The organism is Candidatus Methylomicrobium oryzae (assembly GCF_016745425.1).
Taxonomy (GTDB): Bacteria; Pseudomonadota; Gammaproteobacteria; order Methylococcales; family Methylomonadaceae; genus Methylomicrobium; species Methylomicrobium oryzae.
In genome coordinates this window covers 112,967-167,722 of sequence record NZ_JAERVK010000001.1, presented here as the reverse complement: position 1 = coordinate 167,722, position 54,756 = coordinate 112,967, and the positions used below count along the sequence as shown (strand labels likewise).

Below are 54,756 nucleotides of genomic sequence, written 5' to 3'. Positions count from 1 at the left end.
AAAGGGCGGAATCTTTTCCGCCCTTTATTTGAGAAAACAGCAAATACTGCCTTTTATCGCAGGCTGTCGGTCACATGAGGCTCGATCAGCTTGTACATGATCTGATGCATTTTCGGATTGCCGGCAATTAGGTTGCCGTTTTCGAGATAGCCGTCGTTGAACGAAAAATCGGTCACCACGCCGCCGGCTTCCTTGATCAGCAATACCCCGGCCGCCATATCCCATTCCATCAGCCCGATTTCCCAGAAGCCGTCCAGGCGTCCGGCGGCGACATAGGCGAGGTCGAGCGCCGCGGAGCCGGCCCGGCGAATGCCGGCGGAGTCGGTCGTCATCGCTTTGAACATCCCGACGTAGGCGTCCAGATGCCGGTCGGTCTTGAACGGAAAACCGGTGCCGATCAGCGCGCCTTTCATCGCGCTTTGTTTGGTCACGCGAATCCGCCGATTGTTCAGCATCGCGCCGCCGCCGCGTTTGGCGGTAAACAGTTCGTCGCGCAGCGGATCGTAGATCACCGCCACTTCGAGCCGGCCTTTGTGTTTCAGCGCAATCGAAACTGCGAACTGCGGAAAACCGTGCAGAAAATTGGTCGTGCCGTCCAGCGGGTCGATCACCCAGACGAAATCGTTGCCCTGGTGCGCGCCGCTTTCTTCGGCCAGGATCGCATGATCGGGATAGGCCGTGCGGATGATGTTGATGATTTCGCGTTCCGCCTTGCGGTCGACTTCGCTGGCATAGTCGTTTCTACCTTTTTGATCGACTTGAAGATGACCGATGGCGTCGGTCGAGCGCAAGATCAGGTCGCCCGCGCTTCGGGCGGCACGGACGGCAATGTTGAGCATCGGTTGCATAAGTGGAATTGAAAATGAGCGGATAAATCGTTATAGGATACCAAAACTTTTGATAAACTTGAGCGTTTTTTGAAGACGAGGCATCGCGTTGCTGTCCCATATCCATATCGTTCTGGTCGGAACCACGCACCCCGGCAATATCGGCGCAGTTGCACGGGCGATGAAAAACATGCAGATGGCCAGCCTCAGGCTGGTCGCGCCGAAAATTTTCCCGAGCGCGGACGCGACCTCGCGTGCGTCAGGGGCGGACGACATCCTGTCCCGGGCAAAGGTCTGCGAGACCCTGCGCGAAGCGATCGCGGACTGCCAGGTCGTGTTCGGCGCCAGCGCGCGTTCGCGCACGATCAGCTGGCCGGAATTGACGCCCCGGCAGTGCGCCGACGAAATCGTCAACCAGCATCCGGACGAACAGATCGCGATCGTATTCGGCCGCGAGCATTCGGGGCTGACCAACGAAGAACTCGACATGTGCCGCCATCTGCTGCACATTCCCTGCAATCCCAACTTCAGCTCGCTGAACCTGGCCGCTGCGGTGCAGGTCGTCTGCTATGAACTGTTCGTCGCGGCCGGGGGCAACGAACGCAAGGCGATCGGCGACCGGGGCGAATGTCCCTTGGCGACCGCGGAACAGATGGAATCCTTTTACGATCATCTTCACGAGACGCTGGTCGATATCGACTTCACTCAGCCCGGCAAATCCGAATCGATCATGCGGCGGCTGCGCCGAATTTATAATCGGATCGAACTCGACACCAAGGAAGTCGATATTTTGCGGGGCATTCTGAGAATGTCGCAAGGTCATAAAAAAAGCCGGAAACAATAAATCACCAAAGTACATGAACGCCATTATCGACAGAGTCAAAGAAGACATCGCCTGCGTTTTCGAACGCGATCCGGCCGCGCAGTCGGTCTGGGAAGTGATCACCGCTTACCCCGGCTTTCATGCGGTACTGATTCACCGGGTCAGCCATCGCTGCTGGACAGCCGGCTACCGCTGGCTGGCGCGTTTCATCTCGCATATCGGCCGCTGGTTGACCGGGATCGAAATTCACCCGGGCGCCCGGATCGGCCGGCGTTTTTTCATCGATCACGGGATGGGCGTGGTGATCGGCGAAACGGCCGTGATCGGCGACGACTGCACGCTCTATCACGGCGTCACGCTCGGCGGCACCTCCTGGAAGAAGGGCAAACGCCACCCTACCCTGCACGACGGGGTGGTCGTCGGCGCCGGCGCGAAAATCCTGGGCCCGATCGACATCGGCGAAGGCGCCCGGGTCGGGTCGAATTCGGTCGTCCTGAAGCCGGTGCCGGCCGGTGCGACAGTCGTCGGGATTCCGGGTCATCTGATCGACCCGAACGTCAAAAAAGAAAAGGCGGAGCGGGAGGCGATCGCCTACCGGATGGGCTTCGACCCCTATGGAGCGAAGGCCGACATGCCCGACCCGGTCGCAAACGCGATCAACCGGATGCTCGATCACATCCACGCGATGGACAAGCAGCTCGAAACCATGAAGAAGGCGCTCGACGAAGCCGGCATCCATTACCCCGAGCCGCCGCCGATTCCAAGGCTGGAGGGATGCGAAATCGAGGACAGCTACCAGAACGAACCCAAGCACGATTAACGCCAAAAAAACTAGGGTTATAAATGTTGACTAATTTAATCGGTTAAGATTAAAATCGGCCCACGTTAATCTTTCTGAAGGATGATGTTGTGCGCTTGACTACCAAAGGCCGCTATGCGGTAACCGCGATGCTCGATCTGGCTTTTCACAGCCAGAAAGCGCCTGTGACGCTGACCGACATCGCGACTCGACAAACCATTTCCCTCTCTTATCTCGAACAACTGTTTGCCCGCCTGCGCCGCGCCGGCATGGTCAAAGGCGTCCGCGGCCCCGGCGGCGGCTATACCCTGGCTAATAAAGCCAGTACGATCAATATCGCCGACATCATCGCGGCGGTCGACGAACAGATCGACACGACCAAATGCGGCGGCGAAGGGAATTGCCAGAACCACAAGGCCTGCCTGACACATGACTTATGGATGGGGCTCAGCGAACAGATTCGCGGCTATCTGAAAGGGATTACCCTGGCCGACCTGTTGGAAAAGCATCAAGTGCAGGAAATCGCAAGGCGGCAGGAACAGGACGCCCAACGCGTGATCGAACTTCATCTGCAAACGGGAATCAGCGCCTATCCTAAATGATCTATCTGGATCATAACGCGACCACCCCGGTCGATCCCCGGGTGCTGGAAGCGATGCTACCCTACCTGAAAAGCTTTTACGGAAATGCCTCGGGACTGTACAAGCTCGGCCGCCTCTCGCGAACCGCAGTCGATACGGCCCGCCATCAGATCGCCGAACTGGTCGGCGTGGCGGCAAGTCAGGTCATTTTCACCAGCGGCGGCACCGAAGCAAATAATCTGGCGCTGACCAGCCTCGAACCTGCAGCCGGCCTCGCCGTCTCGGCGATCGAACATCCGTCCATTCTCGAACCGGCCGAACGCTTGCATCGGCAAGGCCATCCCTTGTCCATTCTCGGCGTCGACTCTGACGGCCTAATCCGGCAAGATACCCTCGACGAAATCATCCGCGCTGAAAAACCGGCGCTGGTTTCGCTCATGCTCGCGAATAACGAAACCGGCGTGATTCAGGACATCGCGCGCCATGCCGAACCCTTGCGGTCCCAAAATATTTTACTGCACACCGATGCGGTACAGGCGGCCGGCAAGATTCCGGTCGATTTCAAGGCACTGGGCGTTCAAATGCTGTCCCTGTCCAGCCATAAGCTTTACGGCCCGAAAGGCGCCGGTGCATTGATTTTCGAGAAAGGCGCCAGACTCTCGCCGCTGCTGCTGGGCGGCGGGCAGGAACAAAATTACCGCTCCGGAACCGAAAACGTGGCCGCGATTGTCGGCTTCGGGAAAGCGGCGGAACTAGCGAAGGCCGAACTTGCCCAACGCAGCGAACGGCTAGCCGGCTTGAAAATCCAACTGGAAGCCGGGCTTCGGTCGATTTCGGGGCTATGTATTTTTTCCGAAAACGCGCCCCGCTTGCCGAACACGGTACAGTTCGGGCTGCCGGATGTCGACGGCGAAATGCTGCTAATGAAGCTCGACCGGCACGGCATCGCGGTTTCCAGCGGCTCCGCCTGCGCGAGCGGCGGCAAGGAACCCAGCTACGTACTGACCGCGATGGGCATCGATCCGGCACTGGCGCGCAGCGCGATCCGGATCAGCTTGGGAAGCTCCAACACGCCGGAGCAAATAACCCGATTTATCGAAATATTGAAAACCCTGGTCAGCCAGGAAGGATAAAAAACGCATGGCAATCATACTCACCGAAAAAGCGGCTTCACAGATCAAAAAACAGCTCGAAAAACGCGGCAAGGGCATCGGACTGAAGCTCGGCGTCAAAAAATCAGGCTGCTCGGGCTATGCCTATGCCCTCGAATACGCCGACCAGCTTCAGGAGGATGAAACGGTCTTCGAGGAACACGGGGTCAAACTGATTGTAAAGCAGGAGGATTTGCCCTATATCGACGGCATGGAACTCGATTACCGCCGCGAAGGCATCAATGAAGCGTTCCGGTTCAACAACCCCAACGTGAAAGCGACCTGCGGCTGCGGAGAGAGCTTCAGCGTATAAAGCTCCTACCAATTTTTTCCTTACCTTAAGCGCCTTGCCGATTACCCTCGCACCGAGTTCAGCAAGGCGGTCAATTCTTCATCGTGGATCGGTTTGGTCAGATAGCCGTCGAAGCCGGCCGCCAGCGCATCGTTGATCCGGCTTTCTTCCGCATAGGCGCTGACCGCCACCATCTTGAGCGGCTTGCCCTGGCCTTTGACGATCATCAATAACTCAAGCCCCGACATCACCGGCATGTTCAAGTCGACCAGCGCCAGCCGGTAGTCGTTCCGCTGGATCATCGCCACCGCCTCCCGCCCGTTCACGACCGCATCGACGCTGCAGCCTTCCAGCTCCAGCAAATTGGCCAGCAGCATCAGGTTAATCTGGCTGTCATCCGCGATCAGTACCCGGAGCGGCCCGTCAAGCGGCTGCCGGGCAGGCGGCTTGGCCTGTTCGGCCGATTGTTCATCCCGCGTGCTCCGCAGGGGCAGCGACACCGAAAAAATACTGCCGACGCCGGGCTTGCTGGTAACCCTGATCGTACCGCCCATGATGTGGATCAATTCGCGGGTAATCGCCAAGCCCAGCCCGAGACCGGGCCGCATGAACCCGTCCTCGTTCAGTTGCTTGAAAGGCGTAAAGATCGCTTCCAGATCCTGTTCGGCGATCCCGCAGCCGGTGTCTTCGATCGTAATTCGCCAGCAGCCGTCGAAATAATTCGAGGTCAAGGTCACCCGGCCCTTTTCCGTATATTTGATCGCATTATCGAGCAGATTCACAATCACCTGGCGAATGCGCTTTTGATCCCCCATCAGCAGGCGCGGAATCGGCAAGCCGTTAACGTCGAGCTCAAGCTGCTTGGCTTCGGCGCTCAACCGGCAAATTTCGACGATATTCTTCAAGAGTTTATGACTATCGAAGACCTTGATGTCGGTTCGGATTTTGTTCGATTCGATCGAGGCAAGATCCAGAATTCCGGTGATCAGTTCCAGCAAATGATTGCTGCATTGCTTGATCGTATTGATCTGCTCGTAATCTTCCTTCGGGAATCTGCGTTTCTTCAGCAGCAATTGCGAAAAGCCCAGTATCGCATTCAACGGGGTCCGGAGCTCGTGGCTGATGTTCGCCAAAAACCGGCTTTTCGACTCGTTCGCCGCTTCCGCCGCAATTTTAGCCCTCAGCAGCTCTTCGGTGCGCTCCTTGATCAGGGACTCGGTCCGAAAGAAACGCCCGGTCAGCATTAACAGACAGGCGCCCAACAGACTGGTGAACAGCAAGCCGCTGATCAGCACGATCCAGACCGGCCAATGGGGCTGATAGTCGGTTCTGGCATCATAGAAAGACAGCAGCCACTGATACCCCGCAACATCCTTCGAAAATTGCACGGACGCTTTCGCGTGAGGAAAAGCGGTCGGCAAGTTCGAATAAATCAGGTTGGGGGTTCCGGTTTCCCGATCCTCCACTCCGATCGAAAGAAAACAGCACGTTTTTTTCAGGGCGCGGGTCGAAAAATACACGGCATCGGCCATCGACAAGGTGGTCGAAACGAGCCCCAAAAAACTTCCGTCACCCTTATCCGGTTCCCGGGCAAAAACCGGAGTAAGTACGGTAATTTGCCCGTTTTCCGCAGTAAGATACAGGTCTTTTTCCTTTATCTGACGATTGTTCTTGAAAAAGTTTTTGAGAGCAGGCGGCAACGGATGCTGGGCAGTTCCCGTATTATCGGTGTATTGATTCAGCAACGACGTGAATTCCAGATTGATTCTGCCGCCGCCGACAAGTTTAACCCAATTCGTCGATTTGATTTCGGGAAACGGCCCCAGCGTTTGCCGAGTGAATAAAAGGAACTCCTCTTGTTCGACACGGCGGGAACCGTAAAAAAAATTGCGCACCGTATCGGCCGAATGGATAGCTCCCTGCAAACGGTTGACAATCGCCTGGGATAAAGTGACGGTTTGATCGTGAAATTCCTGGCGCTGCTGCTCCGCCTCCAACTGTCTGACATAGAGGTATAGGACGATCACCAGCGCAAAAGTCGCAATCAACGGCAAACCGACCGAATAGCGGCGTTCCCGCCAGACTGCCCGCGGCTCCCCATAGGCGATCAAGATGATCGGCGTAAATACCAGCACGCCCATCATGTCGCCGATCCACCAAGAGAACCAATGCGGAAACAACTGCGCGGCCCCGATCATCCCCGCCTGATACAATGCCGTCACTCCCACGGCGGGAGTAACCAGGCAAGCGACCGGACCGCCGAGCAGCATGAACAGCATCACACAGCGGTCCTCGATCAAAGGATTCGGAAAACCGACGAACTTCTCGATGAGGACACAGCCCAGCAGCGCGCTGAGTGAGGCACCGACAGCGTTTGCCGCACACACGGTGAGCAACGGTCCGTCGAAGCCGAAATCATAAACAAAGGCGCTGATCGCAAAATTGCCGAGAAACACGCTCGGCCATTTGCGCTTGCCGAGCAGCAGCAATGCCGCCAGCGCGATGCCGGCCGAAGGCCCCAGCATACCTGCATGGCCCGACGTCGCATTCAACAGTTGGCCCAGGACGCCGAAGCCGAAATAGATGAGCGCCAGAACGATCACGATAAAAAGATAGTTCAACACGCGCATCAGGAATAAATCGTTCATTATCGACAGGGCGGTCCCAAAAGATTATAAATCCGGGTATCATTCTATCATCGTTGCACGCGATCGATTTCAACCTGCGCCCCTTTAATTGCTGACTGGAGCTCGCTCGTTCCGGCAACCGGTTGGTCCTCAACGGCCGGAAAATCGGGTAACCTTTGTGCCTAAGCTGTCTTAAGCTTCATCATTTTAATTTTCCAATATTGCATGCGGCCCGATTTAGCGCTGATCCTATTGCTCATCACCTTCCTGGTCACAGGCATCCTGTTGTGCCTGCAGTTGACCGCAAGCCTGTACCGCCGCCCCACGCAATTTTCCCCGCTTGCCGAAACGGCCGAGCCCGAAGTTGGCTGGCACTGCTTGAGCCCGGGACAGGCACTGGAAAAACTGGGGGTAATGCCGGGCCCCGGCTTAAGCCGAGAGGAAGCGGCGCGCCGTATCGAAAAACTCGGGCCGAACCGGCTGGCCGAAGCGCCGGCCCGCCCCGTCTGGATCAAGTTCCTGGCCCAGTTTAAGAGCCTGCTGATCATCGTGCTGTTTATCGCCGCCCTACTGGCGGCCGCGATCGGCGACGTGCTCGACGGAATCGTGATCCTGATCGTCGTGCTGATCAATGCGGTACTTGGGTTTTCGCAGGAGTTTCAGGCCGAAAAATCGCTGGCCGCGCTGAAAAAGATGCTCGCCCTACAGGCCAAAATCCGTCGCGAAGGCTACAGTTTCGAAATACCGTCGACCGAAATCGTACCGGGCGATATCGTAATCCTGCATGCCGGCGATAAAATCCCTGCCGACGGCCGCCTGATCAGCGCGAATCTGCTCGAAATCGATGAATCCCCGTTGACGGGCGAATCGGCGCCGGTAGCCAAACAAGTCGAAGCGCTGCCCCAAGCCGAATTGCCGGTCGCCGAACGGAGCAATCAGCTGTTCATGAACACGACCGTCACGCGGGGACATGCCGAAATGGTGGTGACCGCAACCGGCATGGCGACCGAGATCGGCCGTCTGGCGGACCTGCTCGCGGAACAGCAAGACGGCGAGACGCCGCTGCAGTCCCAGCTAAACAGCCTGGGCAAGAGCCTGGCGTTGATCGCGGTGACGATCATCCTCGTCTTATTCGGCAGCGCCCTGCTGCGCGGCGAACCGCTGATTCAAACCGTCTTCACTGCGATTGCGCTGGCAGTCGCATCGATTCCGGAAGGCCTGCCGACTGTCGTGACCGTCACCCTGGCGCTCGGACTGCGCCGGATGGCCCGCAATCATGCTATCGTCAAGCGTCTGGCCGCGGTCGAAACCCTGGGCTGCACCACCGTCATCTGCAGCGATAAGACCGGCACGTTGACCGTCAACCAGATGACCGTCCGTTCGCTGTTTTTCAAGGATCAACTGTTTCGTGTCACCGGCAATGGCTACGCGATCGAGGGTGGCATTTTTCCACTTTCCGGAGCCGCCCTGCCCGTCAATATGGCACGTCTGCTGCTGCCGGTGGCCCTGTGCAACAACAGCCATTTACGGGAGCGGCGGGTAATCGGCGATCCGATGGAAGGCGCCTTGCTAGTGCTTGCCGCCAAAGGCGGAATCGATCAGCTCCAGGCCCTGCACCAGCAGCCGCGCATTGCGGAAATTCCGTTCGATGCCCACCATAAATTCATGGCGACTTTTCATCGCCTGGACGATGAGATCCATCTTTACGTCAAAGGTGCGCCGGAAGTTTTACTCGACCGCTGCCGCGACGCGGTAGACGGCAACGGAGATACCGTACCGCTTGAGCGCCATCGGGCGATGCGGCAGAACGACGGCATGGCCGAAGCCGGACTCCGGGTGCTGGGCGTGGCGTCCCGAACGCTGCCCGCCGCCGAATTCGCTGCGAACCGGGACCTGTTCGGTTACCTGAATGAACTGACGTTCATCGGCCTGGTCGGCCTGATGGATCCGCCTCGCGCCGAAGCCCGCGCCGCAATCGGGCAATGCCGGAAAGCCGGCATCCAAGTCAAAATGATCACCGGCGACCAAAAGGTCACCGCCGGGGCAATCGCCCGCGAACTGGGGCTGGAAGGCCAAGTACTGGAAGGGCGGGAACTGGCCGCCATGGACGAACGCCGGCTTGCGGAACATATTGCTGGCATCGGCGTTTTCGCCCGCACCGCCCCGGAGCAGAAAGTCCGGATCATTCAAGCATTGAAAGCGCAAGGCCATATCGTGGCGATGACCGGCGACGGCGTCAACGACGCGCCGGCGCTGAAAATCGCCGACATCGGCATCGCGATGGGAGTGACCGGAACCCATGTCGCGCAGGAAGCCGCGACGATGATTCTGACCGACGACAATTTCGCTACGATCGTGAAAGCAGTCAAGGAGGGCCGCCACATTTACGAGAATATGGTCAAATTCATCCGTTTCCAGCTTTCGACCAACATCGGCGCGATCCTGACCGTGACCGGCGCCCAGCTGTTCGGCCTGCCATCCCCTTTCAGTGCGGTGCAGCTGTTGTGGATCAACATCATCATGGACGGGCCGCCGGCCATGTCGCTCAGCGTCGACCCCGGCCGTCCGGATACGATGTCCGAGGCGCCGCGTCTCGCCGAAGCGCGGATTCTCTCGCTGCGCCGCTTCGGCAACCTGTTCACTTACGGCCTAACCATGGCGGCAGGCACCTTGGGCGTTTTATTCTATGCCCAGCCCGGCAGCGATGCCGAGCATGCGAAGGCCTTGGCTTTTACGACTTTCGTGCTGTTTCAAGTTTTCAACGTATTCAATGCCCGTTCCGAGAAGGGTACTGCCTTCCAGGGGCATTTTTTCGCGAACAAGATGCTCTGGCTGTCGCTGTTCGGCGTGTGCCTGCTGCAGGTTCTGTCAATCCACTGGCCTCCGGCACAGCGGGTATTCCATACCTCGCCGTTGTCCGCCGGCGACTGGCTTATCGCGGCGGCTGTTGCCTCGTCGGTGCTGATTTTTGAGGAACTGCGCAAATTGCTGACCATAGCCCTCCGCGTTTAGGTGCAAAACTTCTGGCGAAGCATGCCCCGCGCGCGTCTTTACTGAAAGACGAATTTGAGACCGATCAGCAACAGTACTGCCGCCAGCACGGGACGCAAGAAGCGTTCCGGAATCTTCGCGCTCAAATGGCTGCCGATCCAGATGCCCGGCAGCGACCCGACCAGCAAACTGCCCAGTAATGCCAAATCGACATTGCCGATACTCCAGTGCCCGAGTCCTGCAACGGCGGTCAGCGGGATCGCATGCGCAAGATCGGTGCCGACCACTTTCAGCGTCGTCATCTTCGGATACAGAAACAGCAGCGCCACCGTGCCCAAAGCGCCGGCGCCGACCGACGACAGCGTGACCAGCACGCCGAGCACAGCGCCGGTCAGCACCGTGGCCGGAACGTGAAGACGCGGAAAGCGGGCCGCATTGGACTCGGTGCTGTGATCGTCGTCAATCAGGCCGGCCTTTTGGGCTTTGTTCATCAGGATGCTGCGCACCAGCAAGGCGCAAGCAGTCAAAATCAGCGCGATACCCAGCGAATAGGTGATCACATGGCCGATTTCCTTGCCGGTCACGTGCAGCTGCTGCAGCACATAGAGCGTTCCGAGCGCGCAGGGCAGACTGCCCAACGCCAGCAAACCGACAATTTTCCACTCGACCGAATTATGCTTGCCGTGGTGCACCCAGACGCCGCCGGTCTTGGTGATGGCCGCGAACAAAAGGTCGGTACCGACCGCCACCGCCGGCTTGAAGCCGAACAGGAAAACCAATAATGGCGTCATCAGCGAACCGCCCCCGACGCCTGTCACTCCGACCAGTAACCCCACCGAGAAACCCGAAACGATATATCCCGTGCTCAACAAAGCCCGCTCCTTAAAAAATTCTACAAAAAGTGCGCACTATACCAGTTTATGATTGCTTATTTAACAATATGTTATCCTATGCCGGCTCTTTTTGATTTTCCGCCTCTTCGCACCGCGATGAGCAGCCCCGTGCACCATCCCGATGCCGCCGCAAGACAAGAACTGGAAAACCGCTGCGCTTCCGGGGAGGCCCTGATTTTCAGCACCGGTATCGGACTGACGGGACCCGCGCGATTGCCGGTGCGATTTTTTATGCGCTGCTCAAGTATCAAACACCGAATGAACTGCCATTACCTTTTGGCGAAAAAGGCCTGGGTCAATTTCAAATCGAACTCGGTAACGGCTTTCTAAGCGGACCGGTTTCGGCTTATCATGTGCGTTTTGCCCGGCCTCGGCCGCCCACCTTCAAAGACGGTTATGAAGATCAGTCTCCCTTGCCTTTTACTGCCGGCGGTACTCGGACTTGCCGGCTGCGGCCAACCCGGGCCGCTGTATCTACCGGGCCATCCGCCGCCCGGACTCAAGGTATCGCCCGAGAATGAAGAGCCCCGCTCGCCGATTCCGGAGCGCGATATCGACGAGACGCCCGCGCCGGTCGACGCCGCGCCGCCGAAACCGGCCAAGCCCGAAGCCAAAGAAAACGATTCCCCAACAGAGAACCACCCAGAATAAAGATGGATTATTTCAATTACCGGAACGATGAACTCTTCGCCGAAGAGGTGCCCGTCGAACAGATCGCCAAACAGTACGGAACGCCCTGCTATGTCTATTCCCGGGCAGCGCTCGAAACGCATTGGCGCGCATTCGACAGCGCCTTCGGGGCCTACCCGCATTTGATCTGCTATGCGGTAAAAGCCAATTCGAACATCGCCTTGTTGAATCTCTTGGCCCGTCTCGGCTCCGGTTTCGATATCGTTTCGCTCGGCGAAATGCAGCGCGTAATCGCCGCCGGCGGCGCGCCGGACAAGATCGTGTTTTCCGGCGTCGGCAAGCGCGAGGACGAAATCATTGCGGCCCTGAAGACCGGCATCCGCTGCTTCAACATCGAGGTCGCCAGTGAACTCGACCGGATCAACCGGCTGGCAGGCCAACTCGGCGTGATCGCGCCGGTGTCGTTCCGGGTCAATCCGAACGTCGATGCGAACACGCACCCGTATATTTCGACCGGCCTGAAGGAAAACAAATTCGGGATCGCCTTCGAACAGGCGATCGGCGAATACCGCCGCGCGGCACAGATGCCGAACATCCGGATCATCGGCATCGATTGCCATATCGGATCCCAGTTGACCGACAGCCGGCCGTTCCTGGATGCGTTGGACCGTATTCTCGAACTGGTTACCGCGCTGAAGGCGGAAGGGATCGAACTGCATCACCTGGACCTCGGCGGCGGCCTCGGCATCCGCTATAAGGACGAACAACCGCCGGAACCGGCCGACTACATTCATGCCATCCTGCAGCGCCTCGGCAATTCCGACTTCGAGATCCTGCTCGAACCGGGCCGCGCGATCGTCGGCAACGCCGGTATCCTGATCACGCGCGTCGAGTACCTGAAAACGACCGAACACAAAAACTTCGCGATCGTCGATGCGGCGATGAACGATCTGGTCCGTCCGTCGCTGTATAGCGCCTGGCAGAATATCATTCCGGTGCATCTGCACAGCCGGGCCGATGAGCAGACTTGGGACGTCGTCGGCCCGGTCTGCGAAACCGGCGACTTTTTGGGCAAAGCCCGGCCGCTTCGCGTGTGCGAAAACGATCTGCTGGCGATACGCTCGGCAGGGGCCTATGGCTTCACCATGAGCTCGAATTACAACTCGCGCCCGCGCGTGGCCGAAGTGCTGGTCGACGGGGCTCAAATCCACTTGGTCCGGGCGCGGGAGTCGATCGAGCAATTATGGGCCGGAGAGCGGTTGATTCCTTAAACAATCGCTGCTAAAGTCGATTCGATTACCTTTCGTACTCACCTACTGATTCAATGATTCATTTCACCAAAATGCACGGCCTCGGCAACGACTTTGTCGTGATCGACGCGATCCGCCAAACGCCGCGCCTGCAACCCGAAACGATCAAACGCTTGGCCGACCGGCATTTCGGGATCGGTTTCGACCAATTGCTGCTGGTCGAAAAACCGGTCAGTCCGAACGCCGATTTCAAGTACCGGATATTCAATGCGGACGGCAGCGAAGTCAGCCAATGCGGCAACGGCGCCCGCTGCTTCGCACGTTTCGTGCGCGACAAAGGGTTGTCGGATAAGGACGAAGTCCGCGTCGATACCGACGCGGGGCAATTGCTGCTGAAATTCGATCCCGACGGCCAGATCACCGTAAATATGGGCATTCCCCGTCATCATCCTACCGAGATTCCACTGCTGGCGGACCAGGAAGCAGACAGCTATCAGGCGGCCGCCGGCGGCGAAACCTATGCATTCGGCGCCGTCTCGATGGGCAATCCGCATGCGGTACTGCGAGTGGAAGATGTCGAGGCGGCGCCGGTCGCTGCAGTCGGGCGCCTCCTGGAATCGCATCCGGTTTTTCCGGCACGCGCAAATATCGGCTTCATGCAGATCGTGGACCGCGAACATATCAAATTGCGGGTGTACGAGCGCGGTGCGGCCGAAACGCTGGCTTGCGGCAGCGGCGCCTGCGCGGCAGCGGTGATCGCGATCGAGCGCGGCCTGGTCGACCGTCACGTCCAGGTGCAATTGCCGGGCGGCCCGTTAAAAATCAGCTGGGCCGGCCGCGGCCAACCGGTGCTGATGAGCGGACCCGCCATTTCCGTTTTCGAGGGGACGATCGAGCCATGAGCGAACCGCAAAACGCTTTGACTTCGGACCAGGTTGCGGATTATTTGCGCGCCAATCCGGAATTTTTCAACGACCATCTGGATTTGCTGGAAGATCTCCTGATACCGCATCCGAGCGGCAATGCGGTCTCGCTGATTTCGAAGCAGCTCGAAATACTTCGCAACCGGAATCAGGAAATGGAAGCCCAACTCGCTTCCCTGATCGAAATCGCCAAAAATAACGATACCTCATTCAGCCGGATGCACAAACTGACGCTGGCGCTGCTCGAGACCTCAACGCTCGAAGAAGCGGTCGCAAGCTTGGAAGAAGTCTTGTCCGGCTATTTCGTGACCGATTTCGTCGCGATCCGGATCATTACCGACACCCCGAGCGCGGCACTGCCGCAGCTTTTTCTCGCACCCGGCAGCGCCGAATCGGAACATTTCCTGCCGATACTCTCCGGGGGACAGCTTAAATTCGGCCGTCCTACCCTGGCCCAGGCCAAAGTGCTGTTCGGCCCGGCAGCACTCGAGGTTCAGTCCGCCGCGATCATTCCGATGCAGTTCGGGGATGCCGGCCCAAGCGGGATACTCGCGATCGGCAGCCGCAGCAACGACCGCTTCCATTACAGCATGGGCAGTTTCTTTTTGACCCACATGAGCGAAATCATCGGCGCGCGCCTCCTGTCTCTGCTCTTGCAGAAAAACTATGCATAGCGAGGCACGGCAATGGCTGGATGAGTTTCTCCGCGAACTGGAAGTCGAACGGCGCGCCTCGAAGCACACGGTGAGCAGTTATCGCCGCGATCTTGAACGGTTGGCAGACTTTTGCAATGAAAAATCGATTCAACATTTTTCCGGCGTTAGCCAGCCGCACATTCGCGCGCATATCGCCGCACGTCACCGCCAGGGGATCGGCAGCAAAAGCCTGCAGCGCGAATTGTCGGCAATGCGCAGCTTTTACCAGTTTCTGCTGAAAAAAAGACGCATTGAAATCAATCCGGCCGAACATGTGCAGGCGCCCAAACAGCCGCGTAAACTGCCGAAAACGCTCGACGTCGACCAGGTGACGGGATTACTGGAGGCCGGCGCGCACTCGGATCTGGAAATCCGCGATCTGGCGATGTTCGAACTGTTCTATTCGAGCGGCCTGCGCCTTAGCGAACTGGCCGCGCTAAACCTGAACGATGCCGATTTGGACGATCAAACGCTGACCGTCAAATCGGGCAAAGGCGGCAAAGCCAGAATCCTGCCGATCGGCAGCAAGGCGGCCGAGGCGATCCGAAAATGGCTGCCGCTCCGGAACGGCACCGCCGATGTGAAGGAAAATGCGTTATTCACTTCATCCAAAGGATTCCGGCTCGGAGTCCGCAGCGTACAGCTGCGCCTCGAACGCTGGTGCCTCGCCAAAGGAATAGCCGAACACATCCATCCGCACATGCTCCGGCACTCTTTTGCGAGCCATTTGCTCGAATCGAGCCGCGACCTGCGTGCGATACAGGAGCTGCTCGGCCATAGCAATATCGGTACGACTCAAATCTACACGCATCTGGATTTTCAACATCTCGCCGACGTTTACGACCAGGCCCATCCGCGGGCAAAAAAAATACGCGACCCCTAATTGCAGGCGAAAAAAAATCCAAAATCTGCTACCATGCAGGTTATTTTAAAACCAAAGCAATCAGTTACCTGAAGCGACACAGTTCATACAGGATTCCAGTAATGGCGGCAAACGAATTTGAAGACACTAAATCGAGAGGAGTACTCTGGGGCTTTGGCGTTCTGCTACTTGCGACACTCGTCATCATTTTGATTTTAGGCGCCTGGTGGGGCAGCGAGCCGGACCAGTTCAACGTCCAGGAAGAAGCGATGGAGCGCGCCAAAATCACCAATACCACCGATATTCCGCTAGGCTATACCTACACCAACACGCTGGCCCATATTGCCGAAGTCCTGCTGCATAAATCCGGCGGCTATATCACCAATGACGTGGCTCCGCCCGGCTTGTTTCTGGATAACATCTCGAATTTCGAATACGGCGCGCTGGTGATGCTCCGCGACGCGACGTCCGCGCTTCGCAACCACTTTGCGCGCGATCAGTCGCAATCCGACGAAGACCCCGATCTGAAAATCGCCGAGCCGTATTTCTATTACGAGAACGATTCCTGGGCCTTGCCGTCGACTGAAGCCGAGTACCAAAAAGGCGTGGACGCCTTGCACAATTACATGTCGCGCCTGCAGAAATGGGGCGGCGGAGTCAAACGGGCGCAATTTTATTCGCGCGCGGACAACCTGTGGCAATATACCGAACTGGTAATCAAGCGCCTGGGCAACCTCTCGACACGGCTCAGCGCCAGCACGGGAGGCGCCGAAATCAATCCGGCCCTGGCTGTGGTCGATCCCGATGTCGACGTGAATACCCGCAACCAGAAGGCCGCGGCGCTGCCTCAGACTCCGTGGCTGCAGATCGACGACGTGTTTTACGAAGCGCGCGGCGCCAGCTGGGCACTGCTGCACATCCTGAAAGCGGTCAAATACGATTTTCACGACATCCTGCTCGACAAGCGCGCGATGAACACGGTCGACATCATGATCAAATCGCTCGAAAACGCAATGGCGCCGATCCTGAGCCCGATGATTCTGAACGGCAGCGGCTACGGCCTGTTCGCGAACTACTCTTTAACGATGGCGACCTATATCGCCCGCGCAAACGCATCCGCCCTGGACTTGCGCGACATTATGAACCGAGGTTAAAAAACGAATGGATGAACAGATCAACTACAACCTGACCAATATCGACACCTGGAAAAGAATTTTCTTTATGCTGATTTTTGCCGCGATCGGCGGCTTGGTCAGGATGCTGCTGTGGGCGGTCATTCTGCTGCAGGTCGCCTCGACCCTGCTGACCGGCAAGGCGAATAAAAACATTCTGAATCTCGGGCGCAGCCTGTCGGTATATACTTATCACATCCTGCTGTTCATGACTTTCAATACCGAAGCTCTGCCTTTTCCATTTTCGGACTGGAATCAGACAGCCGAATTGAAGATGCCGGAAAAATAATTTCTACGCATTCTCGGGATGGGATGATAGGGTGCTTTCATCATCCCTCCGCTTCCTCCGCCGAGAAAAACACGATCAAATCTCTTCCCGATCCTCTCCGAACGCATCGTCTTCATCGACCTCCGATTCATCTTCTTCAGCCGCAAGCCCGTCGTTCTGCAGCAGATCTTTGATGTAGCGGTATAACAGCCGCGACGATTTGGGCGGCTTCGCAGCGGCGATTTCTTTCTGCGCATTGCGGATCAGCTGCCGCAATTGCTGGCTGTCGGCTTCGGGATAGTCGTCCAGCAACTCTGTCACCGCTTCATTCCCCTCAGAAATCAAGCGGTCGCGCCATTGTTCGGCAAGATGATGCTCCCGGACTGCATGCGCGCTTTTGTTTTTGAGGCGCGCCAATTTTTCGACATACGGCTCGACATCAATCTGGTGCAGTTGACCCGCAATATATTTCAACAAGCGCTTGCGCGCGCCTGTATGAGGCATGCCGGAAACCTCGCGAACCGCTTGCAGAATCTTCTCAGGCAACACCAGCCTCTCCAGCTGATCGGGCGCCAAGCCGGCCATTTCCTCGCCCAATTTGAATAACGCGGCAATTTCCTTTTTTATTCGGGTTTTATTCGGCCGAACCGCGTAATATTCGACCTCCTCATCGTATTCATAGTAATCTTCTTCAATCATCATTCGTTTTTTAAAGCGTTTTTCCAGCGGTTATTCAAGTTCTCGTCAGCCTTCCGCAAGTTCGGCCGCCATGCACTGCTTGATTTCCTGCCAAGCATCCAGTTTTTGTTTCAGGCTGAGAGTCGCATGGGCCGGACTGGTCGAGGGCAACCTATGATACACCAGATAAGCGAATCTTTCCGGCAGCGTGGGCAAGATAAATTTCCGGTATATTTTCTCCGGGGTCATTCCGTTGAAAAACACATGCCGGATCTGCCCGTGCTGACTGAAAAACGCATTAAAATCGTTCACGACGATCGAATCCATTTCGATGTCCCCATCCAGGCTGCCGACTCTTTGGCAGGTTTTCAAGACATCCCACACCGCTATCCGATGCGTCATTAAAATTCCCTTGCGCAATCCGTAACATAAATCCGGATCGGCGCCGAACAATTGCCCCATAATTGTCCAGAACGCGTTTTTCGCATGACCGTAGTACTGCTCTTTTGCTTTCGAGACTTTGCTGGGCATCGACCCTAAAATCAGCACCCGCGCATCGGGAGCGGCTATCGGATCAAATCCGCTTATCTCATGCATTGCATTTCCTCAATAAATTACTGTCAGCCAGGCCGGCCAAATTTGCGATAATAGCCGGCTCATCGCAATTATAGGATACCCCTCAAATCATGTGGTTCAAGAATCTGACTATTTTTCGCCTGACCGAAGCCTTTACCTTGACTCCCGGCGAGCTGGAGCAAAAACTCCAAACGCTGCAATTCCGCTCTTGCGGACCGCATGAAGAATTCAGCTTCGGCTGGACGCAGCCGATCGGTAAATCCGCCGATCAGCGGGTACATGCCGCCAACGGCTTCATGATGCTATGCGGCAAAAAAGAAGAGAAAGTGTTGCCGACAGCGGTAGTCAACGAGATGCTTCAGGAAAAAATCGGCGAGATCGAAGACCGCGAAGCGCGTAAATTATCCAAAAAAGAACGCACCACCTTGAAAGACGAACTGATCTTCGAACTGCTCCCGAAAGCTTTCCGTTTTTCCCGCAAGACCTATGCCTATATCGACCCTAAAGGCGGCTGGCTGCTGATCGACTCCGCCTCCGCCAAAAGCGCGGAAGACTTGCTCAGCAACCTGCGCAAATGCCTGGGCTCGTTGCCGGCAATCCCGTTGAATACGATAGATAAGCCGAGCGTCAACATGACGCAGTGGCTGTTGACCCAAGAGACGCCTGAGGACCTGACGATCGAAGACGAATGCGAACTGCGCGCGCTGCAAGAAGAAGGCGGCATCATCCGCTGCAAGAAGCACGACCTCAGCGTGCCGGAAATCAAAAACCACCTGGATACGGGCAAGCAGGTGATCAAACTGGCGGTAAACTGGGCCGGACGGATTGCCTTCGTGCTGGACGAACATCTGGCTTTGAAACGGCTGCGGTTTCTGGACATGGTGCAGGAGCAGGCGGCCGACATCGATACCGGCAGCGCTGCCGAGCGCTTCGACGCGGATTTCACGATCATGACGGGGGAACTGGCAGAACTGCTGCCGAGGCTGACTGCTTGGTTCGGCGGCGAAAACCGGACCTGAAACAAATCGCCTGCCCGATCTTCAAGATCGGGCAGGATGGGCTTCCTTCAAAAAACAACGGACATAAAAAAGCCCGGAAGCTTTCGCTCGCCGGGCCTTCATATGATTTAAGCCGGAGCTTATTTCATCATGGTTTTGTGGAACAGTCTGTCCAGCTTGTCGTTGGTAGCTTGAGCAGCGTCGGCAGCGCGGTTAGCAGCGGCTTCAGCAGCAGCAGCGCGTGAAGATGCGTCGTTAGCCGCAGCCAGTGCGCTAGAAGCGTCGGAAGAAGCTTTTGCAACGTCTGTTTTCAAACCATCGATTTGGCCTTGCAGATTTTCGATGTCTCCGTTGGTGGCGCAGCCTACAGCCAAGCTGGCAGCCAATGCGATCATTGATAATTTAACAAGCTTTTTCATTTTCTTTTCCTTTTAAAAAAAGTTACGACTACAAAAACAAATTTACCGGGAACATCGTACCATGAAATCGGTCCAATGTTAACCTATTTTATCTTCACTACCATCCCCGGCTCCACGTACCGACTCAAATGATCGATCTGAGTATTGGTCATAGCAATGCAGCCATGCGTCCAATTCATGCTGCGATGGATTTTCTCATCCGCCGCGCCGAGCCCGTGTATACCGATTTGTCCGCCTAAAGGCGTATTCTGAGGCGGAATCCCATGGCTTTCGTTCGCTTCCACGATCCGCTCATAGGTTTGCTTGGTGATGATGCCTTTGATCAAGGCCGTTCTAGCATCCTGGGTGTTCGGATAAGTCAATCCGAAAAACCGCCGGAAATTGCTTCTTTGCCCAACCCAGCCGATCCGATAATCGCCGTAAGGAGTGATGTCATCGCCGCGATGCGCCTTATATCCTGCGCCGCCGCGGCCGATTGCGATATTGTCGATCGTATCCACGGTCTTTTCGCCTTTTTTGACTTCAATCTTCAGCGCCTCCGTATCGACCAGCAGCCAAAAATCCTCGCCCGCCACCGCGACACCTGCAAAAAAAACGTTAAGCAGCCATAAACAAATTCGCAACATACTCTCTACACTCAACAGGAATTTTGGTGTATTTTAACCCTTCCGGTCACTCGCCGCATTTGGGATTCATCATGCAGATAAATACAACAACAACTCAACCCTACTCCGATCAAAATCCCGGAACATCCGGACTTAGAAAGAAAGTTAGAGTCTTTCAAGAAAAAGGTTACCTCGAAAATTTCGTACAGTCAATTTTCGATTCGCTGGATGAAACCGACGGTAAAACCCTGGTGCTTGGCGGCGATGGCCGTTATTTTAACCGGCAAGCGATCCAGACCATCATCAAAATGGCGGCAGCCAACGGCTTCTCCGAACTCCTTATAGGACAAGGCGGTTTATTATCTACTCCCGCCGCGTCGCACATCATTCGCAAGTACGAAGCCTACGGCGGACTGATTCTGTCAGCCAGCCACAATCCGGGCGGACCCGACGACGATTTCGGAATCAAATACAATGTCAGCAACGGCGGACCGGCTCCCGAAAAATACACGAACGCATTTTACCAGCGCAGCCTGACGATCGACAGTTACCGGATCGCCGAAATGGACGACGTCGATCTCGACACGATCGGCAGCACGCAAATCGACCATCTCAAGATCACGATCATCGACCCGGTCAGCGATTACGCGGAATTGATGCAGTCGATCTTCGACTTCAACCTGCTGAAGCAAAGCATCGGCTCCGGTTATATCACCCTGCGTTTCGATGCGATGCATGCGATCACCGGCCCCTACGCGAAACGGATTCTGGTCGAAATGCTCGGGGCGCCGGAAGATTCAGTGATCAACGCGACGCCCCTGGAAGATTTCGGCGGCCACCATCCCGACCCGAACCTCGCGCACGCGCACGAGCTGGCCGAACTGATGTTCGGCCCGAATGCGCCGACCTTCGGCGCGGCCTCGGACGGCGACGGCGACCGCAACATGATCACCGGCAGTCAGATTTTCGTCACGCCGAGCGACAGTCTGGCCATCATGGCGGCGAATGCGCAGCTGATTCCAGGCTACGCCAAAGGCCTGAGCGGCGTCGCGCGGTCAATGCCGACCAGCCAGGCGGTGGACCGGGTCGCAGCCGCCTACAAGCTGCCGTGTTTCGAAACACCGACCGGCTGGAAATTTTTCGGCAACCTACTCGATGCGGGCAAGATCACGCTGTGCGGCGAAGAAAGCTTCGGGACCGGCTCGAACCATGTCCGCGAAAAAGACGGACTCTGGGCCGTGCTGTTCTGGCTGAACCTGATCGCAAGAAGGCGTCAGCCGGTTGCGGACATCGTGCACGAGCACTGGCAAAAATTCGGCCGCGACATTTACAGCCGGCACGATTACGAGGCGGTCGAAACCGAAATCGCAAACGGGATTGTCGAGCACCTGCGCAATCAGTTGCCCACCCTGCCCGGCCAAACCTTCGGCGAGTTTACGGTCAAGTTCGCCGACGAATTCGGCTATGCCGATCCGGTCGACGGCAGCATCAGTAAAAACCAGGGCATCCGGGTGGGCTTCACGGACGGCTCGCGGATCGTATTCCGCCTGTCCGGCACCGGCACGGTCGGGGCGACGCTCCGGATCTACCTGGAGAAATTCGAAGCAGAGCCGTCCAAGCACGATCAGGACGCACAGGAAGCATTGGCCGAACTGATCGGACTGGCCGAACAACTCTGCGAAGTCAAAATGCGCACCGGAAGAACGGCGCCGAATGTGATTACTTAACAGCCGGCCAAAGGCGCAAGGCAAAGGGCGAAAATCGAAGCCCGCCGCCTTGCCCTTAATTTAACCCTCGAGACTGTGCGCAATGCCGTGCATCACGCAAATCAGCAGCACGCCTGCCGCGATCAGCGCAATCTGTTCCAGCGAGTCTTTCAATTGGGTTTTCTTATGCAGGGTCGGTATCAGATCCGCCACCGCAACGTAGATGAAACTCGATGCCGCCAACGCCAGGATGTAAGGCAGGATATGATCCAGGTCTTCGAGGCTGAAATAAGCCAGCATCCCTCCCAACACCGTCGCGAAGCTGGACAGGATGTTATAGGTCAGCGCTTTGCGCTTCGTATAACCGTTATGCAGTAAGATCGCAAAATCTCCGACTTCCTGCGGAATTTCGTGCGCCGCAACTGCCAGGCTGGTCACCATGCCGAGTTTCGGATCGGTCAGAAAGGCCGCCGCGATCAAAATCCCATCGACAAAATTATGAATGCTGTCGCCGACAATGATCAGCGCGCCGGCCGAATGCCGGTGCCCGTGGCTGTGGCTATGCAGGGGGCTGTCGTGATCGTGATCATGGGTTTCCTCGCCGTGCGCCTCGCATGCATTGAAATGGCAATGACGCCAGATCAAGAGCTTTTCGAGCACGAAGAAGATCAGGATCCCGGCCAGAATCGTAGCGGACAAGCCACGGAACTGCCCCGGCGCGACTTCCTCGAAAGCATGCGGAATCAATCCCCAGAAAGAGACGGCGAGCAATGCACCGATCGCGAAGCTGATGCCGTGCGGCAGCACATGGTTCCGCAACCGGTCCGGCAGCAAGAGAAACAACGCGGCCGCGAGCACACTCAATACACCGCCGAGTGCCGTAAAAACGATGATCAACAACAATAAATTCACGCGTTCAATCTCTCCAGATCAATGTCGCCATGCGTCCCGTGACCGCATCCCGACGGTAGGAAAAAAAGCGGTCCCGTTCGGCAACCGTGCAAAACCGGCCGCCATAGATGCTTGTTACCCCGAGGGCATTCAGCTCGATGCGGGCCAGCCGATAAATATCGGCCAGCCATTTGCCTTCCGACCGATGTGGCTTGAACGCTTCGGCAAAAGCCGGCGATTTTTGCACGAACGCCGCGCGCACCTCGAAGCCCACTTCGAAACGTTCGGGACCGATCGCCGGCCCCAGCCAGACCAGTAGGTCTTTCCGGCCCAGCGCCGCCACCGCGTTGCCGATAATGCCGCCTGCCAACCCGCGCCAGCCCGCATGCACTGCGGCGACACGCTCGCCGTCAGCCGAACAGAACAACAGCGGCAGACAATCGGCGGTCATCACCGCGCACACCACACCCGGCTCGTCGGTATAACCGGCATCGGCCTGCGGCACGCCTGCCACGGTCCCTGCCCTCACGACCTCATTGCTGTGGACCTGTTCCAGCCAGACCGGCTCGGACGGCAACGCCAGCCTTTCGCGGATCAGCCGGCGATTCTTCAGCACCGTCTCCCGGTCGTCGCCGACATGCAGCGCGGGATTCAGGCTCGCATAAGGGCCGATGCTGAGCCCGCCGGTCCTGAGCGTCGTCGCGGCGTGCACGCCGGCTGGCGCAGGCCATTCGGGAAACAAAAAATGTTCAGCGACGTTCATTCGCTTCCAGCGCCTCCAGCAAATGCGCCATGTCTTCCGGTAACGGCTGTTCCCACTCCAGGTATTCATCGGTCACCGGATGCAATAAACCCAGCTTGGCCGCATGCAGCGCCTGGCGCTTGAAATTGCGCAGTTCGGCTTCGAGCCGTTCCCCACAGTCCGGCGGCATCTGGAAACGGCCGCCGTAAACCGGATCGCCGAGCAGCGGATAGCGGATATGCGCCATATGTACACGAATCTGATGTGTACGCCCGGTTTCGAGCATCACCTGAATAAAGGTATGATGCGCAAACCGCTTCAGCACCCGGTAATGCGTAACCGCATGTTTGCCGGATTCCCTGACCGCGTAGCGTTTGCGGTCGGTCGGATGGCGGCCGATCGGCTCGTCGACCGTGCCGCCGGCGGTCATCCGGCCGCGCGTGATGGCAAGGTATTCGCGGGTGATTTCGCGCTCCTGCAGTTGCTGAGTTAGGCTATTGTGTGCCTGCAGCGTTTTCGCAATCATCAACAGGCCGCTGGTTTCCTTGTCGATCCGGTGCACGATGCCCGCGCGCGGCAGCGTTTCAAGATGCGGATCGTGATGCAGCAGCGCATTCAGCAGGGTGCCGTCCCAGTTGCCGGCCGCCGGATGCACGACCAGGCCGGCCGGCTTGTTCACCACCAGCAAGCTCTCGTCTTCGTAAACGATATCGAGCGGAATGTCCTGCGGCTCGGAATCGACCACGACTTCTTCTTCCGCCTCCAGCACGATCTCTTCGCCGCCTTCCAGCTTGTCTTTCGCTTTCAGCGCCCGGCCGTTCACCATCACACGGCCCGATTTGACCCAGGCTTGCAGACGGGTTCTCGAATAGTCGGCGAACAATTCGGCCAACGCCTGATCCAGACGCATTCCCGCCAACTCATAAGGCACTACCGCCGTCAATCTTTCCATCGCAAGTTCTTCTGATTCGTTCTGTGTTACGTTATACTCGTTCAGTTTTCGTGCCGGATCAGCTAACTGCTGATCCGGCACGAAAACTGATCATATTACTACGTGTCGATAGCACTATGCGATTAATTTTGTTAAAAAGTTTATTTATTGGCTGGCTTGCGTTCTCGCTGACCGGCTGCGAATCGCTGAAGAACTTCTCGTTCAGCAAGGACGCCGAAACGGAAGACGAATATAAAGACTGGAATGTCGAAAAATTCCGCCAAGAAGCGCAAACCGCCGTCGACGCCGGCAATTACGAAAAAGCGGTCAAAATCTACGAGGCCCTGGAGGCGCGCTACCCGTTCGGGGAAACCTCCGCGCAAACCCAGCTCGACGTTGCTTATGCCTACTATAAAAGCGGGGACGCCGACGCAGCGGTCGCTGCCGCCGACCGGTTCATCAAGATCAATCCGCGCAATTCGAGCGTCGATTACGCCTACTACCTGAAAGGGCTCGTCAACTACAACCGCGGCTTCGGCTTCGTCGACCGCTTCCTGCCGACCGACTCCTCGCAGCGCGACATCAGCACCGCCAAGGAAGCTTACGAAAATTTCTCGGAACTGATCAAGCGCTTCCCGAACAGCAAATATGTTGCGGACGCCAAGCAGCGGATGACCGCGCTGAGAAACAACATGGCGATGCACGAAGTGCATATCGCCCGCTTTTATATCAAACGCCAGGCTTATGTTGCCGCCGTCAACCGGGCATCCGAAGTGATCGAAAAATACCAGCGGACTCCGGCGGTGCCATATGCGCTGGAAGTCCTGAAGGAGGCCTATACCAAACTGGACATGCCGGATCAGGCCGCCAATGTCGAGCGGATCTACCAGCTGAATTATCCCGACGGTCCTCCGGTCCCCGAACACAGCGAAGCGACGTTCTCGCACAGGGTTTGGGATTTTATCGGGCTGGAGAAATAGCGGTTTTTATTGGCGGCATAGAGGAGAATGTAAGCGACTCCTCTGAAATAAAAGTGTAGGATGCGCCGACGCAAGGAGGGCGCATCGCTCGCGATCGATGCGCTTCACTTCGTTCAGCACATCCTACGGGCTTGCTAGATAAAGAGGCTCCAACCGCCCCAGCCGTCGGTGACAGACTGGTCATTGAATTTCCTAATAATAGGAGAGAAGACGGCAGCTGCGTAGATTGGGTTGCGCTTTTTGCAACCCAACATTGGGTGCATTGATGTGTTGGGTTAACGATAAAGCCGTTAACCCAACCTATCAGGCTACGAAGCCGTACGCCTCAACCGCCCTTAACCTTCTTCGCCATTTCTTCCCGACTCAAATGGCGCACCGCCTCGCCTTTGACCATATAGATCAGATGCTCGCAGATGTAGCAGGCGTGGTCGCCGATCCGTTCCATTGCGCGCACGGTCCACAGTACGTTCAGCGTGCGGGTGATGTTGCGCGGGTCTTCCATCATGTGCGTGATCAGCTGGCGGATGATGCTCGAGTATTCGCGGTCGACGTTGTCGTCCAGGCTGGTAATCGCCGGCACATCCTCAATGCTCATCCGCGCGAACGCGTCGAGCGCCCGGTGCAGCATGTCCTTGACCAGGTTCGCCATGTGCTGGATCTCGTAATACTGGTCGATCCGGCCGTCGCTGTCGGCCGATTGGATGGCCAGCTTCGCGATTCGCTCGGCCAGGTCGCCGACGATTTCCAGTTCGTTGATCACCTTGATCACGGTCAACAGCAAGCGCAGATCAAACGCGGCCGGCTGCCGGAGCGCCAGAATCTGCGTACATTCGCGATCGATTGTAACCTCCAGCGCATCGACCTGGTTGTCCTGCTTGATCACCAGCTCGGCCATTTCGATGTCGCCCGAAGAAAACGCTTGCATCGCCAGCTCCAACTGCTGCTCGACGAGTCCGCCCATGGTCAGCACCTTATTGCGGATGTCTTCGATTTCCTTGTTGAACTGCGCGGAAATATGCTGTCCGATCTTACTGTTTTCCATTGTCGGCTCCTTAACCGTAACGGCCGGTGATGTAATCTTCTGTCTGCTGTTTTTTCGGATTCGTGAACAGTTCGCTGGTCGGGCCCATCTCGATCAGTTCGCCCATGTACATAAAGGCGGTGAAATCGGATACCCGCGCCGCCTGCTGCATGTTGTGCGTCACAATTACGATCGTGTATTTTTCTTTCAGCTCGTTGATCAATTCCTCGATTTTCAGGGTCGAGATCGGGTCCAGCGCCGACGCCGGCTCGTCCAGCAACAGCACCTCGGGCTCGATCGCAATCGCGCGCGCGATCACCAGACGCTGCTGCTGACCGCCGGACATCCCGAGCGCATTGTCGTTCAAGCGGTCCTTCATTTCATCCCAGAGCGCCGCGCCCCGCAGCGCCTTTTCGACCGTTTCTTCGAGCGTTCTTTTATCGTTGATGCCCTGAATCCTGAGGCCGTAGGCGACGTTTTCGAAGATCGATTTCGGGAACGGATTCGGCTTCTGGAACACCATCCCGACGCGCCGGCGCAGCGCCGCGACATTGACCGACTTGTCGTAGATGTTCTCGCCGTCCAGCAGGATCCGGCCCTCGATCCGGGCGCTGTCGACCAGATCGTTCATCCGGTTGATGCAGCGGAGCAGCGTCGATTTGCCGCAGCCGCTCGGGCCGATGTAGGCGGTCACCTTCTGTTTCTGAATATCCATATTGATGCTGTGCAGGGCCTGTTTTTCTCCGTAAAACAGGCTCAAATTGTCGACCCGGATGCAGACTTCGGAAGTCTCGGTCTCGGCCTGGCCTTTGGTATCGCGCAGGATCGATTTCATGTCGATCGCATGGGTACGTGTTTGTTGTGCTGTTGTCATGTTGATTAACCTTCAAGAGCTCGATATTTTTCCCTCAGATGATTGCGGATCAGGATCGCGGACAGATTGAGCCCGATAATCACCAGGACCAGCAGCAGCGATGTCGCATAGACCAAGGGACGCGCCGCCTCGACATTCGGGCTCTGGAAGCCCACGTCGTAGATATGAAAGCCGAGGTGCATGAATTTTCTTTCCAGATGCAAAAACGGGAAATTGCCGTCCAAAGGCAGCGACGGCGCCAGCTTGACCACGCCGACCAGCATCAACGGCGCCACTTCGCCGGCCGCCCGCGCGACTGCCAAGATCAGGCCGGTCATCATCGCAGGACTTGCCATCGGCAATACCGTCCGCCAAAGCGTTTCAAACTTGGTCGCACCGAGCGCCAGGCTGCCCTCGCGGATCGATTTGGGAATGCGCGCCAGACCTTCTTCAGTCGACACGATCACAACCGGCAGCGTTAAAAGCGCCAATGTAATAGAGGCCCACATCAGGCCGGGAGTGCCGAATACCGGCGCGGGCGCCGCTTCCGGATAAAACAGGCGGTCGATCTTGCCGCCCAGGATGTAGACGAAGAAGCCGAGGCCGAACACGCCGTAAACGACTGAAGGCACCCCGGCCAGATTGTTCACCGCGATCCGGATCAGCCGGGTGGTGAAGCCCTGCTTGGCGTATTCGCGCAGATACACCGCCGCGATCACGCCGAACGGCGTTACGATGATCGACATGACAATGACCATCAGAATGGTGCCGTAAATCGCCGGAAAAATGCCGCCTTCGGTGTTCGCCTCGCGCGGATCGTCGGCCAGAAACTCGGCGAATTTGGTGAAGTAGTGGCCGATTTTACCGAATACATTCATTTCGTTCGGCTGATAAACCCGAACCACCTTGGCCAGCGCGATCTCGTGTTCGCTGCCGTCATCCGCGGCCGCAACGAAACTGTCCTTGCGGATGTCTCGGTACAGCGCCATCAATTCGGTTTGGAATTTTTTATATTCTCCGTCCAGAACCGCTCTCTCGGCCGCGATACGCTGTTGCGCATCCGCATCCCAACGCTTTTCCAGCTCCAGTTTGCGCCGTTCCAAACGCAGCCGTTCCAGTCCGTAGTTGACCGCGCCGATTTTCTTTTTTTCGAGATAGGAAATTTTATCGAAAATGTCCAGCGCCGCCTCCAGGCGCTCCTGCAGTACCGGCATCGCCTCCGGCCCTTCGGCGATCATCTTGCCGCTTTCCTTGACGGCGACCAGGCGGCCGTAGAAATTACCCCACTCCCGCCGTTCCACCGCGATCAATTCGGGAGGCGTGCTTTGCCGTTTGATGCGGCGTTCCTGGATCCAGCGGAAATCCGAACCGGATACATCGCGATTGCCGGTCTTGATTTGATACTGGACCAGCACGTCTTCGCCGTCGGCCATCGCAAAACCGGCCACTTTCGCCATCGCCGCCGGCGTGATGCTGGTATCGATCAGCTCGCCGATCACTTCATGCACTTGCCCGCCGTCTTCCTGGTAGCTGAACTGCACCAAGCCGCCCGGCCAGAAATTGCCGATTCCGCGTACGAGGATCAGTCCCAGTACGCCCACCACCATGATCAGACAGGCGCTAACCGCCGAAGCCGTAAACCACACCCACGGATTGCCGCTTTTAAACCAGGATTTGATCATAACGAACTGTATTTTTCACGTAGGCGCTGGCGGATGATTTCGGCCAGCGTGTTGAAGATGAAGGTAAACAGGAACAATACCAGCGCCGCCAGAAACAAGATCCGGTAATGCGTGCTGTCGACTTCGGCTTCCGGCATCTCGACCGCGATGTTGGCCGCCAGGGTTCTGAGTCCCTGAAATACGCTGAAGTCCATCACCGGCGTGTTGCCGGTCGCCATCAACACGATCATCGTCTCGCCGATCGCCCGGCCTAGCCCGATCATCACCGCCGAAAAAATGCCGGGGCTGGCAGTCAGCAGCACGACGCGGGTGACCGTCTGCCACGGGGTCGCGCCCAAAGCCAGGGAACCGACCGTCAGATGCTTCGGCACGCTGAACACCGCGTCTTCCGCAATCGAAAAAATGGTCGGCACCACCGCGAATCCCATCGCGATGCCGACGACCAGCGCGTTGCGCTGATCGTAGCCGATGTCCCACTCGCGACTGAACCAGTCGCGCAGCGAACCGCCGAACAGCGCCGATTCCAGAGGCACGCTGACCTGGAATGCGAGCCAGCCGGTAAACAGCATCACCGGGATCAATAACGCGCCCTCCCAGCCTTCGGGAATTTTATGCCGGATCGCTTTCGGGACGAACTGCCCGCCCAGCGCAAACAGCAGCACGCCGACCGGCAGCAGGATCAGTGTCGAGAAGATGCCGGCGAGATGCTTTTCGATGAAAGGCGCCAGCCATAAACCGGCCAGGAAGCCCAGAATCACCGACGGCAGCGCGCCCATCAGCTCGATGGTCGGCTTGACCAACTGGCGCATGGCCGGCGCCATGAAATAAGCGGTATAAACGGCGCCCAGCAAAGACAGCGGCATGGCGAACAGCATCGCGTAAAAGGCCGCCTTCAGCGTGCCGAAAACCAACGGCGTCATACTGTATTTCGGCTCGAAATCGTTCGCCGCCGAAGACGACTGCCAGATATAATCGGGCTTCTGGTAGCTTTCATACCAGACTTTCCCCCAGATCGACCCGAACGAAACTTCCGGGTGCTCGTTATGGACGGTCCAGAAATGGATTTGGCCGTCTTCGCCCTGCATCAGCAAGGCGTTCGCGCGAGGCGACAACGCTGCCGCAATCGGATGCGCACCAAGAGGTTCTTCCAGGAGGCGCCTTTCCGCCGTAGAATTGAAAAGGCCCATTTTTCCGCCGGCATCGAAGGTCATGAAGCCCTTGCGCCGCTGCTCGGAATCGATCGTAACGACGGGCTGACCGGCAACCTTGAAGACTCTGAGTTTTTTCAGTACCACATTGTTCAATTCGTCCTTGCCTTTGCTCCACTGCGCAACCTGTCCGGAAGAATCGCCGACCAGCAGCGACAGATCGCCGTTCAGTAAAGCCAGACTGGTAATCGCAAGCCCCGTTTCGACCACGTTCTGGCGCTGCCTGAGCGCCGGCGCATTTTTATCCGCAATATTGAAAAAACCGAGACTGCCGTCACTGCCGGCCAGAAACAGATTTTCTCCGTTCTTGTCGATCAATATTTGCGCGATATTTTCGGACGGCGTATCCACTACCGCATCGGTGCGCTGAACCGCCGACTCTTCGGCGAACAACGACTGCTCCTTTTCGAAACTGACCAAATGAATCTTGCCGCCGGTTTTCGCCACAATCACCGTCGCATCGTCTTCCCATTTGACGGCAACCTTGTCGAGCGGCACCCCTTGCTCGCCGATCATCAGCGGCGCCTCTCCGAGCGGATAATTGAGTTCCGGCGCTATCTTGCGCACATCCTTGTCATAGGTTACCTTGTAGTGGTTTCTGACCACGATAACGCCGCCGTTCGAAAGCCCGTAAGCGAACACGCCCGCATTCGCCGGACGGCCCGGTGCGAAACTGGTGACCGAGACGCCTTCGGGAAGCGCAATCGCCTGCGTCAGCACCGGTTTGCCGGTCGCCGCTTCGAAAAATACCACCCGGCCGCTGTCCGTGAAACGGGCCGCCAACTCGTTTTGCTCCTCGATTTCGAGAAATAGCGTTTTGCCGAGCGACGGCTCCGGCACCGCATAGCGGCTCACCGGCGAGGCCGAAGCGCCGACAAAGAGCGGATAAACCACATACAACAGGTAAAAGAAAATCAGAATGATCGCGGCCAGGATGCCGAGCCCTCCGACGATGACGCCATAACGGGCCAGGGCGTCCTTGATCAGGCGCCACCTTTGATAATAACCGGCGGCCGATTGCTGGATAGAGCCAGACGCGTTCCTCAAGCTGTAAGTTTCAGACATGCGTAGATGCTAGCTTTCAAAAGTGACAATGATATAACAATCTCGAAAAAAAAACGGCCAAGATATATCGAATCAATCTTGGCCGTTTACATGAGCAATGTCGTGAGATGGGTAAGTACCGGCAGTTTTTGCCGCTATTCACCGACTTTTTGCCCTTACCATGAACAGGAGGGGATGAGACTGCGGAAATCCATTATTTATCGAGCGCTTCCAGATACTTTTCGACTACCTTGACAGGCAGCGGAATATAGCCGTCCTTGATCACGACTTCCTGTCCTTCCTTCGACAGCACCATCCTCATGAATTCTTTTTCAAGAGGCGGCAGCGGCTGGTTAGGCTTTTTGTTCACGTAGATGAACAAATAGCGGGTCAAAGGATAAGTACCTTTGAGCGCATTTTCGGGTGTCGCTTCGATATAATCGGTGCTGCCTTTTTTCGCCAGCGGCACCATTCTGACGCCGGAAGTCGAATAGCCCATACCGGAATAACCGATACCGTTGGTCGAGGAAGTGACCGACTGCACGACCGAAGCCGAACCCGGCTGCTCGTTCACGTTACTCTTGAAATCGCCCTTGCAGAGCGCGTGTTCCTTGAAATAACCGTAGGTGCCGGAAACCGAGTTGCGTCCGTACAACTGAATGCTTTTCGCACCCCACGCAGGCACGCCGGCATCGCCCCAGGTTTCGATTTCTTTATTGGCGCCGCATTTCAGCGTCGTGGAGAAGATCGCATCGACTTGATCCATCGACAGGCCTTTGATCGGATTGTCTTTATTTACCAACACAGCCAACGCGTCGACGGCTACCGGAACCGCGGTCGGCTTATAGCCGTATTTGTCTTCGAAAGCCTCGATTTCATCGTCTTTCATTTCCCGGCTCATCGGCCCCAAGTTCGAAGTGCCTTCGGTCAACGCCGGCGGCGCGGTCGAAGAACCCGCGGCCTGAATCTGAATGTTCACGTTGGGGTAAAAACGGTTGAAGGTCTCGGCCCACAGAGTCATCAGGTTGGCCAAGGTATCGGAACCGACGCTGGACAAGTTGCCCGAAATCCCGCTGGCGGTCTGATAGGCGGGCAAAGCCGGGTCGACCGCCAGTTTGGCGGCCGCCTGGCTGCCGAATGGGGCGAACGACGCCGCGCCCAAAGCCAAGGCCAAGGCCAGCGATGTTTTCTTAAAGAACAATTTCATATTGACTCTCAATAATATGGATAGGTAGACGGGTTCGTTTTCTGGTGCATAGGTTAGACATCGAATGTGACAGAATTATGACAGCCGTAAGGTTTTCCGCGCAAACTCATGCGACAGGGCCTAGTTTAACCGACACCATGCACGGCGAGCCGTGCAAGGTGAAATACTTCTTTCGACTCCTCTCCCAGCCATCCCAAAGCCGGTGGATTCGCGCCCTCCAGTCAGAGTAGAATAGCGTTTTGGTAAGTTTTTTTAAGATCGAATCGTCCCATCCGGGCGCCGTTCCGCCGCCCATTTATTTTTTAATATGCCAAGCCATCACCGAGGAGCTTGCCCCGAATGTCCGGTTTTTTTTCCAAGCAACGTATCATCGCCTCCCGAGGCTATAACCGCTGGATGGTGCCGCCCGCCGCGCTGTCCGTGCATCTGTGCATCGGCCAGGCCTACGCCTTTAGCGTTTTCAACGACCCTTTGACCAAGGTGATCGGCATCACCGAGCCTGCACCGGACGACTGGAAACTGACGACGCTCGGCTGGACTTTCAGTCTGGCGATCGTATTTTTGGGCTTGTCCGCCGCATTCGGCGGCAAATGGCTGGAAAAGGTCGGCCCCCGGTTGACGATGCTGGTCGCTGCCTGCTGCTTCGGCGGCGGGTTCTGGATCTCGGCGCTCGGCATCCACCTGCATCAGATCTGGCTGATTTATGTCGGCTACGGCATCATCGGCGGCATCGGGCTGGGCCTCGGCTACGTCTCGCCGGTATCGACGCTGATCAAATGGTTTCCGGACCGGCGCGGCATGGCGACCGGCATGGCGATCATGGGGTTCGGCGGCGGCGCAATGATTGGCGCACCGCTTGCGGTGCTGCTGATGGACCATTTCAAATCCGCGACCTCGGTGGGGGTCCTTGAAACTTTCCTGGTGATGGGCAGCCTATACTTCGTTTCGATGCTGATCGGCGCGCTGACGATACGGATTCCGCCGAACGGCTGGAAACCCGAAGGCTGGACACCCCCGATCATCGAAAACAAGATGATCACGAAAAGTCATGTGCATATCGATCGGGCCTTGCTGACGCCGCAGTTTTATCTGCTCTGGCTGGTGTTGTGCCTGAACGTGACCGCCGGGATCGGAGTACTGGGCCAGGCATCAGTGATGATCCAAGAAATGTTCAAAGGCGCGGTAACGCCGGCGGCCGCGGCCGGTTTCGTCGGCCTGCTCAGCCTGTTCAACATGGGCGGCCGTTTTTTCTGGTCTTCGGCGTCCGACTTCCTGGGCCGCAAAAACACCTACATCATTTTTTTTGCGCTCGGCGCGGTGCTGTACGCCTCCGTTCCGACGATGGGCCGGCTCGGCAACATCGGCCTGTTTATCTTACTGTACGCGGTCATCATGAGCATGTACGGCGGCGGTTTTGCGACGATTCCGGCGTATCTGGCCGATATTTTCGGCACCCGTTATGTCGGCGGCATCCACGGGCGCCTATTGACCGCCTGGTCGACCGCCGGCGTAGCCGGGCCGGTACTCGTCAATTACATCCGCGAGTTCCAGATCGAGCAGGGCGTCGCGAAGGCGGAGGCGTATAACGTGACGATGTACATCATGGCCGGCATTTTGGCGGCCGGCTTCCTCTGCAATATGCTGATCCGGCCGGTTCATGAAAAACACCACATGCGCCATGACGAGTTCGATGAACTCGACGGTGTTTTTCCGCATCAGGCCGCGTCCGATGCCCATTAAAGCCATTCGATTTTACCTGTTCGATTTTAAGGAAGCGACCCGATGAAACCCGACGACCGTCCAAAATCCACTCCCCTGGCGCTGGTGATACTGTTCTGGCTGTATGTCGCCACCCCGCTGACCTGGGGCATCTGGTCGACGTTGAAGAAAGCGATGGCGCTGTTCAATTGACCTTGGGAGAGGCGGCTCATCCGGCCTCTCCCGTTTATTGCGGCCAAAAGCGGTACGCGCAGCGTACCCTACTCCTTTACGGCAGCGGCGCGGGATGCGTAAAGACCGAATCGTTGTCCTTGACCTGAGCATGGCAGGCCATGCATTCCTGCACGAATGACGCGTCCTGTCCGTACGGCTTCTGTTCCATGCCGAGCCAGCGCGCAAATCCCCAGCCGCCGGTTTTCGCGTATTTCGCCGAATCCTTGATCATGAATTCGGCGTGCACGAATTCGCCGGGCACGGTCGCCGCCGGCCAGTTGGGATGAGTCTGGTTCTTCCAGGCGATCTTGCCGAGAATGCTGCCTTCGGGCCAGGGATGAGTATTGCCGGTCCGGGCGGCATCGACCGCCGTGTCATTGCCGACAATGACCCGCAACGACTCCTTATCCTGGCGCTCTGATACGCCGATCACGCGCCAGTTTTTGTAATACGCCGGCAGTTCGATCCCGTTCGGCGCCGGCGCCGGTTTTTCGGCAGCCCAGGCTGCGCCGGCGGCAAACCAGGCGCCAAGGGTTAAGGCAATGGTCAATTTCATCGGTTTCTCCTCGGATAAGTGGGCAATGAGAGGTAAGCCGAGGCGCCGGAAACGGATGTTCAGGCACAGGCGGCGCCATCTCTCATTGACCGGATTATACCGGATTGCCTTCCAGGGAATGAACCCGGGAAAAACGGAAATCGATGAATTAAAGGAAAAAGCGGTTTTCAGGGCGAAAAATTTTTATTGAGCCGCTTTCTGTCCCTCTTCGGACACTTTGCCCCAGACTCTAAGAATCTCTGCGACGCTCCATGCCTGAGCGATGCAACCGCGCGGCGAAAACGGGCTTTCGGCATCGAAAACTTCGCTGATCGAACCGATGCAGGCTTCATGCAGATGCTTTTCCAACAGCTCATTCAGAAAGTCGCGCACTTCTTTACGCTGGTCAGGATAAATGCGCAACCAGGTATCTACGTACGGACCGATCAGCCAGGGCCAAACTGTACCCTGGTGATAAGCGGCATCGCGGGTGCGTAAATCGCCGTGATAGGTCGCTTTATAGTCAGGATGATCCCGCGATAAAGTGCGGAGCCCCACAGGCGTTAGCAGTTTATCTTTGACGACTTGAAAAACCGGCTGCCAGTATTTAGGATCCAGCACCGGATTGGAAAGCGAGAAGGCGAATAACTGATTGGGGCGGCAAGCGGGATCGTCTTGACCGTCTTCACCGTCGACGATGTCGTACAAGTGCCCTGTTTCGGGATTCCAAAAGCGTTGATTGAAACTTCGCCGGGCAAGATCCGCCAGTTGCGAAATCTGACTCAGCGGCGCGTGGATATTCTCTTCCTGCAGCCATTTTTCCAGCAGGCGCAGTGCGTTGTACCACAGCGCATTGATCTCGACCGCTTTGCCGCGGCGGGGGGTTACGATCCAATCGGGCAATTTGGCATCCATCCAGGTCAAAGCGTAGCGGGAATCTCCCTGAATCAGCAGGCCGTCTTTCGGGTCGCAATGGATGCCGAAGCGTGTGCCTTTGATATGATGTTCGACAATGTCCAGCAGCTTATGCAGCAGGTCTCTGAGCAAGCCCCGGTCTCCGGTAATCGAGACATAGCGTTCCACCGCATGAAAATACCACAGTGTCGCATCGGCGGTGTAATACACCCCTTCATCTTCCCCCTCGGGAAACAGGTTAGGAATCAGCCCGTCGCGCAGGTGATAGGCGAACGTGCGCAAAATGAGCCCTGCCTCGATCTGCCTGCCGGTCACCAGCGTCAGTCCTTCCAGGCTAATCATCGTGTCGCGTCCCCAGTCGGTGAACCAATGATAACCGGCAATGATGGTGCGCACATCTCCGCCGGTGGCACGCATCCGCGCGGTTTCGCTGACCCGATCGGCCGGCGCGACCACAAACTGATCCGAGGCCAGCAACAATTGTTTGATCAAGCCTTTATCGAACCCCGGACGCGCGGTTCTCAGCAAGGTCGTACGCCGTTCCAGTTCGGCCTGCAGCGCCTGGGCGGGAGACAGCGCCAACATGCTTTCCCAGTTCTCGGTAGAAGCGATCAGCGTCACCGTCTTGCCGGGACCAAGATCGGCCCGGAAATAGCCGGGACTCCACAGGTTGCCGTGGGCCTCATAGCCTCTTTGTTCTTCGATCCGATAAAGAATGTCGCTGAAGCGTTTGGGCTCAATCGTGAACGCCGGACTGCCGTCTTCAATATAAAGACATAAGGGCGGAATGGAGGCGCCGTGAACTTCAATATGCCCGGCGGAGGCTTTAAGGTCATAGAACTCCAGGGGAGGCCCTTCGTTCAAGGACGTGTCATGGCGGCGAAAATGCACGGCGATGCGCAGCTTAAGCCGTACCGGTCCCGGCCCTGAAACCAGGCGGTAACCGATATGCACGGTATTGCTCATATGCGGCATTAAAATCCATTTTTCGATCACATGATCCTTCAGTTCGTATCGCCATACCGGCATCCCGGCATCCAGGCGGAATTCGCGCAGCGTGGACATGCCATAAAGATCCAGGGCTCCGCTCGTCAATTCGATGCCGCCGATTTTCTGCGTGGTACCGTCAGGCAACCGCACCAGTTCACTCAATTGATTAAGCATCACGTAGCGGCCGTGAGGATCCGGAATCGCCGCCGTCAACAGACTGTGGTAACGGCGCGTAGGAACTCCGGAAATCGTTCCGGATGCATAACTGCCCAGGCCGTTGGTGACAATCCATTCATGCGTCAGCAGGGCTTCCTGTTCGGCAGGCACCCCGGTCCAGTTCGTTCGAATAACAACATCGCTGATCATGATTTGGTATCCTTTGGTGGTTGAGAGACTGGATGCAGCACAACGGCGGACTCGCCCTGCAGATACCAATTGTCTTCTGCGGGCCAGGGCGGCATGCCCAAACCGCCGTACCGGGGATCCTCGCTGGACCACATGGCATCCCAAACGCACCCCGGCGGCGGGGCCAGCAGCGGTTCCGGGGCAGGAACGAGATGAAGGTCCCGGCTCAGATTGACTAACAGCAGGCGGTCGTCCCCCGGCTTGCCCCCGAAAAAACGGATTACCCAAGCATCCAGACTCAGTACCGCCCCATCGATACGCTGGCTTTGCTGGCAGACCTGAAATACCGGATCCTCCCGGCGCAGGCGCAGCAGATCGCTGTGCAAGGCATATTCTTCCTTATGCTGATAGCGGTCATTCAGGTTCAACTTGGAATGGGTAAACGTAACCGGGTCGCGGGGATCGGGCAGCCGCGCCTGCATTTCGGGCGTCGCCAGGGAACGGAACTGGGCCAGAAATTCGGAGCGTCCGCGCGCCACCAAATAGGCAATGTCTTCTTTATGGTCGGCAAAATAGAAGAAAGGGCTGGTAGCGGCGAATTCCTGGCCCTGAAATAACATCGGCGTCTGCGGCGCCAGTAAAAACAGGGCGGTCAAAGCCCGGTAACGGTTGGGACTGGTCAACAGGTGAATCCGTTTGCCGCTGCCGGAATTGGCCAATTGATCGTGATTCTGGATGAAGTTCACGAATTTGACCGGCGGCATGTCCAGTACAGGCGTGCCGCGGTTTTTATGCTGCCAGGAGTACCATTGGCCCTGATATAAAAAGCCTCGTTTCAAGGTGGAAACGAATTCCTGCGCCAGTCCTCGGTAATCGCTGTAGTAGGCGTCGGCACGCCCGGTCATCGCGACCATTGCGGCATGGTGGAAATCGTCGTTCCATAAGGCATCGATGCCGAAACCGCCCTGCTCGGGAGTTAAGAACAGCTTGGCGTCCTGCGGTTCGTTTTCGCCGATTACGAAAGTTTTGCGCGGCGCCCCTGCGCTACGCACCGTTTTCACAATCGCGGCAATAATATTGACCGGGGAACTGTCAAAAATCTGCTGGGTGGCGTCGAGACGCAGGCCGTCGAGGTGAAACTCCTTGATCCAGTAGGCCGCATTGGCGAGCACATACTCGCGCACCGGGGCGGAGTTGGACCCGTCGAAATTCAGCGCATCGCCCCAGTCGCACTGATAACGCGCAGAAAAATAATCGTTCGAAAACTTTCCCAGATAATTGCCGTCCGGCCCCAAATGATTGAATACCACGTCCAGAATCACGCCGAGCCCGACCGCATGCGCCTCGTTCACGAAAAACCGGAATTCGTCCGGTGTACCGTAAAGCCGCGTCGGCGCAAACAAATTGACGCCATCATACCCCCAGCCGAATCGCCCCGGAAAATCGGCCACCGGCATGATCTCCAACACGGTTACGCCCAATCGGGCCAGTTCGGGCAGCTCTTTCGCGGCGGCAACCCAGGTGCCTTCATGCGTGAATGTGCCGATATGCATCTCGTAAATCACCTGGCTGTGCGCTTCGACGCCCGGCCAGGCGGCGTCCGTCCATTCGAACGTCAACGCATCGATCACCTGCGAAGGTCCGTGCGGGCCCTGCGGCTGAAAACGTGAAGCAGGATCCGGATACGGCTGCGGATCGTCATCCAGCAGGTAACGGTACAGGCCCCCTACGCACGGCTCTTGGACAATAACCGAAAAATAGCCGTTTTCCTCCTTTTGCAATTCAACTTCGACCGGCCATTGAGAAGAATCGATCTCTTCTCCCCGCGGATTCATCACCAGTTTTACCGATTTTCTTTCAGGCGCCCATACCCGAAAATGGGTGCCTTTTTCCGATATTCTCTCTGCACTGACCGGAAAGCGCCGGCTATCGATCGATCTGTTATTTGTCTTTTTGTTCATATTGATTGATCCAACCGAGCCGTTAAACATCAATCAAGGCTAATTTCGAGTTTTTCGGAATGACGTTTCGATTTGCGGCATGCGGAAACCGAAGCGCTCTTCCCGGGCAGACGGGTGAGATTCCGGAACTCATAAAGCGCGCCTTGCGCTAACCCGACCCTCAAGATCGATCCGGGGAAATTAATGTAGGCTAAGGGATAATTTGACTGCCTGGACGCACCGATCGGCGCCGCCGATTTTCCCTTGTTAAGAAAAACAAAAAGCGGCTGATACCGGCCGGTCTTGTTCTTCTGCCGTTCCCTGGCTTTTCGGGCCGGCCATCCGGCCGGCCTCATGACTGAAAAAACGAAAGGGCATGTCTGCAAGTCCACAAACCGGCCTCAGGGTCCGCCCTCTCTTGCAACGCCTTAAGGATTAAGGCGATAGAAACGGTTCAGATCGCCGCGTTGCTGCTGCCATTGCGCTGCGCTCACAGGCCAATGATCCTCATCGAATCCGGGGGCATTTTTCAAGGCGTCCTTATCCATATTCAGCATGAAATAATCCTTATCGGTAGACCAGCGTACGGCATTCCACGGAATCGCGAACAGTTTGTCGCCCATTCCCATAATACCGCCGTAGGAAACGACGACATAGGCGAGACGTCCGCTTGTAGGATCGAGCACAAGATCCTTGATGTCGCCCAAGTCCTCTCCTTTGGTATTTTTCACATCGGTGCCGATAATCTTGCTGGCTCGGCTGACTTCCTGCATTTCTTCATTGGCCGCTTCCTGTAACTCTCTTTGTTTTTCCCTGACATCTTGCCGTTCTTCTCTCACTTCTTCTCTTTTCTCTTTAACGCTTCCGGCATAAGAATTGCCTACGAGCGCAACACCGAAAACAGCTACCGTTACAATAGGAATCAATGATTTCATGTCTTTACTCCCTTGATTAGGTGTTAGTTATCTCGACTTAAATTTCGAGAGGGACTGAATACGTAATAACGTTTCATAAATCCGAAATTAATTGAAATATTCAATAGTGTCTGTTCGGTAATAAACATACTCGCGTATCGGCAGGCTCTTTCGTTTCTCCCCGGTTTCTTCGAACCCGCTGCTCTACCGCCTGACTTAGCTGCACTTCATGCTCTGCGGATAAAACAATATTTCCCTTGGTTCGCTGGCGTACAGATCTCCATGTCTTTATCGAATATTGTTAAATTAATTATTGGGGGGCAAATTCATACCTTATCTTATTAAAGAAAAGCCATAATAAAATCCCGCCCCGCTTAACGGTTCATTGGGAATCGGCATAGACGATGGGTTCATAAAGAGGGCTCTCCTTTTTTATTTGCCTTTGCCGTCCAGCGAGTCAACTCTGATGATACGACGCCTTATTTAAATAGCTGCAGATGCACAGAACCGATGAGCCGAAGCCGAATGCCAACTTCATCGCGCATCCCGACCACATAGCCGACAGATGCCCGGCGCTTTCACAGGAGAAGGGAATGTGATTTATCGGAATATCGTGGTTGTAGGCGCTTCTGCAGGAGGTATTCCTGTTTTGCAGCATCTCATCGCCGGGCTGCCCCCCATGTTTTCCGCCTCAATTTTTGTCACCCTTCATGTAGCGGCGCATTCTCCGAACCTGCTGCCGGGCATTCTTGCGCGCACCGCAGCGCTCCCTGTGAATCTCGCCGTCGACCGGGAACCGGTGATCCCGGGACATGTCTATGTGGCTCCGGCAGATCGCCATCTGCTGCTGGAGGACGATCATCTCCGAGTCACGCACGCACCGAAGGAAAACCGGGTACGGCCTGCGATCGATGTATTGTTCCGCTCGGCGGCATATACATTCGGGACGCGCGTGATCGGGATCGTGCTCAGCGGGATGCTCGATGACGGCACTGCCGGTGCGTGGGCGATTAAGGATCGCGGCGGCATGGTAATTGTCCAGTCGCCTCGGGAAGCGCAATTCGCTTCGATGCCGGAAAGCGTGATCCGGCACGTGTCTGCCGATTACATCCTTCCGGTTGCCGAGATGCCCGACCTATTAATGAAGCTGACGAACGAACCGCTCACTCCGGCCAGAAGCGCAGGCCCTGCCGAGACCCTGCGGATTGAAACCCGCATCGCATTAGGAGGAAATGCTTTGCAGGAGGGTATTATGCAGTTAGGTAAAATATCGCCCAATACCTGCCCCGAGTGCCAAGGGGTACTGATTAAAATGCAGGAGGGTCTGATCACGCGCTATCGCTGCCATACGGGCCATGCTTATACGTTGCGCACCTTGCTGGCGGCGATCAACGAGGAGGTTGAAATGACGCTGTGGTCTTCGCTGCGGGCCGCCGATGAGCGCATTCTGCTGCTGCAGGAGATGGAAAGGGAGGCACGTTCGAGTAACGATAAAGCAACCGAGCAACACTGCGCGGAACTGATCTGGAATACGAAGGCACACTTTGATCATATTCGAGACGTGGTGCTCGATTATGGAATGTTCGGTCAGGACTTCTATGCCAAACGCTCCGAATCTTAACGTTCCTCTGCTTCCGGTCCGTCTTGGGTTTTTCGCGCCGGCGGTTGAATCAGATCGCTTAAACTTTGTCCTTCTAAAACAGCCATCGCCGCCACTTCGATGCGATTCGCCAAAGCTCCCACGGCCTCTTCGTTTTCCGGACGGAAAGCCGCCTGCTCCTGCCCGTCCAAGGCACGCAGCCGAATATAGACTTCTTTCAAGCTGATTGTTTCGAGGTCCCGTGAGGGAAGATAGGCGTTCGGTTCGGACTGGATCGCAATCACAAACCCGGCTTTGTTGAGGCACTGTAAAACCTGGCGGACCGATTCCCAGGGCTGGTCGATTTCATCCGCCAATGCGTGCAATGTCCATGGAGGACCGCCTTCACGGTACGCCTTGCCGATCAAGTACAGGACCAGAAAGCCGAAATATTCCTGCTGGCGGTGGCTCAGGTACGGTCTTTTGTTTTTATGCAGAAGATAGCGCGGATATTGGTATAAGAATGAGACGACGCCGCCTAACAGCACGATCAGCCAACTGACATAAAGCCAGATCATCGACAGCAGAATGATCGCAAAGCTCGAATAGATCGCATTGTAGCTCGTCGATTTTTCGACAAAGATGCCGAATAGCCAGCCGCCTATTTTCCAGGTCAGCCCTGCCGCGATACCGCCGACCAAAGCGGAACCGAAGTTGACCCGGGTATTCGGCATGAAGATGTACAGAAAGGTCAGCGCCGCAATGATCAGTAGATAAGGCAAAATCAACCCGGCGAGATAATATGCGGTGCCGAAAGGCTCCAGCGCAATCATTTTCTGCACCAGGGCATTATTGCCCATCGACGCCATCATGCCCAGCGCGGAAACGGTCAGGACTGGTCCGACCAGCAGCACGCTCATATAGTCGCTGCTGCGGTGAATCCAATTTCTTGACGCCTCGACTCGCCAGATGCGGTTGAAGCATTCCTCAATGATGCTCAGCAGCGAAACGACCGTGTACAGCAAGAATACCAAACCCGCCGTCCCCAGTACGCCGATACTGATGTTTTCGACATAGCCGATGACTTGGTCGGCAAGCTCTGCGCCTTTTTCGCCGAAGGGCTCAAGTACCCCCAACAACAGCGGCATCAACTGATTATGCACACCGAACGCCTTAAGAACCGAGAAACTGACCGCCAGCAACGGCGCTAGCGACAATAGCGTCGTGTAAACCAGTCCCATTGCGCGGTATTTTAAATCGGGGTCGGATGCTTCGCGGAACAGGATCAGCAGGCCGCGCAGTAACGTGATCCGTTTAGAGCGCACGGGCCCGTTTTCCTGCCAAATAGCGGTCGTCAAATAGTGTTTGATCGCGTTAAGGTTCGGCATCAGCAAATTTTCCTTATCGGCAATCCGAAAAAGCAGCACATCGAGCAGAAGTGCAGCGGCCTCCTGCCGCGATAAAAGTCAATCTCGCGCTGTTGCGGGTTTTATGACTTACCGCCTGTATGCAACAGAGCACAACAGGCGGATTGTAGAAGCGGGAACCGCGGCCGAACCGCTTGGTGTTCGGCGCTATCCCCGCAATGATAAGAACGGCAGGGATTATTCGTCGCCGCCGAATACGCCGAGCAATTGCAGCAAGCTCAAGAACAGGTTATAGATCGACACATACAGCGACACGGTCGCCATGATGTAGTTCGTCTCGCCGCCATGCACGATTGTGCTGGTCTGAAACAAAATCATTCCCGACATCAGCACGATGAACATCGCGGAGACGGCGAGCGACAGCGCAGGGATCGTGAAAAAGATCGCGCCCAAACCGGCCAAAAAGGCCACCAGCACACCGACCAGCAAAAATCCGCGCATGAAGCTGAAATCCTTGCGGGAAGTCAGCGCATAAGCCGATAACCCCAGGAAAATCGCACCGGTGCCGCCCAGCGCCATCATCACCAATTGATTTCCATTGGTAAACGCATGCAGGTACAGATTAATGATCGGCCCCAAGGTCAACCCCATGAAGCCGGTCAACGCAAAAATCGAAAGCAGCCCCCAGGCGCTGTTGCGCAGCTTGGTGGTCAGGAACAGCAAGCCGAAATAGGCGACCAGCGTCACTACGACGCCCGGATGCGGCAGATTCAACATCATCGAGAGGCCGGTGGTCATAGCGCTGAACAACAGCGTCATCGACAGCAGCATATAGGTATTGCGCAACATTTTATTGGTCGCCAATACCTGGGATTCAGAGCGGATAATTATAGTATTAGGGGTACTCATCGAAAATAATCCTCATGAAAATGCATCTCAACCAAAGAGACCCGTTAATCTTACAAGAGTTTCAATGCGCAAATAAAGCGGGCTGCAATAAAAGAACCGGTTTTCACTTATCAGCCGGCCAAAAGATAATCGATCATATCACTGCCCGGATTCGGTTCCTTCGATAAGCAGCGCAGCTCTCGACATAAAAAACCTTCCACGCAGAGGCGCAGAAGGCTTCGATTTTGGAAAATCAGGCCGCGAAGTTCGCTGCCGCAAAATCCCAGTTCACCAATTTCCAGAAGGCTTCCACATAGGTGGGACGGGCATTGCGGTAGTCGATGTAATAGGCATGCTCCCATACATCGCAGGTCAACAGCGGCTTTTGGCCCGACGTGAGCGGGCATCCCGCATTGCTGGTGCTAACTAGGGCCAGAGTACCGTCGTTATTCTTGACCAGCCATGCCCAGCCCGAACCGAAAGTTGTAACTGCGCATTTGGTGAATTCTTCCTTGAATTTTGCGAATGAACCGAATGTCGCATTAATCGCATCGGCCAACGCTCCGGTCGGCTCCCCGCCACCGTTGGGCGACAGGCAGTTCCAATAGAAAGTATGGTTCCAAACCTGAGCGGCGTTATTGAAGATCCCGCCTGAAGATTTCAAAATAATCTCTTCCAGAGACAATCCTTCGAATTCGGTGCCGGGAATCAAATTATTCAAATTTGTAACATAAGCTTGATGATGCTTCCCGTAGTGATACTCGAGAGTTTCTTCGGAAATGTGGGGCGCCAAGTTGTTTTTAGCATAAGGCAGAGCAGGAAGTTCGAAAGCCATTTGATAAAATCCTTAATCAGTTGAACATAAGAAAACTAAATATCCGGAATTCCCACGTATTTAGTCAACTAATACTTTAACATTGCTTGCGTTTCAAGCAAAGTCCAAGTGGTAAACGTCTGTTTCCGTTTATTCCGACCTTTTCAAAGCGCCATCCGTTCCCCAAGATTATTTAAAGGCCTCGGTGCGGTTGTTTTACAATACCTCTCCCCCAACCGTTTTCTCCTATAAGGTCATGGCATTAGAAGTCGAACATAAATTTTTACTCGCGAATGAGAACTGGCGGCAAGCGGTCGAGCGCTCCGAAATATTCAGGCAAGGTTATCTAAGCTCACAGCCGACCAGTTCGATTCGGGTCAGAATTTGCGAACGTCGGGCTTGGTTGAACATCAAGAGCGCCACGGTAGGCACTCACCGGCTTGAATATGAATACGAGATTCCGGTTGCCGACGCGGAGGAAATTATGACCCATTTATGCAAAAAACCGTTAATTGAAAAAACCCGGCATTATGTCCGGTATGGCAACGACCTTTGGGAGATCGATGAATTCGAGGGCGTGAACCTGGGCCTGATCGTGGCGGAAATCGAACTTGACGAAATCGGCCAGGCTTTTGACAGACCCGCCTGGCTAGGTGCCGAAGTCACTGAGGATTTGCGATATTACAACAATAACCTCGCTTTACATCCTTATTCCGAATGGGGTAACAAGTCATAAACCGCCGGTATTGTTCGGCACATTATTCTTCAACAACTCTTTGTTATAAATAAAATATTTCTCTATCGCCGCAAGAAATCGGGAACGTCCGGCATAGAGAAATTTTTAGAAAAGCGTTGAATTGCGGCGAAGATTCCTCTATAGTTCGCTGTATGAAAAAAACTACTTTTGTTGCATTATTACTACTATCGAGCCAGTGTGTTGCGGATACTCTCGGCAGTACATTACAATCGATCGAAAGCGAGTGGGCCTCTATCTACTATAAGACCCCCAAGGCCAGACAAGGCAGCGCCTATCGGCAACTCCTGGAGAAAACGACGCTGCTCAAAAAACAACACCCGAAAGCAGCCGAGCCGATTTTTTGGGAGGCCGTCATCAAAGCCACCTCGGCCGATACCCAAGGCGCCCTCTCCGCACTGTCGTTAGTCAACGAAGCTAAGGAACTGCTGCAGGAAGCAATTAACATCAATCCGAACACGATGGACGGCTCCGCCTATGTCACTCTCGGCACCCTGTATTACATGGTGCCGAAGTGGCCTATCGCATTCGGCGACAGCGACAAAGCCAAAAAACTGCTCGAAACCGGGCTCAAAATTAATCCGAACGGTATCGACAGCAATTATTATTACGGCGATTTTCTATTAACGCAGGATCGGCCGGAAGAAGCCAAAAAATATTTCGAACATGCGGCCAATGCGCCGGCACGCCCGGAACAGGTTTTTGCAGATAGCCAGCTGAAAACGGAAGCTCAAAAATCGCTCGACAGGCTCCGGGAAGCGGAAACCGGCAAGAAGATCGTCGCCTCGTTCAGCAACACATCTTCCATCCGCTATTAATACGCTTCAAAGTTAACGCCGCTGTCCCGGCTACCTCTTCGGTTAATGCATCTGCTTGATTCATAACTACACTATACCGATGGGGTATTCAATCAAAACCCGGTTTCTGTTATGATAGCCCACCTTTAACGACGATAATTCGACAACTTTCTCGGAAATAATTATGGCTTTTGTAGTCACTGAAAACTGTATCAAATGTAAATTTACCGACTGCGTGGACGTGTGCCCCGTCGATTGTTTTCACGAAGGTCCCAATTTTTTGGTGATCGATCCCGATGAGTGTATCGACTGCACACTCTGCGAGCCCGAATGTCCGGCGAATGCGATTTTTTCTGAAGATGAAGTTCCAGAGGATCAGCAAGAATTTATCGCGTTGAACGCAACGCTATCCAAAGAATGGCCCAGCATTACCGAAGTTAAAGCCGCGCTGCCGGATGCCGACGAGTGGAACGGCAAAGAAGATAAGAAACAGTATTTGGAAAAATAATTCGATCTGTTGCTTATCTGAGATTCGAACCGGCAACGGCTCGAATTTCATGTCAAAAAAAAGCCGGGACTTGCCCGGCTTTTTTATCTTCTCGAATCTGACTTATTGCGGTCTATCGACCAGTTCGACGTACGCCATCGGTGCATCGTCGCCGGAACGGAATCCGCATTTCATGATACGCAAATAACCGCCTGGTCTACCCTGATAACGGGGACCTAACTCATTGAACAATTTAGTGACGACATCGCGGTCGCGCAATTTGGCGAAAGCCATACGGCGCTTGGCTACACTGTCCTCTTTGGAAAGAGTGATCAAAGGCTCGGCGTATCTTCTCAACTCCTTCGCTTTTGGCAAGGTGGTCTTGATAAGCTCATGGTTGATCAATGCGCATGTAAGGCTGCTATACAGTGCCTTACGATGACTACTGGTGATACTGAATTTTTTTCCGGATTTTCTGTGTCGCATTTTATTGGGACCTAGCTATATGGATGTTAATTGCTTGAATGAATATGCTCTGCCAGACTATCCGGCGGCCAGTTTTCCAGGCGCATACCAAGCGACAGCCCTTTTAGCGCCAAAATATCTTTGATCTCGGTCAGAGACTTCTTGCCCAGATTCGGCGTCTTCAACAACTCGACTTCAGTGCGCTGAATTAAATCGCCGATATAGAATATGTTTTCGGCTTTCAAACAGTTCGCCGAACGTACGGTCAATTCAAGATCATCGACCGGACGCAGCAAAATCGGATCGAAATTGTCTTCCGGAATATGGACTTCCTCAGCCGGTTGCTCTGCCACCTTCTCGAAATCGACGAAAACGGCCAACTGATCATGTAAAATGGTCGCGGCCAATTTGATCGTTTGCTCAGGATCGACGGTGCCGTTGGTTTCAAGCTCGATGATCAGCTTGTCCAGGTCGGTGCGCTGTTCGACGCGGGTGCTCTCGACCGAATAAGCGACGCGAACAATCGGGCTGTAGGAAGCGTCCACATGCAATGCGCCGACCGCAGATGTACTGTCATTGCGCGATCTGCGCACACTGACAGGCTCATAGCCTCTGCCGCGGCGCACGCGAATTTTCATATTCAACGACCCCGACTGGGTCATGTTGGCAATCACCAAATCGGGATTGACGATTTCCGCATCATGAGGCAATGAAATGTCGGCAGCCGTAACAGCGCCTGCACCCGTTTTCGACAAGGTCAAAACGGCTTCATCCCGCGAATGCAGGATGACCGCCAATTGTTTCAAATTCAGCAAGATGTCAATGACATCTTCCTGAACACCCTCAATCGTGGTGTACTCGTGCAGTACGCCATCGATCTCGACATCGGTTACTGCGCATCCTGGAATCGTAGAAAGCAAAACACGGCGCAAGGCATTGCCAATCGAATGACCAAAGCCGCGTTCGAGCGGCTCTATGACGATCTTTGAATGATTCTTCGATTTACTAATAACCTCAACGATACGAGGCTTCAACAAACCAGAAATTGAATTCTGCATTTAATTCCCTCAGAATGGTAATTATTTTGAGTACAACTCTACAACCAACTGTTCGTTGATATCGCTGCCCAAGTCGGCGCGATCCGGCAATGAGGTAAAAGTACCGGTCATCGTTTTAGAGTTAACCTCAACCCATGAAGGAAAGCCATATTGTTCGGTGACCGCCAGCGCATCGATAATACGCTGTTGCTTTTTGGCTTTCTCTTTCACGGAAATTACATCGCCTGGCGAAACTTGAAACGAAGGCACATTAATAGCCGCCCCGTTAACCTGAAAAGCCTTATGGCTGACCAATTGGCGCGCTTCGGCCCGGGTAGAGGCAAAGCCCATTCGATAAACAACGTTATCCAGGCGTGATTCGAGCAAATTCAACAAATTTTCGCCGGTCGCACCTTTTTTCTGGTCGGCCATTTTATAATAATTGCTGAATTGCCTTTCCAGAACACCATAAATTCTGCGCAGCCGCTGCTTTGCACGCAACTGCATCGCATAGTCCGAGTTACGGGTGCGCTTGGTACCGTGCTGGCCGGGTCTTTGGTCCAGCTTGCACTTGCCTTCCAGGGATTTACCCCGGCTTTTCAAAAACAGGTCAGTTCCTTCTCTGCGGCTCAGTTTGCAGGTAGGTCCGAGATATCTTGCCATGATTTACAACTCCAGAAACTATACGCGGCGTTTTTTAGGTGGACGGCATCCGTTATGTGGAATCGGAGTCACGTCGACAATATTGGTAATCTTGAAACCCAAGTTGTTCAGGGAACGAACGGCAGATTCGCGACCCGGGCCAGGGCCCTTGATCATCACATCCAGATTTTTCATGCCGTATTCCTGAGCGACGGTACCCGCCTTCTCGGCAGCAACCTGCGCCGCAAACGGAGTACTCTTACGCGAACCACGGAAGCCCGAACCGCCGGAAGTAGCCCAAGCCAGCGTGTTGCCTTTTCTGTCTGTAATTGTAATAATGGTGTTGTTAAATGAAGCATGAACGTGCGCAATGCCGTCAGCGACTTCTTTCTTAATGCGTTTTCTGGTACGAGCTGGACTAGCCATTTATTTAACCTCTGCCGGGAATTATTTCTTAATCGGTTTGCGGGGACCTTTACGAGTACGCGCATTCGTTCTCGTTCTTTGTCCTCTGAGCGGCAAACCACGACGATGCCGTATCCCGCGATAGCAACCGAGATCCATCAAACGCTTGATATTCATCGACACTTCACGACGCAAGTCGCCTTCGACGGTCATCTTGGAAATGATGTTCCGAAGCGTATCCAATTGCTCTTCGGACAATTCCTTGATTTTAACGGATGGCAAAATTCCCGCTTCAGCACAAATATTCTGCGCTGTCTTGCGGCCAATTCCATAGATTGCGGTCAATGAAATTTCCGCATGCTTATGATCTGGTATATTTATCCCGGCAATACGTGCCATGTAGATATTCCCCTGAGTTCTATTCTTGAGTTAAGCGCCGAATTATAACACTCGTTGAGTTGCGGCACAAATAATAATTAACCTTGCCGTTGTTTGTGATTGCCGTCTTCACAAATCACTCTAACGACGCCATTTCTTTTTACGATTTTGCATTTTCTGCAAATTGCTTTAACCGAAGCACGGACTTTCATTGGATGACTCCTATTGGAAACTGAATTAAATTATTTTTTTAAGTTGGCTTTCTTCATCAGACCTTCGTACTGATGAGACATGATATGGGTTTGCATTTGTGAAATGAAATCCATAACCACGACTACGATAATCAAAAGTGATGTACCGCCAAAATAAAAAGGCACGTTCCAATAAAGAATCAAAAACTCAGGCAACAAACAGACCAGCGTAATGTAAAAAGCTCCGATTAATGTCAACCGGGTCATTACCTTATCGATATAAGCACTTGTTTGGATACCCGGCCGAATGCCCGGCAAAAAGGCGCCTGATTTTTTTAAATTTTCGGCGGTTTCTTTTGAGTTGAATACCAGGGCGGTATAGAAAAAGCAAAAGAAAATAATCGCGGCCGCATAAAACATCACATACACAGGCTGCCCAGGAGACAACATCGTCGCGATATCGCGCAGCCAGGTCAAACCTTCGCTGTTTCCGAACCAGTTCGCAACGGTTGCCGGAAACAGAATGATGCTCGATGCGAAAATGGGGGGAATAACACCCGCCATATTCAACTTCAAAGGCAAAAAGCTGTTTTGCCCGGCATACATCTTGCGTCCTTGCTGTCTTTTCGGATAGTTGATGAGGATGCGGCGCTGCCCTCTTTCGACGAAAACGACGATCGCGGTCACTGCGATCGTAATCAAAAACAGTAGAATGATGAACGCCCCATTCATTTCGCCGGTTCTAGCCAGCTCAAGAGTTCCACCCACCGCTTTCGGCAAACCGGAAACGATACCGGCAAAGATGATCATCGAAATACCGTTGCCGATACCGCGCTCGGTGACTTGCTCGCCGAGCCACATCAGGAAGATCGTGCCGGTCACCAGGGTAATCGTGGTAATCGCGATAAAGCCGATACCCGGATTGATAACTACCGAAAGACCGCCGGCGGTCTGATTCTGCAACGCAACCGAAATACCGATGGCCTGAAACGAGGCCAAGGCCACAGTTCCGTAACGGGTATACTGCGAAATTTTACGCCGGCCTGTTTCGCCTTCCTTCTTCATCTGCTCGACCGCAGGAATGATGATCGTCATCATCTGCATGATAATCGAAGCCGAGATATAAGGCATGATGCCAAGAGCGAACAGGCTTAACCGCATCAACGCACCGCCCGAGAACATGTTGAACATGTCCAGGATCGAGCCGCTCTGTTGTTCGAACATGATCTGCAGCGCTTTCGGATCAATGCCCGGTACCGGGATGTGCGAACCGACCCGATACACGAAAAATGCACCCAAAACGAACAAAAGCCGGGATTTCAGCTCAGACAGTCCGGCGGGTTTATTGGCTGATTCGTCTCTTGACATACGAGTTTATTCCTCTGCTTTGCCGCCGGCTGCCTGGATGGAAGCCAGCGCACCGCCCGTCACTTTCAAACCCTTGACGGTAACTGCGCGGGAAATTTCACCCGATTTAATTACTTTTACGGTTTTGGTGAAAACTGGAACGATATTGCTGTCGATCAAAGTTTGTACGTCAATCACATCAGCTTGCAAACCGTTCAGTTCGTTGAGACGAACTTCGGCTGTAAACATCGCTTTCCGCGATTTGAAACCCACCTTCGGCAAACGGCGTTGCAGAGGCATCTGACCGCCTTCGAAACCGACTTTATGAAAGCCGCCGGCTCTGGCTTTTTGACCTTTATGACCGCGACCGCAGGTTTTACCCAGGGTCGAGCCGATGCCGCGACCGACGCGCTTGGCTTTCTTACGCGAACCCGGGCTCGCTTGAATGGAATTCAAAAACATTACCGCTCCTCGACTTTCAACATGTAAGCGATTTTCTTGATCATGCCGCGGTTTTCGGGCGTATTCAGCACTTCAACCGTCTGGTTGATTCTGCTTAAACCTAAACCTTTCAGACATGCCTGGTGATTTGGCAAACGACCGTGTTTGCTTTTAATCATCGTGACGCTGAGTTTATTGCTGGTCATTATTTATTGCCCCAAAATCTGTTCAATCGTCAAACCACGCTTCGCGGCAATATGATTCGGATTGTGCATCGAGGTCAATCCGTTGATCGTCGCTCTGACCACATTGATCGGATTGCTGGTGCCAATGCATTTCGCCAACACGTTGTGGATGCCGACGACTTCGAAAACCGCGCGCATTGCACCGCCCGCGATGATACCGGTACCTTCGGAAGCCGGCTGCATGAAAACTTTCGCGGCGCCGGTCGTATTCACGATCGGATATTGCAAGGTATCGCCCTTCAACGGAACCTTACGCATGTTTTTACGCGCTTGTTCCAGCGATTTTTGAATCGCGATCGGTACTTCGCGCGCTTTGCTGACGCCGTAACCAACGCGGCCTTCGCCGTCGCCAACCACCGTCAATGCGGTGAAACCGAAAACACGTCCGCCTTTAACAACTTTTGCCACCCGTCTAACCGCAACGAGTTTTTCCTGCAGACCGTCAGTGCTGCCTTGTGTAGGTGCTGCTGCCATTGTAATCCCCTAAAATTTCAAACCGGCTTCGCGCGCAGCTTCTGCAAGCGCCTTCACGCGGCCGTGATATTTAAAACCCGAACGATCAAAAGCCACTTCGGTAATGCCGGCGGCCAACGCACGCTCGGCAATCACTTTGCCGACTTCGGCAGCGGCTTTGATATTGCCGGTGCTGCCGACCGCAGCCTTGATCACTGCTTGATTGGTCGAAGCGCTGGCCAAGGTGCTGTTACCGTCGCCGCTAATGATCTGGGCGTAGATATGCTGTGACGTTTTATGAACCGACAGACGGGTCGTGCCCAGTCTCTTGATTTTGCTGCGCAATTTCAATGCGCGCTTCATACGACTATTCTTCTTTTCCATCACGCTACCTTACTTCTTTTTAGCTTCTTTACGGGCGACATTTTCATCCGCATAGCGAACGCCTTTGCCTTTATAAGGCTCTGGCGGACGAAACGCTCTGATCTTCGCAGCCACTTCACCAACCAGCTGCTTGTCGGTGCCTTTGACTACGATATCGGTTTGACTTGGGGTTTCCACGGCAATGCCCGCAGGCACTTCAAAGTCGACCGGATGCGAGAAACCCAACGCCAGGTTCAAGACACTGCCTTTCGCCTGCGCTCTGTAACCGACGCCGACCAAGGCCAGCTTCCTCTCATAGCCTGCAGATACGCCCGTCACCATATTGCTGATGAGCGCACGGGCAGTGCCCGCTTGTGCGGTCGCTACCTTGTCGTCTTTATTCCATTCCATTTGGATGGTGTTATCGACAAAATTGACGCCGATCGCGGAATTAAATTGATAAGACAACTCACCTTTGCTTCCTTTGACGGTCAGGTTGTTGCCATCGAGTTTGACGTCCACGCCCTGTGGAATCGTCACTGGGGCTTTTGCAATTCTTGACATATCACGCCTATATTAGCAAACGGTACAAATCACTTCACCGCCATGTCCAATTGCACGAGCAGCTCGATCGGTCATTACACCATTGGATGTTGATACAATAGCAATACCCAAGCCGCCAAGCACTTTTGGCAGTTCATCTTTTGACTTATAGATGCGCAAACCGGGTCTGCTAACTCTTTTGATACTTTCGATTACAGGCGTGCCTCGGTAATATTTCAACACAATCGTCATCTCAGTGTGATTGCCGACGGTTTCGGTGCTGTAATCGGTAATATAGCCTTCTTCCTTCAAGACCTTCGCGATCGCGACTTTCAGCTTGGAAGAGGGTTGTTTAACTATTTTTTTGCCAGCTGCTTGACCGTTTCTGATCCGGGTCAGCATATCTGCAATAGGGTCTGTCATACTCATTTTCAATCTCCAAACATGATCCGGCAGAGTTACCAGCTGGCCTTAACCAGACCTGGTACGTCGCCGCGCATCGTGGCCTCTCTCAGCTTGTTGCGGCTGAGACCAAACTTACGGTAATAACCATGCGGGCGGCCCGTCAAATTGCAACGGTTACGCACCCGAGAGAAGCTGGAGTCTCTTGGCAGTTTTTGCAGTTGCAGCTGGGCCGCTTCTTTTTCTTCGAACGTTGAATTCGGGTTTCTGATCGTCTCTTTCAAAGACTTGCGTTTTACGCCGTATTTTTGCGCCAGCTTTTTACGCTTGTCTTCGCGCGCTATCATTGACTTCTTCGCCATACCAATATCGCCTTAATTCTTAAATGGAAAATTGAACTGTTTGAGCAGCGCCAGACCTTCTTCATTGGTCCGGGCAGTGGTCGTAATGGTAATGTCCATACCGCGCAACATATCGATCTTGTCATAATCGATTTCAGGGAAGATGATTTGCTCCTTCACCCCCATCGAATAGTTGCCGCGACCGTCGAAACTCTTGGAATTCAAGCCTCTAAAGTCGCGGATACGCGGAATCGCAATATTAATCAAACGATCCAGGAATTCATACATTCTGTCGCTGCGCAAAGTAACCTTGCAGCCGATCGGCATATCGTCACGGATCTTGAAACCTGCGATCGACTTTCTGGCTAACGTAATCACCGGCTTTTGACCGGAGATCTTTTCCATATCGGCAACCGCTGCCTGCAGAATTTTCTTGTCTGCAATCGCTTCGCCGACACCCATGTTCAAGGTGATTTTGGTAATACGGGGAGCCTGCATGATCGACGTGTAGCCGAATTGCTGCATCAGTGCAGGCAAAATTCTTTCTTTATATTCTGTCTGTAGTCTGGCCATGATATTTACACCTTACGCATCAACAACTTCGTTCGTGGACTTGAAATATCTGACTTTCTTGCCATTATCCAGAAGTTTGATTCCGACACGTTCCGCTTTTTTAGTAGCAGGGTTATAAAGTCCGATATTGGAGATGTGGATCGGCATGTCTTTCGGGATAATGCCGCCCGTCACGCCCGCATTCGGATTTGGCCGTTGACTCTTTTTAGCTTGATTAATGCCTTCAACCAGGACTTTATCATCTTTCAAAATTTTGCTTACGCGACCGGTCTTGCCTTTGTCTTTGCCGGTACGAACGATCACTTCGTCGCCTTTTTTAATTTTTTGCATCGTCAAACCCTACCTTAT

Annotated in this window: 62 protein-coding genes (1 of these 62 running past the window's edge); 23 read left to right on the top strand and 39 right to left on the bottom strand. The window is 54.9% G+C overall.

Translation table 11 applies throughout. The features are described from left to right. Positions 1-53: 53 nt before the first annotated feature. Entirely contained in the window at positions 54-848 is a 795-nt protein-coding gene (locus JJL52_RS00880) for an inositol monophosphatase family protein (protein WP_202050497.1), read from the bottom strand. 88 nt (positions 849-936) lie between these two features. Between JJL52_RS00880 and JJL52_RS00875 the strand changes: the two genes are divergently transcribed. The 5 genes from JJL52_RS00875 to JJL52_RS00855 all read left to right on the top strand — a co-directional run bounded on the left by JJL52_RS00875 (position 937) and on the right by JJL52_RS00855 (position 4,494). After that, positions 937-1,671 (top strand): RNA methyltransferase, encoded by a 735-nt coding sequence (locus JJL52_RS00875; protein ID WP_202050496.1) that lies wholly within the window; start codon positions 937-939, stop codon positions 1,669-1,671. A gap of 13 nt (positions 1,672-1,684) precedes the next feature. Continuing rightward, positions 1,685-2,470 carry a serine O-acetyltransferase gene (gene cysE / locus JJL52_RS00870; RefSeq protein ID WP_236993959.1) on the top strand — a complete coding sequence of 262 codons (786 nt, stop codon included), beginning with the start codon at positions 1,685-1,687 and terminating at the stop codon, positions 2,468-2,470. A gap of 89 nt (positions 2,471-2,559) precedes the next feature. Next, on the top strand, positions 2,560-3,051 hold the full coding sequence (iscR, locus tag JJL52_RS00865) for a Fe-S cluster assembly transcriptional regulator IscR (RefSeq protein WP_202050495.1): 492 nt from the start codon (positions 2,560-2,562) through the stop codon (positions 3,049-3,051). After that, on the top strand, positions 3,048-4,163 hold the full coding sequence (locus JJL52_RS00860; protein WP_202050494.1) for a cysteine desulfurase family protein: 1,116 nt from the start codon (positions 3,048-3,050) through the stop codon (positions 4,161-4,163). The genes iscR and JJL52_RS00860 overlap by 4 nt, the downstream gene beginning before the upstream one ends. Before the next feature lie 7 nt (positions 4,164-4,170). Further along, positions 4,171-4,494 carry a HesB/IscA family protein gene (locus JJL52_RS00855; RefSeq protein WP_202050493.1) on the top strand — a complete coding sequence of 108 codons (324 nt, stop codon included), beginning with the start codon at positions 4,171-4,173 and terminating at the stop codon, positions 4,492-4,494. Between the two features lie 41 nt (positions 4,495-4,535). On the opposite strand, the gene JJL52_RS00850 is transcribed toward JJL52_RS00855, so the two are convergent. Further along, positions 4,536-7,121, bottom strand: coding sequence for an ATP-binding protein (locus tag JJL52_RS00850; RefSeq protein ID WP_202050492.1), 2,586 nt, complete (start codon positions 7,119-7,121; stop codon positions 4,536-4,538). A gap of 204 nt (positions 7,122-7,325) precedes the next feature. Between JJL52_RS00850 and JJL52_RS00845 the strand changes: the two genes are divergently transcribed. Next, a complete protein-coding gene (locus JJL52_RS00845) occupies positions 7,326-10,112 on the top strand; it encodes a calcium-translocating P-type ATPase, PMCA-type (RefSeq protein WP_202050491.1) in 2,787 nt (928 codons plus the stop codon). A gap of 38 nt (positions 10,113-10,150) precedes the next feature. Here the strand turns inward: JJL52_RS00845 and JJL52_RS00840 are convergent, their stop codons facing one another. After that, positions 10,151-10,963 (bottom strand): sulfite exporter TauE/SafE family protein, encoded by an 813-nt coding sequence (locus tag JJL52_RS00840; protein WP_202050490.1) that lies wholly within the window; start codon positions 10,961-10,963, stop codon positions 10,151-10,153. Positions 10,964-11,080: 117 nt separating this feature from the next. Between JJL52_RS00840 and JJL52_RS00835 the strand changes: the two genes are divergently transcribed. The 8 genes from JJL52_RS00835 to JJL52_RS00800 all read left to right on the top strand — a co-directional run bounded on the left by JJL52_RS00835 (position 11,081) and on the right by JJL52_RS00800 (position 16,805). Beyond that, positions 11,081-11,314 carry a hypothetical protein gene (locus JJL52_RS00835; protein ID WP_202050489.1) on the top strand — a complete coding sequence of 78 codons (234 nt, stop codon included), beginning with the start codon at positions 11,081-11,083 and terminating at the stop codon, positions 11,312-11,314. 66 nt (positions 11,315-11,380) lie between these two features. Further along, on the top strand, positions 11,381-11,635 hold the full coding sequence (gene lptM, locus JJL52_RS21690) for an LPS translocon maturation chaperone LptM (RefSeq protein ID WP_202050488.1): 255 nt from the start codon (positions 11,381-11,383) through the stop codon (positions 11,633-11,635). Between the two features lie 2 nt (positions 11,636-11,637). After that, on the top strand, positions 11,638-12,885 hold the full coding sequence (lysA, locus tag JJL52_RS00825) for a diaminopimelate decarboxylase (RefSeq protein ID WP_202050487.1): 1,248 nt from the start codon (positions 11,638-11,640) through the stop codon (positions 12,883-12,885). Between the two features lie 53 nt (positions 12,886-12,938). Then, complete coding sequence (dapF, locus tag JJL52_RS00820) at positions 12,939-13,766, top strand: diaminopimelate epimerase (protein WP_202050486.1); 828 nt, start codon at positions 12,939-12,941, stop codon at positions 13,764-13,766. Then, a complete protein-coding gene (locus JJL52_RS00815; protein WP_202050485.1) occupies positions 13,763-14,461 on the top strand; it encodes a DUF484 family protein in 699 nt (232 codons plus the stop codon). The genes dapF and JJL52_RS00815 overlap by 4 nt, the downstream gene beginning before the upstream one ends. Further along, positions 14,454-15,365 (top strand): tyrosine recombinase XerC, encoded by a 912-nt coding sequence (gene xerC / locus JJL52_RS00810; RefSeq protein ID WP_202050484.1) that lies wholly within the window; start codon positions 14,454-14,456, stop codon positions 15,363-15,365. Before JJL52_RS00815 ends, xerC begins: the two co-directional genes overlap by 8 nt. A 101-nt stretch (positions 15,366-15,466) precedes the next feature. After that, a complete protein-coding gene (locus JJL52_RS00805) occupies positions 15,467-16,498 on the top strand; it encodes a DUF2333 family protein (RefSeq protein WP_202050483.1) in 1,032 nt (343 codons plus the stop codon). Positions 16,499-16,505: 7 nt separating this feature from the next. Then, positions 16,506-16,805 (top strand): DUF4389 domain-containing protein, encoded by a 300-nt coding sequence (locus tag JJL52_RS00800; RefSeq protein ID WP_031429781.1) that lies wholly within the window; start codon positions 16,506-16,508, stop codon positions 16,803-16,805. Between the two features lie 75 nt (positions 16,806-16,880). On the opposite strand, the gene yjgA is transcribed toward JJL52_RS00800, so the two are convergent. Together yjgA and JJL52_RS00790 are read right to left on the bottom strand one after the other, a co-directional pair. After that, positions 16,881-17,486: a ribosome biogenesis factor YjgA gene (yjgA, locus tag JJL52_RS00795; protein WP_202050482.1), complete on the bottom strand. Its 606-nt coding sequence runs from the start codon at positions 17,484-17,486 to the stop codon at positions 16,881-16,883. Positions 17,487-17,528: 42 nt separating this feature from the next. After that, positions 17,529-18,059, bottom strand: a complete 531-nt coding sequence (locus JJL52_RS00790; protein ID WP_202050481.1) for a DNA-deoxyinosine glycosylase — start codon at positions 18,057-18,059, stop codon at positions 17,529-17,531. Between the two features lie 89 nt (positions 18,060-18,148). Here JJL52_RS00790 and rdgC point away from each other — a divergent pair, with 89 nt between their 5' ends. After that, positions 18,149-19,057, top strand: coding sequence for a recombination-associated protein RdgC (rdgC, locus tag JJL52_RS00785; RefSeq protein ID WP_202050480.1), 909 nt, complete (start codon positions 18,149-18,151; stop codon positions 19,055-19,057). A gap of 119 nt (positions 19,058-19,176) precedes the next feature. Here rdgC and JJL52_RS00780 read toward each other — a convergent pair whose 3' ends face one another. Further along, positions 19,177-19,455: an Lpp/OprI family alanine-zipper lipoprotein gene (locus tag JJL52_RS00780; RefSeq protein ID WP_202050479.1), complete on the bottom strand. Its 279-nt coding sequence runs from the start codon at positions 19,453-19,455 to the stop codon at positions 19,177-19,179. Positions 19,456-19,538: 83 nt separating this feature from the next. Continuing rightward, positions 19,539-20,081 (bottom strand): L,D-transpeptidase family protein, encoded by a 543-nt coding sequence (locus JJL52_RS00775; RefSeq protein WP_202050478.1) that lies wholly within the window; start codon positions 20,079-20,081, stop codon positions 19,539-19,541. 71 nt (positions 20,082-20,152) lie between these two features. Between JJL52_RS00775 and JJL52_RS00770 the strand changes: the two genes are divergently transcribed. Continuing rightward, positions 20,153-21,787, top strand: a complete 1,635-nt coding sequence (locus tag JJL52_RS00770; protein ID WP_202050477.1) for an alpha-D-glucose phosphate-specific phosphoglucomutase — start codon at positions 20,153-20,155, stop codon at positions 21,785-21,787. Positions 21,788-21,847: 60 nt separating this feature from the next. Here JJL52_RS00770 and JJL52_RS00765 read toward each other — a convergent pair whose 3' ends face one another. The 3 genes from JJL52_RS00765 to rluD are packed head-to-tail and all read right to left on the bottom strand — an operon-like array spanning position 21,848 to position 24,351. Next, complete coding sequence (locus tag JJL52_RS00765) at positions 21,848-22,678, bottom strand: ZIP family metal transporter (RefSeq protein ID WP_202050476.1); 831 nt, start codon at positions 22,676-22,678, stop codon at positions 21,848-21,850. A 4-nt stretch (positions 22,679-22,682) separates the two neighbouring features. After that, the gene (pgeF, locus tag JJL52_RS00760) at positions 22,683-23,420 is read right to left on the bottom strand and encodes a peptidoglycan editing factor PgeF (RefSeq protein WP_202050475.1); all 738 of its coding nucleotides are present in this window, start codon (positions 23,418-23,420) and stop codon (positions 22,683-22,685) included. Beyond that, on the bottom strand, positions 23,407-24,351 hold the full coding sequence (rluD, locus tag JJL52_RS00755; protein WP_202050474.1) for a 23S rRNA pseudouridine(1911/1915/1917) synthase RluD: 945 nt from the start codon (positions 24,349-24,351) through the stop codon (positions 23,407-23,409). Before rluD ends, pgeF begins: the two co-directional genes overlap by 14 nt. 116 nt (positions 24,352-24,467) lie before the next feature. Here rluD and JJL52_RS00750 point away from each other — a divergent pair, with 116 nt between their 5' ends. Next, entirely contained in the window at positions 24,468-25,310 is an 843-nt protein-coding gene (locus JJL52_RS00750; RefSeq protein WP_202050473.1) for an outer membrane protein assembly factor BamD, read from the top strand. A gap of 325 nt (positions 25,311-25,635) precedes the next feature. Here JJL52_RS00750 and phoU read toward each other — a convergent pair whose 3' ends face one another. The 5 genes from phoU to JJL52_RS00725 form a co-directional block, all read right to left on the bottom strand. Continuing rightward, positions 25,636-26,352 (bottom strand): phosphate signaling complex protein PhoU, encoded by a 717-nt coding sequence (gene phoU, locus JJL52_RS00745; protein ID WP_202050472.1) that lies wholly within the window; start codon positions 26,350-26,352, stop codon positions 25,636-25,638. 10 nt (positions 26,353-26,362) lie between these two features. Next, complete coding sequence (pstB, locus tag JJL52_RS00740; protein ID WP_436231502.1) at positions 26,363-27,205, bottom strand: phosphate ABC transporter ATP-binding protein PstB; 843 nt, start codon at positions 27,203-27,205, stop codon at positions 26,363-26,365. 5 nt (positions 27,206-27,210) lie between these two features. Beyond that, on the bottom strand, positions 27,211-28,866 hold the full coding sequence (pstA, locus tag JJL52_RS00735) for a phosphate ABC transporter permease PstA (protein WP_202050471.1): 1,656 nt from the start codon (positions 28,864-28,866) through the stop codon (positions 27,211-27,213). Next, entirely contained in the window at positions 28,863-31,139 is a 2,277-nt protein-coding gene (locus tag JJL52_RS00730; protein WP_202050470.1) for an ABC transporter permease subunit, read from the bottom strand. The genes pstA and JJL52_RS00730 overlap by 4 nt, the downstream gene beginning before the upstream one ends. A gap of 193 nt (positions 31,140-31,332) precedes the next feature. Further along, entirely contained in the window at positions 31,333-32,325 is a 993-nt protein-coding gene (locus JJL52_RS00725) for a PstS family phosphate ABC transporter substrate-binding protein (protein WP_236993958.1), read from the bottom strand. A gap of 339 nt (positions 32,326-32,664) precedes the next feature. Between JJL52_RS00725 and JJL52_RS00720 the strand changes: the two genes are divergently transcribed. Both JJL52_RS00720 and JJL52_RS21495 read left to right on the top strand, forming a co-directional pair. Next, positions 32,665-34,065 (top strand): L-lactate MFS transporter, encoded by a 1,401-nt coding sequence (locus JJL52_RS00720; RefSeq protein ID WP_202050469.1) that lies wholly within the window; start codon positions 32,665-32,667, stop codon positions 34,063-34,065. A gap of 42 nt (positions 34,066-34,107) precedes the next feature. Then, a complete protein-coding gene (locus tag JJL52_RS21495) occupies positions 34,108-34,236 on the top strand; it encodes an MFS transporter small subunit (RefSeq protein WP_272901696.1) in 129 nt (42 codons plus the stop codon). Between the two features lie 76 nt (positions 34,237-34,312). On the opposite strand, the gene JJL52_RS00715 is transcribed toward JJL52_RS21495, so the two are convergent. The 4 genes from JJL52_RS00715 to JJL52_RS00700 all read right to left on the bottom strand — a co-directional run bounded on the left by JJL52_RS00715 (position 34,313) and on the right by JJL52_RS00700 (position 39,917). Then, on the bottom strand, positions 34,313-34,813 hold the full coding sequence (locus tag JJL52_RS00715; RefSeq protein WP_202050468.1) for a cytochrome P460 family protein: 501 nt from the start codon (positions 34,811-34,813) through the stop codon (positions 34,313-34,315). A 183-nt stretch (positions 34,814-34,996) separates the two neighbouring features. Then, complete coding sequence (locus JJL52_RS00710) at positions 34,997-37,063, bottom strand: amylo-alpha-1,6-glucosidase (protein ID WP_202050467.1); 2,067 nt, start codon at positions 37,061-37,063, stop codon at positions 34,997-34,999. After that, on the bottom strand, positions 37,060-39,003 hold the full coding sequence (gene treZ, locus JJL52_RS00705; RefSeq protein WP_202050466.1) for a malto-oligosyltrehalose trehalohydrolase: 1,944 nt from the start codon (positions 39,001-39,003) through the stop codon (positions 37,060-37,062). The genes JJL52_RS00710 and treZ overlap by 4 nt, the downstream gene beginning before the upstream one ends. Before the next feature lie 407 nt (positions 39,004-39,410). Beyond that, complete coding sequence (locus JJL52_RS00700) at positions 39,411-39,917, bottom strand: PRC-barrel domain-containing protein (RefSeq protein WP_202050465.1); 507 nt, start codon at positions 39,915-39,917, stop codon at positions 39,411-39,413. A gap of 544 nt (positions 39,918-40,461) precedes the next feature. Here JJL52_RS00700 and JJL52_RS00695 point away from each other — a divergent pair. Next, positions 40,462-41,517 carry a chemotaxis protein CheB gene (locus JJL52_RS00695; RefSeq protein ID WP_202050464.1) on the top strand — a complete coding sequence of 352 codons (1,056 nt, stop codon included), beginning with the start codon at positions 40,462-40,464 and terminating at the stop codon, positions 41,515-41,517. On the opposite strand, the gene JJL52_RS00690 is transcribed toward JJL52_RS00695, so the two are convergent. The 3 genes from JJL52_RS00690 to sodB all read right to left on the bottom strand — a co-directional run bounded on the left by JJL52_RS00690 (position 41,514) and on the right by sodB (position 44,565). Next, a complete protein-coding gene (locus tag JJL52_RS00690) occupies positions 41,514-42,863 on the bottom strand; it encodes a YhjD/YihY/BrkB family envelope integrity protein (protein ID WP_202050463.1) in 1,350 nt (449 codons plus the stop codon). The two genes, JJL52_RS00695 and JJL52_RS00690, sit on opposite strands and share 4 nt — an antisense overlap. 216 nt (positions 42,864-43,079) lie before the next feature. Next, positions 43,080-43,751 carry a Bax inhibitor-1/YccA family protein gene (locus tag JJL52_RS00685; RefSeq protein WP_202050462.1) on the bottom strand — a complete coding sequence of 224 codons (672 nt, stop codon included), beginning with the start codon at positions 43,749-43,751 and terminating at the stop codon, positions 43,080-43,082. Positions 43,752-43,983: 232 nt separating this feature from the next. Beyond that, positions 43,984-44,565, bottom strand: a complete 582-nt coding sequence (sodB, locus tag JJL52_RS00680; RefSeq protein ID WP_202050461.1) for a superoxide dismutase [Fe] — start codon at positions 44,563-44,565, stop codon at positions 43,984-43,986. A 235-nt stretch (positions 44,566-44,800) separates the two neighbouring features. Between sodB and JJL52_RS00675 the strand changes: the two genes are divergently transcribed. The 3 genes from JJL52_RS00675 to fdxA all read left to right on the top strand — a co-directional run bounded on the left by JJL52_RS00675 (position 44,801) and on the right by fdxA (position 46,603). Then, positions 44,801-45,280 (top strand): CYTH domain-containing protein, encoded by a 480-nt coding sequence (locus JJL52_RS00675; protein WP_202050460.1) that lies wholly within the window; start codon positions 44,801-44,803, stop codon positions 45,278-45,280. Between the two features lie 152 nt (positions 45,281-45,432). Further along, positions 45,433-46,116: a tetratricopeptide repeat protein gene (locus tag JJL52_RS00670; protein WP_202050459.1), complete on the top strand. Its 684-nt coding sequence runs from the start codon at positions 45,433-45,435 to the stop codon at positions 46,114-46,116. Positions 46,117-46,279: 163 nt separating this feature from the next. Next, entirely contained in the window at positions 46,280-46,603 is a 324-nt protein-coding gene (gene fdxA / locus JJL52_RS00665) for a ferredoxin FdxA (protein WP_202050458.1), read from the top strand. Positions 46,604-46,705: 102 nt separating this feature from the next. Here fdxA and rplQ read toward each other — a convergent pair whose 3' ends face one another. The 17 genes from rplQ to rplN all read right to left on the bottom strand — a co-directional run. Continuing rightward, positions 46,706-47,068 carry a 50S ribosomal protein L17 gene (gene rplQ / locus JJL52_RS00660; RefSeq protein ID WP_005373916.1) on the bottom strand — a complete coding sequence of 121 codons (363 nt, stop codon included), beginning with the start codon at positions 47,066-47,068 and terminating at the stop codon, positions 46,706-46,708. 26 nt (positions 47,069-47,094) lie between these two features. Continuing rightward, positions 47,095-48,105, bottom strand: a complete 1,011-nt coding sequence (locus JJL52_RS00655; RefSeq protein WP_202050457.1) for a DNA-directed RNA polymerase subunit alpha — start codon at positions 48,103-48,105, stop codon at positions 47,095-47,097. Between the two features lie 21 nt (positions 48,106-48,126). Further along, positions 48,127-48,747, bottom strand: a complete 621-nt coding sequence (rpsD, locus tag JJL52_RS00650) for a 30S ribosomal protein S4 (protein ID WP_202050456.1) — start codon at positions 48,745-48,747, stop codon at positions 48,127-48,129. Positions 48,748-48,765: 18 nt separating this feature from the next. Further along, positions 48,766-49,152 (bottom strand): 30S ribosomal protein S11, encoded by a 387-nt coding sequence (rpsK, locus tag JJL52_RS00645; protein ID WP_202050455.1) that lies wholly within the window; start codon positions 49,150-49,152, stop codon positions 48,766-48,768. Between the two features lie 21 nt (positions 49,153-49,173). Then, on the bottom strand, positions 49,174-49,530 hold the full coding sequence (gene rpsM, locus JJL52_RS00640; protein ID WP_202050454.1) for a 30S ribosomal protein S13: 357 nt from the start codon (positions 49,528-49,530) through the stop codon (positions 49,174-49,176). A gap of 77 nt (positions 49,531-49,607) precedes the next feature. Further along, the gene (gene rpmJ, locus JJL52_RS00635; protein ID WP_202050453.1) at positions 49,608-49,721 is read right to left on the bottom strand and encodes a 50S ribosomal protein L36; all 114 of its coding nucleotides are present in this window, start codon (positions 49,719-49,721) and stop codon (positions 49,608-49,610) included. A gap of 30 nt (positions 49,722-49,751) precedes the next feature. Further along, a complete protein-coding gene (gene secY / locus JJL52_RS00630) occupies positions 49,752-51,068 on the bottom strand; it encodes a preprotein translocase subunit SecY (protein ID WP_202050452.1) in 1,317 nt (438 codons plus the stop codon). 6 nt (positions 51,069-51,074) lie between these two features. Then, the gene (rplO, locus tag JJL52_RS00625; RefSeq protein ID WP_202050451.1) at positions 51,075-51,509 is read right to left on the bottom strand and encodes a 50S ribosomal protein L15; all 435 of its coding nucleotides are present in this window, start codon (positions 51,507-51,509) and stop codon (positions 51,075-51,077) included. Beyond that, positions 51,509-51,694: a 50S ribosomal protein L30 gene (rpmD, locus tag JJL52_RS00620; protein ID WP_005373933.1), complete on the bottom strand. Its 186-nt coding sequence runs from the start codon at positions 51,692-51,694 to the stop codon at positions 51,509-51,511. Before rpmD ends, rplO begins: the two co-directional genes overlap by 1 nt. A gap of 3 nt (positions 51,695-51,697) precedes the next feature. Continuing rightward, a complete protein-coding gene (gene rpsE, locus JJL52_RS00615) occupies positions 51,698-52,207 on the bottom strand; it encodes a 30S ribosomal protein S5 (protein WP_005373935.1) in 510 nt (169 codons plus the stop codon). A gap of 9 nt (positions 52,208-52,216) precedes the next feature. Then, positions 52,217-52,570: a 50S ribosomal protein L18 gene (gene rplR, locus JJL52_RS00610; RefSeq protein WP_202050450.1), complete on the bottom strand. Its 354-nt coding sequence runs from the start codon at positions 52,568-52,570 to the stop codon at positions 52,217-52,219. Positions 52,571-52,579: 9 nt separating this feature from the next. Beyond that, complete coding sequence (gene rplF / locus JJL52_RS00605; RefSeq protein ID WP_202050449.1) at positions 52,580-53,113, bottom strand: 50S ribosomal protein L6; 534 nt, start codon at positions 53,111-53,113, stop codon at positions 52,580-52,582. A gap of 12 nt (positions 53,114-53,125) precedes the next feature. After that, positions 53,126-53,521, bottom strand: a complete 396-nt coding sequence (rpsH, locus tag JJL52_RS00600; RefSeq protein WP_202050448.1) for a 30S ribosomal protein S8 — start codon at positions 53,519-53,521, stop codon at positions 53,126-53,128. 29 nt (positions 53,522-53,550) lie between these two features. After that, positions 53,551-53,856, bottom strand: a complete 306-nt coding sequence (gene rpsN, locus JJL52_RS00595) for a 30S ribosomal protein S14 (RefSeq protein ID WP_202050447.1) — start codon at positions 53,854-53,856, stop codon at positions 53,551-53,553. Positions 53,857-53,868: 12 nt separating this feature from the next. Further along, positions 53,869-54,408: a 50S ribosomal protein L5 gene (rplE, locus tag JJL52_RS00590; protein ID WP_202050446.1), complete on the bottom strand. Its 540-nt coding sequence runs from the start codon at positions 54,406-54,408 to the stop codon at positions 53,869-53,871. A 12-nt stretch (positions 54,409-54,420) separates the two neighbouring features. Further along, positions 54,421-54,738: a 50S ribosomal protein L24 gene (gene rplX / locus JJL52_RS00585; protein WP_202050445.1), complete on the bottom strand. Its 318-nt coding sequence runs from the start codon at positions 54,736-54,738 to the stop codon at positions 54,421-54,423. Between the two features lie 14 nt (positions 54,739-54,752). Further along, on the bottom strand, positions 54,753-54,756 hold the end of the coding sequence (rplN, locus tag JJL52_RS00580) for a 50S ribosomal protein L14 (protein WP_202050444.1). It continues 365 nt past the right edge of the window; only the last 4 of its 369 coding nucleotides appear in the window; its start codon lies off the right edge, out of view; the stop codon is at positions 54,753-54,755.

What these genes read in the sequence shown, in the direction of transcription:
- JJL52_RS00880 (WP_202050497.1), bottom strand. Translation starts at nt 848, where the DNA reads ATGCAACCGATGCTCAACATTGCCGTCCGTGCCGCCCGAAGCGCGGGC.
- cysE (WP_236993959.1), top strand. Translation starts at nt 1,685, where the DNA reads ATGAACGCCATTATCGACAGAGTCAAAGAAGACATCGCCTGCGTTTTC.
- JJL52_RS00860 (WP_202050494.1), top strand. Translation starts at nt 3,048, where the DNA reads ATGATCTATCTGGATCATAACGCGACCACCCCGGTCGATCCCCGGGTG.
- JJL52_RS00855 (WP_202050493.1), top strand. Translation starts at nt 4,171, where the DNA reads ATGGCAATCATACTCACCGAAAAAGCGGCTTCACAGATCAAAAAACAG.
- JJL52_RS00850 (WP_202050492.1), bottom strand. Translation starts at nt 7,121, where the DNA reads ATGAACGATTTATTCCTGATGCGCGTGTTGAACTATCTTTTTATCGTG.
- JJL52_RS00845 (WP_202050491.1), top strand. Translation starts at nt 7,326, where the DNA reads ATGCGGCCCGATTTAGCGCTGATCCTATTGCTCATCACCTTCCTGGTC.
- JJL52_RS00835 (WP_202050489.1), top strand. Translation starts at nt 11,081, where the DNA reads ATGAGCAGCCCCGTGCACCATCCCGATGCCGCCGCAAGACAAGAACTG.
- lptM (WP_202050488.1), top strand. Translation starts at nt 11,381, where the DNA reads ATGAAGATCAGTCTCCCTTGCCTTTTACTGCCGGCGGTACTCGGACTT.
- lysA (WP_202050487.1), top strand. Translation starts at nt 11,638, where the DNA reads ATGGATTATTTCAATTACCGGAACGATGAACTCTTCGCCGAAGAGGTG.
- dapF (WP_202050486.1), top strand. Translation starts at nt 12,939, where the DNA reads ATGATTCATTTCACCAAAATGCACGGCCTCGGCAACGACTTTGTCGTG.
- JJL52_RS00815 (WP_202050485.1), top strand. Translation starts at nt 13,763, where the DNA reads ATGAGCGAACCGCAAAACGCTTTGACTTCGGACCAGGTTGCGGATTAT.
- xerC (WP_202050484.1), top strand. Translation starts at nt 14,454, where the DNA reads ATGCATAGCGAGGCACGGCAATGGCTGGATGAGTTTCTCCGCGAACTG.
- JJL52_RS00805 (WP_202050483.1), top strand. Translation starts at nt 15,467, where the DNA reads ATGGCGGCAAACGAATTTGAAGACACTAAATCGAGAGGAGTACTCTGG.
- JJL52_RS00800 (WP_031429781.1), top strand. Translation starts at nt 16,506, where the DNA reads ATGGATGAACAGATCAACTACAACCTGACCAATATCGACACCTGGAAA.
- yjgA (WP_202050482.1), bottom strand. Translation starts at nt 17,486, where the DNA reads ATGATGATTGAAGAAGATTACTATGAATACGATGAGGAGGTCGAATAT.
- JJL52_RS00790 (WP_202050481.1), bottom strand. Translation starts at nt 18,059, where the DNA reads ATGCATGAGATAAGCGGATTTGATCCGATAGCCGCTCCCGATGCGCGG.
- rdgC (WP_202050480.1), top strand. Translation starts at nt 18,149, where the DNA reads ATGTGGTTCAAGAATCTGACTATTTTTCGCCTGACCGAAGCCTTTACC.
- JJL52_RS00780 (WP_202050479.1), bottom strand. Translation starts at nt 19,455, where the DNA reads ATGAAAAAGCTTGTTAAATTATCAATGATCGCATTGGCTGCCAGCTTG.
- JJL52_RS00775 (WP_202050478.1), bottom strand. Translation starts at nt 20,081, where the DNA reads ATGTTGCGAATTTGTTTATGGCTGCTTAACGTTTTTTTTGCAGGTGTC.
- JJL52_RS00770 (WP_202050477.1), top strand. Translation starts at nt 20,153, where the DNA reads ATGCAGATAAATACAACAACAACTCAACCCTACTCCGATCAAAATCCC.
- pgeF (WP_202050475.1), bottom strand. Translation starts at nt 23,420, where the DNA reads ATGAACGTCGCTGAACATTTTTTGTTTCCCGAATGGCCTGCGCCAGCC.
- rluD (WP_202050474.1), bottom strand. Translation starts at nt 24,351, where the DNA reads ATGGAAAGATTGACGGCGGTAGTGCCTTATGAGTTGGCGGGAATGCGT.
- JJL52_RS00750 (WP_202050473.1), top strand. Translation starts at nt 24,468, where the DNA reads ATGCGATTAATTTTGTTAAAAAGTTTATTTATTGGCTGGCTTGCGTTC.
- phoU (WP_202050472.1), bottom strand. Translation starts at nt 26,352, where the DNA reads ATGGAAAACAGTAAGATCGGACAGCATATTTCCGCGCAGTTCAACAAG.
- pstB (WP_436231502.1), bottom strand. Translation starts at nt 27,205, where the DNA reads ATGACAACAGCACAACAAACACGTACCCATGCGATCGACATGAAATCG.
- pstA (WP_202050471.1), bottom strand. Translation starts at nt 28,866, where the DNA reads ATGATCAAATCCTGGTTTAAAAGCGGCAATCCGTGGGTGTGGTTTACG.
- JJL52_RS00730 (WP_202050470.1), bottom strand. Translation starts at nt 31,139, where the DNA reads ATGTCTGAAACTTACAGCTTGAGGAACGCGTCTGGCTCTATCCAGCAA.
- JJL52_RS00725 (WP_236993958.1), bottom strand. Translation starts at nt 32,325, where the DNA reads ATGAAATTGTTCTTTAAGAAAACATCGCTGGCCTTGGCCTTGGCTTTG.
- JJL52_RS00720 (WP_202050469.1), top strand. Translation starts at nt 32,665, where the DNA reads ATGTCCGGTTTTTTTTCCAAGCAACGTATCATCGCCTCCCGAGGCTAT.
- JJL52_RS21495 (WP_272901696.1), top strand. Translation starts at nt 34,108, where the DNA reads ATGAAACCCGACGACCGTCCAAAATCCACTCCCCTGGCGCTGGTGATA.
- JJL52_RS00715 (WP_202050468.1), bottom strand. Translation starts at nt 34,813, where the DNA reads ATGAAATTGACCATTGCCTTAACCCTTGGCGCCTGGTTTGCCGCCGGC.
- JJL52_RS00710 (WP_202050467.1), bottom strand. Translation starts at nt 37,063, where the DNA reads ATGATCAGCGATGTTGTTATTCGAACGAACTGGACCGGGGTGCCTGCC.
- treZ (WP_202050466.1), bottom strand. Translation starts at nt 39,003, where the DNA reads ATGAACAAAAAGACAAATAACAGATCGATCGATAGCCGGCGCTTTCCG.
- JJL52_RS00700 (WP_202050465.1), bottom strand. Translation starts at nt 39,917, where the DNA reads ATGAAATCATTGATTCCTATTGTAACGGTAGCTGTTTTCGGTGTTGCG.
- JJL52_RS00695 (WP_202050464.1), top strand. Translation starts at nt 40,462, where the DNA reads ATGCCCGGCGCTTTCACAGGAGAAGGGAATGTGATTTATCGGAATATC.
- JJL52_RS00690 (WP_202050463.1), bottom strand. Translation starts at nt 42,863, where the DNA reads ATGCCGAACCTTAACGCGATCAAACACTATTTGACGACCGCTATTTGG.
- JJL52_RS00685 (WP_202050462.1), bottom strand. Translation starts at nt 43,751, where the DNA reads ATGAGTACCCCTAATACTATAATTATCCGCTCTGAATCCCAGGTATTG.
- sodB (WP_202050461.1), bottom strand. Translation starts at nt 44,565, where the DNA reads ATGGCTTTCGAACTTCCTGCTCTGCCTTATGCTAAAAACAACTTGGCG.
- JJL52_RS00675 (WP_202050460.1), top strand. Translation starts at nt 44,801, where the DNA reads ATGGCATTAGAAGTCGAACATAAATTTTTACTCGCGAATGAGAACTGG.
- JJL52_RS00670 (WP_202050459.1), top strand. Translation starts at nt 45,433, where the DNA reads ATGAAAAAAACTACTTTTGTTGCATTATTACTACTATCGAGCCAGTGT.
- fdxA (WP_202050458.1), top strand. Translation starts at nt 46,280, where the DNA reads ATGGCTTTTGTAGTCACTGAAAACTGTATCAAATGTAAATTTACCGAC.
- rplQ (WP_005373916.1), bottom strand. Translation starts at nt 47,068, where the DNA reads ATGCGACACAGAAAATCCGGAAAAAAATTCAGTATCACCAGTAGTCAT.
- JJL52_RS00655 (WP_202050457.1), bottom strand. Translation starts at nt 48,105, where the DNA reads ATGCAGAATTCAATTTCTGGTTTGTTGAAGCCTCGTATCGTTGAGGTT.
- rpsD (WP_202050456.1), bottom strand. Translation starts at nt 48,747, where the DNA reads ATGGCAAGATATCTCGGACCTACCTGCAAACTGAGCCGCAGAGAAGGA.
- rpsK (WP_202050455.1), bottom strand. Translation starts at nt 49,152, where the DNA reads ATGGCTAGTCCAGCTCGTACCAGAAAACGCATTAAGAAAGAAGTCGCT.
- rpsM (WP_202050454.1), bottom strand. Translation starts at nt 49,530, where the DNA reads ATGGCACGTATTGCCGGGATAAATATACCAGATCATAAGCATGCGGAA.
- rpmJ (WP_202050453.1), bottom strand. Translation starts at nt 49,721, where the DNA reads ATGAAAGTCCGTGCTTCGGTTAAAGCAATTTGCAGAAAATGCAAAATC.
- secY (WP_202050452.1), bottom strand. Translation starts at nt 51,068, where the DNA reads ATGTCAAGAGACGAATCAGCCAATAAACCCGCCGGACTGTCTGAGCTG.
- rplO (WP_202050451.1), bottom strand. Translation starts at nt 51,509, where the DNA reads ATGTTTTTGAATTCCATTCAAGCGAGCCCGGGTTCGCGTAAGAAAGCC.
- rpmD (WP_005373933.1), bottom strand. Translation starts at nt 51,694, where the DNA reads ATGACCAGCAATAAACTCAGCGTCACGATGATTAAAAGCAAACACGGT.
- rpsE (WP_005373935.1), bottom strand. Translation starts at nt 52,207, where the DNA reads ATGGCAGCAGCACCTACACAAGGCAGCACTGACGGTCTGCAGGAAAAA.
- rplR (WP_202050450.1), bottom strand. Translation starts at nt 52,570, where the DNA reads ATGGAAAAGAAGAATAGTCGTATGAAGCGCGCATTGAAATTGCGCAGC.
- rplF (WP_202050449.1), bottom strand. Translation starts at nt 53,113, where the DNA reads ATGTCAAGAATTGCAAAAGCCCCAGTGACGATTCCACAGGGCGTGGAC.
- rpsH (WP_202050448.1), bottom strand. Translation starts at nt 53,521, where the DNA reads ATGAGTATGACAGACCCTATTGCAGATATGCTGACCCGGATCAGAAAC.
- rpsN (WP_202050447.1), bottom strand. Translation starts at nt 53,856, where the DNA reads ATGGCGAAGAAGTCAATGATAGCGCGCGAAGACAAGCGTAAAAAGCTG.
- rplE (WP_202050446.1), bottom strand. Translation starts at nt 54,408, where the DNA reads ATGGCCAGACTACAGACAGAATATAAAGAAAGAATTTTGCCTGCACTG.
- rplX (WP_202050445.1), bottom strand. Translation starts at nt 54,738, where the DNA reads ATGCAAAAAATTAAAAAAGGCGACGAAGTGATCGTTCGTACCGGCAAA.